44 protein-coding genes are annotated in these 46,411 nt (G+C 35.6%); 3 read left to right on the top strand and 41 right to left on the bottom strand.

All coding sequences use genetic code 11. The annotated features are described in order from the left end of the window. Both BHF68_RS05175 and BHF68_RS05170 read right to left on the bottom strand, forming a co-directional pair. Positions 1-813: flagellar cap protein FliD N-terminal domain-containing protein (locus BHF68_RS05175; RefSeq protein WP_301553601.1), on the bottom strand; the 813-nt coding region annotated here is incomplete at its 3' end. 158 nt (positions 814-971) lie between these two features. Continuing rightward, on the bottom strand, positions 972-3,644 hold the full coding sequence (locus BHF68_RS05170) for a CBS domain-containing protein (protein ID WP_069642605.1): 2,673 nt from the start codon (positions 3,642-3,644) through the stop codon (positions 972-974). Between the two features lie 204 nt (positions 3,645-3,848). Between BHF68_RS05170 and BHF68_RS05165 the strand changes: the two genes are divergently transcribed. Together BHF68_RS05165 and BHF68_RS05160 are read left to right on the top strand one after the other, a co-directional pair. Continuing rightward, positions 3,849-4,796, top strand: a complete 948-nt coding sequence (locus tag BHF68_RS05165) for an AAA family ATPase (protein WP_069642604.1) — start codon at positions 3,849-3,851, stop codon at positions 4,794-4,796. Then, positions 4,797-5,567 (top strand): DUF4276 family protein, encoded by a 771-nt coding sequence (locus BHF68_RS05160; RefSeq protein WP_069642603.1) that lies wholly within the window; start codon positions 4,797-4,799, stop codon positions 5,565-5,567. Here the strand turns inward: BHF68_RS05160 and BHF68_RS05155 are convergent. The 4 genes from BHF68_RS05155 to BHF68_RS05140 form a co-directional block, all read right to left on the bottom strand. Continuing rightward, positions 5,560-7,284 (bottom strand): sensor domain-containing diguanylate cyclase/phosphohydrolase, encoded by a 1,725-nt coding sequence (locus BHF68_RS05155; protein ID WP_084019224.1) that lies wholly within the window; start codon positions 7,282-7,284, stop codon positions 5,560-5,562. The genes BHF68_RS05160 and BHF68_RS05155 overlap by 8 nt on opposite strands. 134 nt (positions 7,285-7,418) lie before the next feature. Further along, positions 7,419-7,721, bottom strand: a complete 303-nt coding sequence (locus BHF68_RS05150; RefSeq protein ID WP_069642602.1) for a hypothetical protein — start codon at positions 7,719-7,721, stop codon at positions 7,419-7,421. Between the two features lie 229 nt (positions 7,722-7,950). Then, positions 7,951-8,169: a YjfB family protein gene (locus BHF68_RS05145; RefSeq protein WP_069642601.1), complete on the bottom strand. Its 219-nt coding sequence runs from the start codon at positions 8,167-8,169 to the stop codon at positions 7,951-7,953. Positions 8,170-8,205: 36 nt separating this feature from the next. After that, on the bottom strand, positions 8,206-8,415 hold the full coding sequence (locus BHF68_RS05140; protein WP_069642600.1) for a hypothetical protein: 210 nt from the start codon (positions 8,413-8,415) through the stop codon (positions 8,206-8,208). Positions 8,416-8,775: 360 nt separating this feature from the next. Here BHF68_RS05140 and BHF68_RS05135 point away from each other — a divergent pair, with 360 nt between their 5' ends. Continuing rightward, the gene (locus BHF68_RS05135) at positions 8,776-9,576 is read left to right on the top strand and encodes a flagellin N-terminal helical domain-containing protein (RefSeq protein ID WP_069642599.1); all 801 of its coding nucleotides are present in this window, start codon (positions 8,776-8,778) and stop codon (positions 9,574-9,576) included. A 72-nt stretch (positions 9,577-9,648) separates the two neighbouring features. Here BHF68_RS05135 and BHF68_RS05130 read toward each other — a convergent pair whose 3' ends face one another. The 35 genes from BHF68_RS05130 to BHF68_RS04960 all read right to left on the bottom strand — a co-directional run bounded on the left by BHF68_RS05130 (position 9,649) and on the right by BHF68_RS04960 (position 45,871). Next, positions 9,649-10,029: a DUF8042 domain-containing protein gene (locus BHF68_RS05130; RefSeq protein WP_069642598.1), complete on the bottom strand. Its 381-nt coding sequence runs from the start codon at positions 10,027-10,029 to the stop codon at positions 9,649-9,651. A 103-nt stretch (positions 10,030-10,132) separates the two neighbouring features. Next, positions 10,133-10,735 carry a flagellar export chaperone FliS gene (gene fliS, locus BHF68_RS15065; RefSeq protein WP_084019223.1) on the bottom strand — a complete coding sequence of 201 codons (603 nt, stop codon included), beginning with the start codon at positions 10,733-10,735 and terminating at the stop codon, positions 10,133-10,135. A gap of 111 nt (positions 10,736-10,846) precedes the next feature. Beyond that, a complete protein-coding gene (locus BHF68_RS05120; protein WP_069642597.1) occupies positions 10,847-11,791 on the bottom strand; it encodes a GNAT family N-acetyltransferase in 945 nt (314 codons plus the stop codon). 29 nt (positions 11,792-11,820) lie between these two features. Further along, complete coding sequence (locus BHF68_RS05115; RefSeq protein WP_069642596.1) at positions 11,821-12,924, bottom strand: phosphonoacetaldehyde reductase; 1,104 nt, start codon at positions 12,922-12,924, stop codon at positions 11,821-11,823. Then, positions 12,921-13,637, bottom strand: a complete 717-nt coding sequence (locus BHF68_RS05110; protein WP_069642595.1) for a phosphocholine cytidylyltransferase family protein — start codon at positions 13,635-13,637, stop codon at positions 12,921-12,923. The genes BHF68_RS05115 and BHF68_RS05110 overlap by 4 nt, the downstream gene beginning before the upstream one ends. Beyond that, the gene (gene aepY, locus BHF68_RS05105; RefSeq protein ID WP_069642594.1) at positions 13,627-14,772 is read right to left on the bottom strand and encodes a phosphonopyruvate decarboxylase; all 1,146 of its coding nucleotides are present in this window, start codon (positions 14,770-14,772) and stop codon (positions 13,627-13,629) included. The genes BHF68_RS05110 and aepY overlap by 11 nt, the downstream gene beginning before the upstream one ends. Before the next feature lies 1 nt (position 14,773). Next, the gene (aepX, locus tag BHF68_RS05100; RefSeq protein WP_069642593.1) at positions 14,774-16,369 is read right to left on the bottom strand and encodes a phosphoenolpyruvate mutase; all 1,596 of its coding nucleotides are present in this window, start codon (positions 16,367-16,369) and stop codon (positions 14,774-14,776) included. A 152-nt stretch (positions 16,370-16,521) separates the two neighbouring features. Next, the gene (cysC, locus tag BHF68_RS05095; RefSeq protein ID WP_176719882.1) at positions 16,522-17,061 is read right to left on the bottom strand and encodes an adenylyl-sulfate kinase; all 540 of its coding nucleotides are present in this window, start codon (positions 17,059-17,061) and stop codon (positions 16,522-16,524) included. 304 nt (positions 17,062-17,365) lie between these two features. Further along, positions 17,366-18,025 carry an NTP transferase domain-containing protein gene (locus BHF68_RS05090; protein ID WP_069642591.1) on the bottom strand — a complete coding sequence of 220 codons (660 nt, stop codon included), beginning with the start codon at positions 18,023-18,025 and terminating at the stop codon, positions 17,366-17,368. After that, on the bottom strand, positions 18,001-18,609 hold the full coding sequence (locus BHF68_RS05085) for an HAD-IB family phosphatase (protein WP_069642590.1): 609 nt from the start codon (positions 18,607-18,609) through the stop codon (positions 18,001-18,003). Before BHF68_RS05085 ends, BHF68_RS05090 begins: the two co-directional genes overlap by 25 nt. A 3-nt stretch (positions 18,610-18,612) precedes the next feature. After that, on the bottom strand, positions 18,613-19,359 hold the full coding sequence (locus BHF68_RS05080; RefSeq protein WP_069642589.1) for a class I SAM-dependent methyltransferase: 747 nt from the start codon (positions 19,357-19,359) through the stop codon (positions 18,613-18,615). A 34-nt stretch (positions 19,360-19,393) separates the two neighbouring features. Further along, positions 19,394-20,296: a LicD family protein gene (locus BHF68_RS05075; protein ID WP_069642588.1), complete on the bottom strand. Its 903-nt coding sequence runs from the start codon at positions 20,294-20,296 to the stop codon at positions 19,394-19,396. Between the two features lie 41 nt (positions 20,297-20,337). Beyond that, positions 20,338-22,218 carry a sulfatase-like hydrolase/transferase gene (locus BHF68_RS05070; RefSeq protein WP_069642587.1) on the bottom strand — a complete coding sequence of 627 codons (1,881 nt, stop codon included), beginning with the start codon at positions 22,216-22,218 and terminating at the stop codon, positions 20,338-20,340. Between the two features lie 117 nt (positions 22,219-22,335). Further along, positions 22,336-23,112 carry a CBS domain-containing protein gene (locus tag BHF68_RS15060; protein WP_218070327.1) on the bottom strand — a complete coding sequence of 259 codons (777 nt, stop codon included), beginning with the start codon at positions 23,110-23,112 and terminating at the stop codon, positions 22,336-22,338. A 10-nt stretch (positions 23,113-23,122) separates the two neighbouring features. Next, complete coding sequence (locus BHF68_RS05060) at positions 23,123-24,337, bottom strand: acylneuraminate cytidylyltransferase (RefSeq protein WP_069642586.1); 1,215 nt, start codon at positions 24,335-24,337, stop codon at positions 23,123-23,125. Between the two features lie 5 nt (positions 24,338-24,342). Then, positions 24,343-25,215: an N-acetylneuraminate synthase family protein gene (locus BHF68_RS05055; RefSeq protein ID WP_069642585.1), complete on the bottom strand. Its 873-nt coding sequence runs from the start codon at positions 25,213-25,215 to the stop codon at positions 24,343-24,345. Positions 25,216-25,228: 13 nt separating this feature from the next. After that, complete coding sequence (locus BHF68_RS05050) at positions 25,229-28,177, bottom strand: motility associated factor glycosyltransferase family protein (protein WP_176719881.1); 2,949 nt, start codon at positions 28,175-28,177, stop codon at positions 25,229-25,231. A 13-nt stretch (positions 28,178-28,190) separates the two neighbouring features. Then, positions 28,191-28,535 carry a DUF8042 domain-containing protein gene (locus BHF68_RS05045; RefSeq protein WP_069642583.1) on the bottom strand — a complete coding sequence of 115 codons (345 nt, stop codon included), beginning with the start codon at positions 28,533-28,535 and terminating at the stop codon, positions 28,191-28,193. Between the two features lies 1 nt (position 28,536). Further along, positions 28,537-30,405: a motility associated factor glycosyltransferase family protein gene (locus BHF68_RS05040; RefSeq protein ID WP_069642582.1), complete on the bottom strand. Its 1,869-nt coding sequence runs from the start codon at positions 30,403-30,405 to the stop codon at positions 28,537-28,539. Positions 30,406-30,482: 77 nt separating this feature from the next. After that, positions 30,483-31,301: a flagellin N-terminal helical domain-containing protein gene (locus tag BHF68_RS05035; RefSeq protein WP_069642581.1), complete on the bottom strand. Its 819-nt coding sequence runs from the start codon at positions 31,299-31,301 to the stop codon at positions 30,483-30,485. A gap of 212 nt (positions 31,302-31,513) precedes the next feature. Next, a complete protein-coding gene (csrA, locus tag BHF68_RS05030; RefSeq protein ID WP_069642580.1) occupies positions 31,514-31,732 on the bottom strand; it encodes a carbon storage regulator CsrA in 219 nt (72 codons plus the stop codon). A 3-nt stretch (positions 31,733-31,735) separates the two neighbouring features. Next, positions 31,736-32,221, bottom strand: a complete 486-nt coding sequence (fliW, locus tag BHF68_RS05025) for a flagellar assembly protein FliW (RefSeq protein ID WP_069642579.1) — start codon at positions 32,219-32,221, stop codon at positions 31,736-31,738. A gap of 40 nt (positions 32,222-32,261) precedes the next feature. Further along, the gene (locus tag BHF68_RS05020) at positions 32,262-32,834 is read right to left on the bottom strand and encodes a DUF6470 family protein (protein ID WP_069642578.1); all 573 of its coding nucleotides are present in this window, start codon (positions 32,832-32,834) and stop codon (positions 32,262-32,264) included. A 55-nt stretch (positions 32,835-32,889) separates the two neighbouring features. Further along, positions 32,890-34,029, bottom strand: coding sequence for a flagellar hook-associated protein FlgL (gene flgL, locus BHF68_RS05015; protein ID WP_069642577.1), 1,140 nt, complete (start codon positions 34,027-34,029; stop codon positions 32,890-32,892). Between the two features lie 18 nt (positions 34,030-34,047). Further along, the gene (gene flgK, locus BHF68_RS05010; RefSeq protein WP_069642576.1) at positions 34,048-35,622 is read right to left on the bottom strand and encodes a flagellar hook-associated protein FlgK; all 1,575 of its coding nucleotides are present in this window, start codon (positions 35,620-35,622) and stop codon (positions 34,048-34,050) included. Positions 35,623-35,645: 23 nt separating this feature from the next. Continuing rightward, on the bottom strand, positions 35,646-36,143 hold the full coding sequence (locus BHF68_RS05005) for a flagellar protein FlgN (protein ID WP_069642575.1): 498 nt from the start codon (positions 36,141-36,143) through the stop codon (positions 35,646-35,648). A gap of 63 nt (positions 36,144-36,206) precedes the next feature. After that, positions 36,207-36,491 carry a flagellar biosynthesis anti-sigma factor FlgM gene (gene flgM, locus BHF68_RS05000; RefSeq protein WP_069642574.1) on the bottom strand — a complete coding sequence of 95 codons (285 nt, stop codon included), beginning with the start codon at positions 36,489-36,491 and terminating at the stop codon, positions 36,207-36,209. A gap of 125 nt (positions 36,492-36,616) precedes the next feature. Continuing rightward, entirely contained in the window at positions 36,617-37,039 is a 423-nt protein-coding gene (locus BHF68_RS04995; protein WP_069642573.1) for a TIGR03826 family flagellar region protein, read from the bottom strand. 76 nt (positions 37,040-37,115) lie between these two features. Then, complete coding sequence (locus tag BHF68_RS04990) at positions 37,116-38,078, bottom strand: ComF family protein (protein WP_069642572.1); 963 nt, start codon at positions 38,076-38,078, stop codon at positions 37,116-37,118. Between the two features lie 4 nt (positions 38,079-38,082). Continuing rightward, positions 38,083-39,936: a DEAD/DEAH box helicase gene (locus BHF68_RS04985; protein WP_084019218.1), complete on the bottom strand. Its 1,854-nt coding sequence runs from the start codon at positions 39,934-39,936 to the stop codon at positions 38,083-38,085. Between the two features lie 5 nt (positions 39,937-39,941). Next, positions 39,942-40,805 (bottom strand): DegV family protein, encoded by an 864-nt coding sequence (locus BHF68_RS04980; protein WP_069642570.1) that lies wholly within the window; start codon positions 40,803-40,805, stop codon positions 39,942-39,944. A 43-nt stretch (positions 40,806-40,848) separates the two neighbouring features. Next, positions 40,849-41,535, bottom strand: coding sequence for a response regulator transcription factor (locus tag BHF68_RS04975; RefSeq protein WP_069642569.1), 687 nt, complete (start codon positions 41,533-41,535; stop codon positions 40,849-40,851). 29 nt (positions 41,536-41,564) lie between these two features. Beyond that, positions 41,565-42,752: a sensor histidine kinase gene (locus BHF68_RS04970; protein WP_069642568.1), complete on the bottom strand. Its 1,188-nt coding sequence runs from the start codon at positions 42,750-42,752 to the stop codon at positions 41,565-41,567. A 172-nt stretch (positions 42,753-42,924) separates the two neighbouring features. Continuing rightward, the gene (locus BHF68_RS04965; protein ID WP_069642567.1) at positions 42,925-44,802 is read right to left on the bottom strand and encodes a hypothetical protein; all 1,878 of its coding nucleotides are present in this window, start codon (positions 44,800-44,802) and stop codon (positions 42,925-42,927) included. 184 nt (positions 44,803-44,986) lie between these two features. Then, positions 44,987-45,871 carry a hypothetical protein gene (locus tag BHF68_RS04960; RefSeq protein WP_069642566.1) on the bottom strand — a complete coding sequence of 295 codons (885 nt, stop codon included), beginning with the start codon at positions 45,869-45,871 and terminating at the stop codon, positions 44,987-44,989. Between the last annotated feature and the right edge of the window lie 540 nt (positions 45,872-46,411).

The following is a 46,411-nucleotide window of genomic DNA, read 5'->3' as shown; positions in this document are numbered from 1 at the left end:
TACAAACCCTTTAATTTTATCGAAGATGGCATCAGTATCTGATACAGAAGAAACGGTTACAGCATTATCTGTAACAGCTTTAATGGTATATTCCACTCCACTAATTGTAAAAACGTTAGCTTTACGTTCAGTCTCTAAGCCATTAAGTACAAATTTAGCATTTTTACCATTGCTATAGTTAACTGGTTCATCTCCATTGTTTACTTCATATAAATTAAGTACTTCATGTAAAAAATCAGAATCATCCACTAAATCTAAACCATCTAAACCTGTTTCTCTAGAAGACATTGAAACCTTATTTGTTTGAGTATCGTAAAACATCGATACTCCTGCTTTACTGTTATTAATTCTACTTATCAGTTGATTTAGTGTTTCATTGTCTCTAACCGTAAATTCAGTGCCATTAATGGTAAACTTCTTCCCTACATGCTCTTGCATGTCTTCCGCACTTGTGTGATTAATCGATACTGCTTCTGCACTATTTATATAAGCCGCTTCTGCTACCTGGTTTACACGAATTTGTGACGTAAAGTTAGCACCTGCTCCGACAGCTCTAGCCGTCACAGCATTAGAATCTGTTGAAGTTACCTTGCGAGCTAGAAATGTCCCTTGTAACCTCATGTCTCCTGCTATGTTACGAAATTCTAGCATTTTTGAATTAACTTCACGAAAAGCGTCACGCTGCCACTCCGTCCATTGTTTACGTTGAAACATGCGGTCCATCGGCATCCGTTCCGCTCGCATTAAATCCTTTATCATTGTTTCTGTATCCATACCACTGGCTAAACCACCAAAGCGAATTGGACCAACCATACTAGCACCTCCAAAATTTCTGCCTAGACGTTTACCTAAACATACTTATTCTTACAGTATATATCGGCGCTAATAAAAAAAAGTTTAGTTATCTGCAACTAAACTTTTCTTTATTACTGTAATTGCTACTAAAGACTCATAATCCATCTACATCGTTTCTATCTATCATCTATACAAGATTGCAGCCAATAATTTATCTGATCTTTGTTACTTATTTCTCCGTTTAAATACGCACATTCATACTCAAACAAAATTTCCGAATATATCGGCCCTGGCTTAATGCCTAGCTCCTTCAGCTTTTTGCCCGTTAGAAGCGCTGGTATTGCTACCCTTTTTTGTAAATACTCAATAATTGTTTTAGCTTGCTGACGATAATCCGAAGTCAAGGTAAGTACAAATATGATTGCCTCAACCCGGAATTGGTATAACTCGCGATGAATAACTCCTAATGAAGTTTGCATAAATATTTTATCTTGCCATATTGCTTCTAGCTTTTGGATGTGATTGAGCACTTCTACATCATCGTTATTTAACGTGAATCTCTGCACTCGCTCTAACCATTGGTCGTTGTCATAGAACAGGGACGCTAGGTAGCATATCCAGAATCGATATTTATCATTATCATAAGGTGATGTAATATGAATGTCCTGATTGTTTACGTTTTTGTTCGTTACTATTTTTATTACACCCTTTAACTCCTTGACACGTTCTAAAACCTCTAAGCTGGCCACACCATCACCAATAATATAATCCCAAACCCCTAATGCAGCTAATCGTTCAATGGCTTCGACTGGATGCTGTTCTTGAAAAAGATTTTTAAGTTCATTGGCAATTCGCACCTCAGATACTGCTGGAATTTTATCTAGGGAGTTTAAGGCAAGTTCTTGGGTATGTCCATCCATTAAAAAACCAAAGCGTTGCTCAAAGCGAACAGCTCTTAATATCCTAGTCGGATCTTCAACAAAACTGAGATTATAGAGTACTCGAATTTTTTTATTATTTATATCTTTAATTCCATGGAAGTAATCAATGAGTTTACCGAATTCACTATCGTTAATTTGAATCGCCATGGCGTTAATTGTGAAATCCCTACGATATAAATCCTCTTTCAAGCTGGAGCGCTCCACCGTTGGCAGAGCCGCTGGATAATCGTAGTACTCCCTGCGCGCTGTTGTGATATCAAATTTAAGCCCTTCACGGCAATATGATTTGTTAGCTACGCAAAACTCGTCAGTCTTCCAGGTGGCTGTCCCAAACTTTTCATGACTTCGAACTGAACCACCGAACTCCTCGGCTAGCATCTGTGCAAATTGAATTCCGTCGCCTTCAACAACAATATCTATATCTTCATTTTTAAAGCCAATAACTAAATCCCGCACAACTCCACCAATAATATATGCTTTAAAACCTAGCTTATCTGCTTTTTCCCCAATATTACGTAGTAATGAATAGATAATATCGTCTATATTCTTATTCATCGCGTCCATTAGATTCATAACAATCGGTTTGTTACCTAAGCCGTCAATTTCTGCATTTGTTTGTACGTCTTTGCCATGGAGAAATTCAACAACATCGGTACGTGAAACTATACCAACTAACTGATTATTATCCATAACTGGCATTCTGCCAACATTGTGCTCAATCATAATATTCTGTATTTCTTCTAAAGTCGTATCAGGTGTAATAGTCACTAGATCCTTACTCATAAATCCCTTCACCGGGGCATGTCCAAGTCCGTGATGAGTTGCTTTATCTAAATCACGTCGAGAGATAATCCCTACTAGTTGTTCACCCTTAACAATTGGAAAACCAGTGTGTCCATACCTAAGCATCATCTTCGCAGCGTCTTCAATCGTTGTCTCTGGAGCAATCGTCTTCACTGCCGATGTCATCATACCTCTAGCTACTACTGCCGCCCTCACTATAGATGGCAAAGCCTCTTTAATCTGCTTAACAATCTCTAAGCAATCCCCATGCTTAACACTAGCTGAAGCTGCTTTACTATGTCCCCCACCATCGTAGCTTGAAATTATCGGCAGTACATCTACGCGTTCAGTGCTAGAACGACCAATTATGAATACCTTTTTTGCCATTTCTACAACTATAAAAGCGGCATGGCTACCAGTAACATCGAGTAATTTTCGTGCTAAAATCGCCAGCCCACCAAGGTAGTCTTTTTGGCGGTGCCAGCTTATTAATATTTCTATACCTTGTACCTGAATTTCCGTGGCATTTAATAATAAGGAATTAAGGATTTGCTGCTGCTCCTGTAATAGCGGTCGATCAGTATAACTAGCTACAATTGCTAGATTAGCCCCCTGCTCCATTAAATAGCTTGCCGCTTTCATATCGCGAGCTGTAGTACCTAGATATGTAAATGAACCTGTGTCAGAATAGAGACCTATAGCCATCACCGTAGCTTCAAATGACGTTATCGGTATTTTATTAGCTTCGATTTGCTCCAATAGCATCGTTACTGTTGCTCCAATAAGCTCAACATTTCCAGAATCAGCTTTTATATCGGTTTCGTGCGGTTGATGGTGGTCATAAACTGTATAGTGGATACCCTCTTTGGGCAACTCTTTCGTAAATGCTCCTAATCTTTCTAGGTTTGCAATATCTACCATGATTACATGGGTAACAAGCTTCCAATCAATCTGCCTAGGCACATAAAACTCGAAAGAGTCACGATAGATTGCAAGAAACTGCTGTACGGGTATGCTGATTTTATCTGGAAGCACCATCTTGGCTTTTGGATACAGCTTCTTAGCAGCCACTATGGATGCTAATCCGTCAAAGTCAATATTAATATGGGATACTATTACTTGCATAAAATTTTTCTCCTAAAGTTCATGTAGAGTATAGAATAAGTGCGACTAATATTAAGGAGTAGTTAAATTCCACCTGAATCAAGTCTTCTTTATTATACTAGGTCTGACAAAAAAATGAAACTAATGCTAACTAATACTGCCAACTGCTCAATTCATGCTATAATGAAACTAATTATAAACTATTAGTAGTTAGGAGGACAATTAATGACTCAGCTTAATAGACTAAAGTTAAATGGTTATAAATCGATTCGCAGCTTAGATATAGAGTTAAATGCACTGAACGTGGTAATCGGAGCTAACGGTGCGGGCAAATCAAATTTAATATCATTTCTTCAGATGCTGCAAAAGGTGGTGCGGGCAAGCTTAAAGGGTACAGAGCTTAAACAGAAGGATGCATCTCATATACTTTATCACGGAAGCCAACAAACAAGTCAGCTAACTGCAGAGCTTTCATTCAGCAACGATAACAACTATGCTTACTCTGTCTTGTTTTCCATTAATGAGCATGACCAATTGTATAAGCAAAGCGACACAACCACAGGCTCCTTAGATGAAGTCTATAGGCAAATTTGTGATTGGCAGTTTTATCGCTTCCATCAAGCCAACGATTTATCCGTCGTGAATACTCTAAAAGATATTTACATAAACCATCCGATGCATTATAAGCGTATAGTATCCACCTTGAAGCAAATCCTTCCGTTTTTTGGTGACTTTATATGGAACGGCGAAAATCAAACAGAGGATGCCCAAGCTTATTTTTATTGGAAGGAAAAAGGTTGTTCAATGACATTTAACACTAGCCATATGTCAGACGGCATGGTGCGTATGATATCCCTAATTACATTGCTACTACAGCCAAATTTACCCGCATTAATCTGCATCGATGAGCCAGAGCTAGGACTCCACCCGTATGCAATCAACGTTATTTCTGGACTCTTACAAAGCGTAGCCTTAGAAACACAAGTGATTGTATCCACGCAGTCTGTCACGCTTTTAGATGAATTTGATATGCAGGATATTATTGTCGTCGATCGTAAGGAAGGGCAATCTACCTTTGAACGCCTAGATATTACTGAATTAGCAAAGTGGATTCAGGATTATTCGCTCGGTGAATTATGGCAGAAGAACATCCTTGGAGGGAGGCCTTCATAAATGAATCAAAGCAATTCAACCAGAAGCAATAACCAAGATAGTTTAATTAGAATAAACATGGTCGTCGAAGGACAGACAGAGGAAACCTTTGTACGCGATGTACTTGCTCCGCATTTACGAACATTCGGATTAAAGGTGCGGGTTCGCATGGTGGAAACAGGTAGGCGTGGACGTAAGATTTTTCGCGGCGGGTTAGTCAGCTACGAAAAGCTTAAGCTTGATTTAGAAAACTGGATGGAACGTGATACTGATGCTTGGTTTACAACAATGATAGATTTGTATGGACTACCAAAAGGGTTTCCAGGACTAAATACATTAACTAATACTCAGACAGAAAATGAGCAATATGTAGATATTCTTAATTCATCCGATAAATCTGACAATAATACAGACCCTTATGAAATTGTACGTTATATTGAGGACGCTGTCGCCAAAGATATGAATCATCCACAGTTTATTCCTTATATTCAGCTACATGAATTTGAAGCTCTTATACTTACAGAACCACTTAAATTTAGTAGCTATTTTTTCAAAAAAGAAACAGCCATAGACAAACTTAATAGAATGGCTAAAACCTTTAAGACCCCAGAACATATAAATAACGGCTTTGAAACTGCTCCATCAAAGCGAATTATTAATCTGATTCCTGAGTACCGCTACAACAAAAAAACAGCTGGACCCATCATCGCTGATGAAATAGGCCTAGCTGCTATTCGTAATGCCTGTATACATTTTAATCAATGGCTAACTCAATTAGAGTCTATCAAATAATCTTTACAAACAATTCTACTAGATTCGGGTCAAATTGCGTCCCCGCGCACCTTTTTAATTCTTCTATAGCCTCATCATTGCTTATCGCCTTTTTATAGGGCTGATCTTCCGTCATTACATCGTAGGCTTCTAAGATTGCAACAATCCTTGACATGAGAGGAATTTCTTCACCCTTAAATTGTCTTGGGTAACCACTACCGTCCCACCATTCATGATGTGCTAGAATCCCATCTGCAATATGGGCATAGTCAGGATAAGTTGAAGCAATACGAAAACCAATTTCACTATGCTTACGAACGATATTTGTTTCCTCTTGCGTCAATGGTCCTGGCTTAGATAATATCTCGTCAGCGATTGAAGCCTTACCGATATCATGTAAAGTTATCAATAATTCTAAAGATTCTATTTCCGTATCATCCATATCTAGTTTTTCAGCTATCTTCCTAGCTAGCGCTATCATCCTATCCGTATTATGCTTATTATGCCTTTGCTTTTTTAATAGAGAGTTCATAATTTTTTTGCGGATTTGCGATCCATTCCTGAGCTTGTTAGAGTACATATTCGCTTCTGCTTTTTTAATAATATCTAATATGTCTTCTCTCATCTCAGTCTTCGTCGCACTGCCAGTAGCTAAACTCATAGTAATAGGCTGCGGATCTGCTTGGTTGCATTGTTCTTGAATTCTTTGACAGACTTCATCAGTAACGCTTGCATCAGTATTGGTTAGAATTATTGCAAATTCGTCTCCACCCCAGCGGGCTATTGTGTCTACTTTGCGACATGCCTGTCTTAGAATCTCTGCAACTTTTTTTAGCAGGTTATCTCCAGCTAAGTGCCCAAAGGCATCGTTAGTTAGCTTAAGCCCATTTACATCCGCAATAATAATACTTAATGGTAAATTATATCTCTTATCTAAGCGCTTTAACTCTTCTTCAAAATAAGCACGGTTATGAAGTCCTGTGAGTTTATCATAATAGCTTAAGTGACGAATCATATTTTCTGTTTGTTTTCGCTCGCTTATGTCGCGAATAGTAGCCATTATTACATCTTTGTTTTTAATCGGAATTTTTTTCAGATATACTTCGACATTGAAAGCGCTCTTATCCCTGGGTCTCCGTGCATTCCATTCAAAAAACTGTGGCTCACCATCAACAACCTTCGACCAGATTGAAGGCAAAAGGTGGAATGGATTATCTTCACTTGAGTAATCATCTACAATCGTGTATCCCTTTAACTCTTCCCTTGTTACCTGATACATATCTAGCATTTTCTCGTTAACGTCTAAAATATTACCTTCAATATCATGAATTATAATTGCATCATAAATACTATCGAATATAACGCGAAGGTTTTGCTCAGATAAAGTGAATAACTGACTTTGAGAGCAATTAGCAACTTTACTGAAAAAAGTTATAATATATTTTTTCTGTCTATCATTGTCAATATAATAATCAAAAGTAGCTTTTTTAATATAATAATCTTGGTCGTTTTTAGCAGTTAGGATTGTACATTCTCCTACCTCTAATGCATTAACAACTTCATTAGTTTTTCTACCTTTTGCTTCGGCATTTGTCCAGCCTGTAATTAACTCGGTCGTTTTATTTAAGTGTAATATATAATTATTTTCGTTAGATACGACAGTGGCTACCTGAAGCGACTCTAATGCTATAGTAAGTTTGGATAGACAATTTGGCTTATTTTTATCAGATGTAAGCATGCCTTTTCCTCCTATCACCGAATTATTGCTGCATATTAGAATAGCTATTTGCTTAGCATATAAACTAGACTTATGAAATAGTCTATTATCATACTATCGATTCGGTTTAGATCCTGCTACTTTAAAGCTGTAAATTAGTCATTTGTCCAACGCCTTTTTCTACTATCTTCAGGAAGTGTATCTCGAAAATAAATTTTACCAGAGTCTTTACCGTCTCCAGCTATATAAATTCGGCGTTCCTTAACATACCGCATTATTGTATTAATTGGGATTCCAGTTTGGTTCGATGCCTCGAATGCTAGGATACCAGGTCGCTGCTTTACAAGCGTACGCAATTTATTGAATTCTTTCTTATCTTTGTCCCTACATTCTCCACAATAAGATTGGCCATCTTTAGCATAAAACCTGCCACATATACTACAAATATCGTAGGACATTTATTTCACCTCTTATCAATTTCAGTAGCTACACTACAACTCATTCCTTGTATGAGTAAAGAAATTATACCATAATATATTAGTTGGCTACCTCCGACATTTTGCCTGTGTATATTTTCGTGTAACAGGTCAATTATTCGCACTTCATTAGTGCAAATAACTCAGTATCGCCTTTATTCAAATAATAGTGAGGCCTCCAGTATATAAGTTCACCGGAGGCCTTATTGGGCTATAAATATAAATCTATATTACCACCTAAATGGGGTTGTACAGATTGTTCCATAGCTTTTACATTTGGGTCAATTGTTTTCATACTTGACTCTAATAAGTCTGTAATATCTGCGGTTTGCGTCATTGCAGTATCCATTGCCATTTTCATAACAGCCATGCTAGCATCCTGCTGTAATTGCATCTGACTGAGTGACATCGACATTTTTGCAACATCCATTTCGCCACATCCTTTCAAGATATATCTAACAACTAATTATTTCTTCTTTTTATTGTTGTTGTCTTTATTATTGTTGTTATTACTATCACTTTCATTGCTGTCATTATTATTTATGTCAGCATTATCAATTTTATTCGCTTTACGTCTTTTCACAACATTTGTTACATGGTTAATAAAAAATACAAATGCAATTATTAGTATAAAGTTAAAGAGTGTTTCTAGCACATTTCTCCAATCAATTTCCAATGATAAATCCCCCAATTTAATTTTTTTACCTTGAGTGTTTTTTATATACTGCAACGTCTGAGATTGTTAAGGATATTTTCAGTGTTGTCAATGATATTATATCATCATTTGTTAGAGTAGCAAACCAACTGATTTGAAACAATACCATACTACTTATTCGACGATATTCCTATAAACCTTTATTCAATTTTTATTTTTTAGTAGTACAAAAGATTTCTATTAAGGATAATAATATGACCTATTATTTGTAAAGCTTAACTCCCTTTATAGCACATTAGACTCTAGAAATAACCGAGGAAATAATGTAAAATGTTAGTAAATAGACTAACATTGCAATACTAGTAGAGTGGAGGTGAGAATATGATTAATGTACAAGGCTTTAGTAATGGATTTGGACTAGAACAACAAAAAGCAATGTTGAGAATGAGCACAGGTACGAAAATAAACCAAGCTGCTGATAATGCTGCTGGTTTAGCTATTTCGGAAAAACTTAGAGGTCAAATTCGCGGCGAGAGTATGGCTACAAGGAACATGGCAGATAGTCAGTCTTTAGTCAGAACAGCTGAAGGGGCACTAAACCAAACTCACTCTGCCTTGCAACGTATGAGAGAGTTATCAGTTCAAGCCAATAATGGCATGCTTACAAACTCTGATCGCCAAGCTTTACAACAAGAATTCTCACAGTTGAGGGACACTGTAGATGCCATTGGAAGAGATACTCAGTTTAATACACAATCTCTGTTAGACGGAAGTGCCGAATTGCTAAATACTACAACCAATGCTAATGGGGAGGGCCTTGAAATCTCAATAGGAAATGCTTTGTCTGAGCAGCTTGGAAACATCACAACTGGGAGCTCACTAGCAGAAGTAGACTTAGTATCAAACCCTAGGGCATCACTTCGCATTATCGATGAAGCAATTTCTCAGATATCAGGTAACCGTGCTAACTTAGGTGCTATTGATAATCGCTTAGATATTAGCATGAATAATAGCCGTGAGGCTGAATTAAACCAAGCTGCCGCGGATTCTAGACTGCGAGACGCTGATATCGCTAAATCTGCAATGGAATTGCAGAAATTTCAAATCATGCAACAAACATATTTTTCTACGCAACGGATGAATATGGGCATAATGGCTTCTAGTATTGACTTGTTAAGGTAGATATATTACAAATCAAAAAACCTGCTGTATTCATAGTGGCATTATGAACAGCAGGTTTTTTTTGATATTTATTTAATTCGTACGCCGTGGTTTAAGATTATTCTTCACCTGTTCTTTCCAATCATTATAACACGGTATAATCTTCGAAGAGATATAATCGGCTATTTCATCTTTCTTATCTTCTTGATACAGACTAACAAAGCCAGCAATACTCTCCATAAGGTTCTTAGTTACAGGTGCAAGTTGGGCTGATTGAAAGCTATCCAGTAAAGGATTAACCGCCTTTTGCATTGTAGAAACAGCGTTAACCACATCTTGTAAAAGTAATATTGCTTCATCAAAACGATGCTGAATTACTAAAACATTAATTTGTTCAAAACCATCTTCTACAATATCTGTTAAATCTATTAACCTATCAGCAACTTCAGTAACATTATTGATTGCTTCAGACATCAAATGCCTCCTAACGATTTCTAATAAATTCATTACTCAATAATATTAGATAGTCATAATGATGTCAAAATTTGAGACTATTATATTTCTATGATTGTTAATATTATTTTTTTGTTCTAACAAGTTTGATTGCTTCTTGCCATGTTGAACGAAGCTCATTCGTAAACTCTATCATTTGCTCAATAATCTGAGGGTCTTTTTTAATATTTGCGTCTACCAAGCTATAATTAATATACTCATACAAATTATAAAGCTGTTGTGACATTTCTGGTTGACCTTCTTGATCTAACGAACACATTAATTCTTCAAAAATTGCTTGTGCTCTTTGATTTGCAGTGTTAGCTTCAGTAATATTGTTAGCTTTCATGCAGGCAATAGTCTGTTTCATAAATTTCACAGCACCACCATATAACAGAAGGGTAAGTTCCTCTGGTGTTGCAGTCATAACAGTATTGAACAAATAAGGGTTTTCTTTCTGAATAGTCTTTATATCTTTACCTGCAGTCACATTATTCTTGTTGCCAACTGGTTTATTCTCTACTTTATTCTCTACACCCTTTGTTTGTTGATTTGCACTTTGGTTTTCTGATTGTTGTAGAGTTGTTACTTCTGCCTCTTTTTTCTCTGCCGATTTCCCCATGTTCTTTTTATTTTCAGATATTCTCACTTGTTGCTTATATACATCATAGGGATTCCTCATTGCCATTATAGTCACCTCTCCATTGATTACGTGTTAACGTATTTTTATAACTATGCTATCTATTTGAACATATTCTATCTGACAATTTTACTTATTTATTTTATCGGCAACGATTGTCTAATTGTTAACAATCATTTTCTCCATAATGATATCTTCATCCACTATTACAAAGCCTAAATTGCTATAAAGTGATAAGGCTTTTTTATTAGTACCTTCAACAATTAATGCTGCCTTATGCATATTCATTTGCTTTAAATTATTTAGTGCTTCGCAAATCATCTGACGACCGTAGCCATTACCTCGGTATGCCTCTTTAATCGCTATGTCAAACAAATAACCAGTAGAAACATTACGCCGTATTTGCATCGCTATCATACCAACAACAATTTTACCTTGAGAATATTGTGGTTCAATCATTTCGTAAAAATAAAGTTTTATACTTAAATCCTTAAATATTTGCTCATATTGGATGTGGGATATTTCATGACTAAAGCAACTATGCATAGTCTCTCTGTATTCAAAAAAGTCCAATTCTGTCGCTGGTCGTAATTGAATTTTTTGATTAATAGGCATAGAACTTTTTATATTTCCAACATTCGTTAACCCTAGTTCCATTTGCCAAGAGTAGATTGCTGGTTTAAATTTTCTATTTTCCATAAAACTAACTGATTGCTTAAGTCTTTTCTTTGCAATTGCTTCTAATCTGACTATGGGATAAGGTTCAATATGCTGTATTATTTTATTGTACAAAGCGGTTCCTGTTCCTCGCTTACGGTAAGCAGGGTGTATAATGATATTAATTTGAGCTGATTGCTTTGATATTGAATCAATCATACATGTAGCTAACCCTACAACTTGATGTTTATCACTATCATGTACAGATAGACAATTCAGTGATGTTGTGTCTAATGCAACAAATATATGCTCTCCAGCTTCTTTAATTACATATTCAAACCATTCGTCAGTTAGCGAATATCCCAGGTTATCTTGTTGATTGATAATCTCGATTAATTCAAGAACCTGCTGTTTATCTTCTTTTTCTATATTACGAATTGTGATCATATGTGACCTGTCCTTTAATTGCATTTTTATTATACGTTAGATTCTAATTTTAGAAATAATCCTTCAACATCAAGAATGCTGTTTTTTGCTCTACTGGTATGCGATAGAGACTCACGTATTGATAGTAAATCGTCCTTTAATATATTATAACTTCTCAAATCGATAGAGACTTGCAACTTAGTGAACAGTTTTCTCATAGGAACACTAGATAGTGCTCCAAACATCTTAAATAACTCTTTATCTAACTCATCATTAACTCCTATAGCTAAATCTATAATATCTGGTAGCGTAATACTACAGGCAATACCGTGTGGGAGACTCTTATGAAGTGTTAAATAATATGATATGGCATGTGCAATAGATGTCTGGGTATTAGAAAACGCTAGCCCTGCTTTCAATGATGCTAACATCATTTGACTTCGAAGCTGAATACTATCTAAATCAGCAACTAATTCAGGCAATATGGTAATAATTTCTTGTGTGGCTTCTATTGCATAGCTATTAGATATAGGATTAGCATTCACATTAATAACAGCCTCAACAGCATGCGATAAAGCATCCAAGCCTGTCTGAATTGTAATGTCTTTAGGTAGTGATTGTGTCAAAATTGGATCACACACACAAGCTTCACACCACAGGTCTTTTAAATGAAGAGAATACTTTTTCATTTCCTTAGTATCCCAGATTGTCGCCCAAGGTGTCACTTCACTCCCTGTTCCTGCAGTAGTAGGTATCGCTATTATAGGTGTTATCTTATAAGGAAGTTTGCAGTCATTGTCTTTTATAATGTTTATTAAGTCATTTACAGACCCACTTTTCGGTCGTACAGAAATAGCTTTAGCAACATCAATAACACTACCTCCACCTAAAGCTATAATTAAATCGAATTGTATTTGATTCGTAGATACATATATTTCTTCTACATCTGCTAAGGTTGGATTGGGCTTTACATTATCTATTATTGCAACAATCCGGTTGCTCAGTGATTGAATATAATCGACTGTACCTCGACGCTTAAAGCCTTTCGAAGTAATAACTAAAGCATTACGTGATTTTATAAAAGCTGGGAGTTTTTGTATTATATCTACTCCAAAATGGATTTTAACTGGATTGTAATATGTGAAGTGCGTCATAGAGTAAACATCCTTTTTGCTTTTTCATAATCGGTTAAAAAATCTACTTCTATCCACTGCAAATGATTAGTGGCTGAACAATATAACTTGTACCCATCTCCAGCCATGTTAGTAAATGCGTATGTATCATATACATTTAAATTCCCAGCTAACAAAGCTTCTTCAATATATGCAAACACAGCTTCAGAGTTATTTATGAATGCTATCCCCGTCCACTCACCTGCACTATCTTGTTTAGATAACTGTTTGTTAGATTCTACGAGAAAATTTTCTGGAGTTATTTTGACTTTCATAGCTTCTTCGTCAGCTTCAGTAAAGTCAGTCACTAAGTGTAAGTCATATGGATTTCTTAGGAACTCGCAATGTGAACTTTGTAAAATTATTTCATCATAAATGATATCGCCGTGCATATATAAAAACGGTTGGTTACTTACAAAGTTTTTAGCAAACCATAAGGAACCCATATTATTGCAATGCTGATAAAATGGATTGACAATAACAATTGCCTCGCCCTCTAATGCCTGTATCATTGTTTCACTTTGATATCCAATAACTACGGCTACCTCAGAGATACCAAGATTTTTAATTAGTCGAATAGATCGTAACAATAAAGTCTCGTCATTAATTTTTAGTAACCCTTTTGGAGTATCTAGTGTTAAAGGATATAGCCTACTTGAAAGACCTGCAGCTACAATTACAGCTTTATTCACCATGTGTCTCTCCCCTTAAAAAATTCACAAAACGTTCTTTCACTTGTGGAGGTGATACTTTAGGTCTTCCTAAGTCCTTTTTTGTCCCAGTAGATATTTTCATATAAGCAAACGTTAGTTTTTGCTTCTCATTCCATTCACTTATAGCTTCAGATAATTCATTTAGATTGTGTATGTAAAGTGCTTTATCATAACCTACTGAAGCAGCTATTGAAACAAAGTCTATATTTTGAGAAACCGTCTGTTGACACCCCGTTGACTCATGGGCATGGTTATCTAATAACAGATGAAATAAATTCGGAGGATTGTAGTATGCGTTCGTAGCTATAGAACCCATTCGCATTAAAAAAGCTGCATCCCCATCAATAGCAATAAATTTTTTATCTTGCTGCACTAATGCTGCTCCAAGTGCTAAAGCACTGACACAACCCATAGACCCTACCATATATAAGTTGTTCGGCGCATCTTCAATTTCAAAAAGTTCCCGACCAGTCATTCCTGTAGTTGTAAATATACCAGTGTTGTTATCTTTTAGGCGATTAATTATATCTAATGCTTCCAGTCGTTTTGGTTGTTGATCATCTGTTTCACGTTTTCTAATCGTCTTATTTCGTGTTATATTAAGTGACTGCTCGTTTAATGGAACGGAATCAAAGGTGCCTTTTTTTACAATAAAGAAGAATGATTTATTTGTTCTAATAAATTCGTTTGCTCTTTTGATTTGCTTTAATGCCTCATCCCAATCATCCGATAAATACTCCCAAGCAATTCTTGCCGTATTAAGCATGTCACCTGTAACTTGTCCCAATAATTCATGCTGTGGTTCATCAGGAATACCCACTTCTCCGCGCAGACTAACAAATCCAAGTACTGGTATCTCAAATGTATGATTTAGAGATGTTAGCGGGGAAAGTGCGTTGGTTAACCCAGAATTTTGACATAAAAAAACAGACTTGCGCCCACCCAAATAAGCACCAGCACAAGTCGCAACTGCATCTCCTTCATTTGCAGCCATAATATATTCACATTCATTTATAGCGTAATTAATAAAATCCTTAAAAAAAGAACAGGGAACTCCACTAAAAAATGTAAAACCAATGCATTTTAATTGTTGAACAAAATTCTTAGTAGATAACATTCTATAGCTCACCAGCCTTTTGTAAGTCAATAATATCATCAATATCTAACCAAGATCCTCTAATGTATTTTATAGCGACTGTATGTTCTTTTGCTATCTCATTAAATAAATCTTGTAGGCGAAGTGTTTTAATATCATATTCTTTAGAAAGCTTAGTAAATGCATCCTGCACATGTTTAGCACCTTCTTTAGATACTTTCCAAAGTCCAATGAATTCACCGCATATTTTTTCTTTAGGTATATCTGTGGACATTTGCTGAAACTTTACAGCCTGATTAAATTGTTTCCTGCAATATGGTTGATCAGCCGTTACGTAATCATGGAAACTCCCCGATTGTTCGTAGTCTGAGTCTACAATAATCGTAATATCGTTCGGATCATTAAGTAGTTCATTCAAAATATAACTCTTATAAATAATATCGCCATAGGTAATCAATGTATCGCCGTTTACACGATTCAATGCTAAATACAATGAATATAATTCCTTAGATTCATCATATTGTTCATTGTCTATCATATTAACATTTGCAAAAGAAATTTTCTCTTTAGCAAATCCTCTCACTACAGAAATCCGCTTAATCCCAACTTGGTTTAATTGTTCTATCTGTGTTGCTAAAATTGGTTTGCCGTTTACTAATAGCATTGATTTAGGTTTATCTTTTGTCAGTTCACCAAATTGCTCACCTTGTGAAGCCGCTAAAATAACTGCACTAATATCCTTGTTATTAGTTGGAAGGTATTTTTTCTCTGCTTCTTTAAGCTCGTCTGCCCCTTGAATTCTAAACACTTCACTAACTGATGCAATATTGCCTTCAACGTTTATTAGACTTTCATCATTAAATACTTGCTTGGTTGTATTTTGCATTGCTGTTATTGAAGAGCGAATATTGTGATTTGCCCAAATAACTAAGTTGATTCCAAGTTCTTTAAAATACTCTGTTGGAGTCGAATAATATTTAGTCGGAACAATCACAACTGGGTGTCTATTTCCCCATTCTTTCATAAAAGCCTCAATGTCAGACGGATCAGACTTCTTGCTATGCATTAAAATTGCATCAGCGCCCGCTAATCTATAGGCTTCAGCACGTCTCAATGCCTCATCTAAACCCCAACCTGCAATGAATGCCTCTACACGAGCTACAACCATGAAATCGTCGTCTGTTTGTGACTCTTTAGCAGCTTGTATTTTACCACAGAACTCCTCAATATCCGCTAGTGGTTGTGCTTCACCACCAATAAACGAGTTCGTTTTTGGAAACAGCTTGTCCTCAATACACACTCCAGCAATATTACGTTGTTCTAACTTTTTTACTAGTCTTCGCATATTATTAAAATTCCCGTATCCTGTATCTCCGTCTAACAAAATAGGAATCGATGTCGCATCACTCATAAATTCCAGTACATCTAAAACCTGTGTCCACGAAGCTTCGTTATTGTCTCGAACCCCTAAGGAAGCAGAAATAGACAGGCCACTACCCCAAATCCCTTTGAATCCAGCTTCTTCAACAATTTTTGCTGAAAGACCATTATGGGCTTCCATGATAAATTGTAAATCCCTTGATTGAATTAAGTTCTTTAATTGTGTTGTCTTTTTCAATCAAAACACTTCCTCATATAATATATGTCATGTGCAGAAATTAAATTATATACGCATTAATTGTTTCTCTTGTTTCTCAATCAACATATCCCTCTGTTATTCTCCCCCGTATCTACTCCTCCAAAGATACATGTTTAGCTTAATTTAATTTACTAAGTAGTTATTTCATTTCTGATATAATGTTTCAATATAAAGTCCTTTATTCTTTTTCCGCTTTCTTCTACGGTCTCGATGTCAGTTTTAACTTCAATATCGAAATGTTCTGGTACTTCATAGACATCATCAATACCAACAACATGCTTAGCTTCACCTCTAAGAGCTTTTTTGTATAACCCCTTTACATCGCGCTCTATGCAAGTATCAATTGAACAGTTGACGTATACTTCAATATAATTATCAATTTTATCTCGATTTGCTACTCTCATCTCTTCATATGCTGCGATAGCAGCAACTATAACATTTATGCCATTATCATTTAGCAGTTTAGCTATGGTTCGAACCACCCGACCCATTTTCTGTCGATCTTCCCTTGTGTACCCAAACAAATTTCCTACTTCATTTCTTATGATATCACCATCAAGAACCTGTACAGGTTTTCCTTGCTCTTTGATAAATTTTTCGATTTCTATAGCAAGAGTGCTTTTTCCTGCACCACTTAGACCAGTAAGCCATATTGTAAAACCCTTGTTCATAGTCATTTACCTCACTTACAAATTTTCACTTAGCCATTACTATAGGTTTTGAAATAAGAATATTTTACTCATTAATTCATTCCCATTTTTAGTGTAATTACTTAGTACTTTACTCGTTATTAACGACATCCCAATATTTTCAAACATTTAGCTGTCTCTATTAGACCTTGAGAAATGTCAAATGCATCAATCGATTTGCAATATTCCGATATTATAAACGAAAATCTCCCATCACTACATCCTATATCTAATATTTTGTCGTGCTTTGAAACCAAAAGTACAAACATCTCATATTAAAAGAAAACTATACATAGTTAGGGTGTTCATTTAATGTTTTTATAGCAACTTGCAAATCATGTTCTGTATCTATTTCTAATCGCTTAACATGAATAGCCCTCATTGGAAGATATTTACTTAGCTGCTGATAGACATGTGTGTTGTTGTTTGCTAACATACTCGGTTGGATTAAAGCTAAATTAGCCCATTCAAAACCTGATTCAATATCTCTGCTAAACCCAACAACATACTGACTATCATTGCAAACTTGTGCATAGACTGGTTCATCGGAAATGTATGATGTTACTCCAATTGTAGGAACATTATCTTCACAAGCTTTCATGAATTGATTAAAGCTTTCCCTTTCATAAATGGTATCTCCATCCATGATAATACAAGAATCTTCCAGGCCTTTTGTAGCAAGGTAAAGACTCTGTAATGTTGTTGTATCTTTAAAGGAAGGGTTCCTAACAAAAATTATATCTTTTCTAATTTTCTTAATATCCTCTAGCACTTGTTTTTCCCTATATCCCACAACTATTCTAACATTTGGTACATCTTTCAAAAGATCTAATTGATATTCTATGATTTTTTTACCAAGTACTTCTACTAAACATTTAGGGATACCATATCCGAGCCGGTTACCCATACCTGCAGCAGCTATTATAACGTTTCTAATAGATTGCATAGAGCACCTCCATCATACACTACATAGTTTGATACTTGTATTAATTCATCAACGGGATCATGTATCCCACCAAATGCTACTCCTAAATCTGCTTCTGTAAACATAGATATATCATTATAACTTTCACCAATTGCAACTACTTTTTTAGCTTGATTTCTCGTTTCAAAGATAGCTTTATTCTTAAGAAGTATTTCTTGAATACTTAACAAGCGGTCTCCATCAACATTAGCTATCGATGAAAAACTTACACATTCTAACCGTTTAATGATAGGCGCTATCCATACATCTAGGTTACCTGTTACTATTACACACCTTTGACGATTTTGTTTAATAAATGCTTCAATATTAGAATCTAGCTGGATATCAGCTACAATTTCTTGAATTCTAGATATAGGAATACTTTTTAATATTTCGACTCTCAATCGAAAAGATTGTTTGAAATCTATCGAACCATCTAAAGTTAACTTTGTTAGTAGGCTCATTTCATCATACAAATTCAGCTCTTTCGCAAGAACAGGGAGAATTTCCTGTTTCGTTACGGTACCATCTAAATCAAATGCAAATATTGTATCGTGTATTTTCATGGATTACTTCCTTTCTAAAATATAAAAATATTGCATAGTTTCATTCCGATTGTTTAATACTTTATCTTCGTATAAATAACCTCTTTTTATAGTTCGAAAGCCATTTGCTATAAGTGTTTTTTCAAAAATTGTTTCATATTGTTCTTTATTTCGATAAATTGCACTATATTCAACATCTAATTCTTCAGAATAAAATTGATTTAAAGTTAAACGACTTTCAATAGACACCGTTTCTTTGATATAAACAATGCTATTCGTATCAGCTAAAGAAACAATTCCTTGTAAACATTTTTCTATATCGGCATCATTTAGATATTGAAGCACTCCGGTAATGATAAATCTGTTAAAATTACCACTAATCACAAGGTTATTGTTTTTTATATCTTGTGCTGCTAGATGCTGAAATTCTACTTTACCTGGGATTGTTGTAATTCTTTTTCGAGCTAGTTCTAGTAAATCATTACTAAAATCAACTCCTAAATAAATTGAACCATTTTTGTAAAGTAGATCAGCCCACCTTCCAACACCACAACCAACATCCAGGATTTTACTTTCGAAGTCAATTTCTAGCATAGGAAAGATTTTGTTTTTTTCGTATTCATCTCTAAGTTTTGTAAGTTCTGGGTTAGAATCTTGATACATAGTAGAAACATACGGATACTTTTCGTTATATTTATTTGCTCTATTCTCAAAAAATTGATTTGCCTTTTCATAATCTATACTAATAACTTTATTTTTAATTCTTGTCATAATCCACACCTCTTTCGGAAGTATTTACAATTGTCTAATAAACAAATTCTAGTGGTACTGTGTATGTGCTAACTGGTTCTCTAAAGGTTCTAGTATTATCAGCAAATGAAGTATCTTTTTTCGGTTGTCTCCAATTTCCATAAGTGAATTCTAAATATGACTCATATTCATACGGAACACGTATTTGCTTTCCAAAATAATTAATTTTTTCATATTGTGTAAAATGGTGTTTTGGAGCATGATTTACACCTGTAATTGCGTGCTCCTCATCAAAATAAATAGCGCTTATATTTATTGAGAATTTTTTTATAGGTTGGTTATCTTTTATTGTAAGATCAATACTTATTGCACTATCATCTGATTTATTATAAGCTAAGAAGCCTTCCCATTGAACGCTGGAATCTATACTGTTTTTATATATGTTATTTTTAAGTATTTCAGCTACTTTATCAAAATCACTAGCATAAATAGCTATATCTATATCGTCGTCCCATGATATAAAGTCTCCTTCTCTAACAATCCCTAGAAGTGCGCCAAAATCAATAAAATGCTTTATATTATTTTTCTCAAACTGGTCTAATATGAAAAACAAACTTTCCCTTGCAAATCTAAGAGTATAATCATCCATAAATGGAAGTAAAGATGGTTTAAGTAGATTCTTTGGGGGAATTATGATTTTATTTTCATCGACTTGCAAATCTTTAACTAGTTGATCCTGAATCTGATAGATATAAATGCTCGTAATAACAATATAATCATACTGATACTCATTTATCTGATTTGGACTAATAACTTTCAAACCATTTATAGAAGAACCGTGCTTTTTAATATCATTATCAATAATGGCTAATAGATTATACTGAGTATTATTCTTTACAAAATATCGTCCAGCTTTGCTAGCTCCAAATACTATCGCTTTCGGCTTTTGGTTATTCATTCCTCTTTACCTCCCAGTCTGTGTAATAAGATAAAGAATTCTTAGTTGAATCTAGGGAATTCTTTACTCAATAATAAATTCTTAGTTTTTTTTATTAATGCATTTAGCATATAGTCTTTACTAATGTTTGTTACTTCATCTGGTAATATATAAAATTCTTCTTCCCCATTAGCATAAAGTACGTACTTTTCATTTTCCGTTCTGACTGCTTTTGTACCGCAAACAAATTTTTCCCCACCAGCTTTAAGATAATTTTTCATAGCGTCTTTGTTATATATGGGTTCAAATTGTATAGGTACGAATTCTACTTCCGGTATTGAAACCTCTAATTTTTCAGTATTTTTGTCAACATTTAAATAGTTTTCGTATTTATTTAATAAGTCAATAAGGACTTGTCCTAAATCTTTCAATGAAAATAATTGATTAACTTCTTTAGATTTAATAGTTCGTCCATTTAAAATTAACGGCACATGTATTCGGTCATCATGGCATGAAAGTAATGGGAACATATTATCTGATTTTTGAAACACCGTCTCTATTGCCTGGCCATGATCCCCAAAGAATACATTTAACGATTCACCTGGGAAGAACTGACTGTAATAACTAAGCTGAGTATCTACGTATTCAACACATTCCCTGTATTGCTCTATAAATTCCTCAGGCGTTTGTTGTAGATTTTCTTCAACGTATACATCAAGATATTCTATTACTTCCCTGACTTCTTGATGGATTAGAGGTTGACGCTTATGAAAACCACAGAGATGTGGTCTATGAGTTTCAGCAATCAAATGTAATAAAGTAAATATAGGCGAATCTATATTTTCAGCTAAACAACATATATGATCCCATAGTACACTAGGAGTTGACTTACGTATTACTCGATTGGAGTCAGTAGCTGTTTCGTTTGGATTTGTCCGCAGACGAATCAGCTCCATATCTGGTCCATCTGCAATAAAGTTTTTATCTAATGTATAGTTACGCAAACGATATCCACTATTCTTTAGTTTTGACAATAACGGACTTTCTTCTAATATTATGATATGTTGTTTATATAGTTCATCATCAATTGGAAGTTTACCAGTTAATATTGAAAGTAAACTCATTCGAGTATGAAGGTTAGTAGCAAAAGCTTTTGTGAAATGTGCTGAATTTTCTGCTAAACTATTTAAGTAAGGCATAGCTGTAATGTCCTTATAGCGCAAAGCATCAATCACAAACATGCTAATATCTAATGTATTTCTTTTGCTTATTGCTGCATGTATTTTTTTTGTTAATATAGCAAATTCATCCCAGAACTCTTTAATACTAGTGCTATTTTTATAATTATTTTCTATGTATATAGTACTAAATTGTTTTGCGTAGACGAAATCTTTAATACTTAAGTATCTACATATTAATTGAAATAAGTAATGTTCTCTTTCTTCATCAACTTTGGCACTCTCGTAAAAACTCTTGATACGATAAAGTTCTTGATAGTCCCCAAAAGAAGCAAAGAAAGCACATTGAAGCTCTATCCCACGAGCCGCTAGCTCATCGTAGAAATCAATATGCTTACACTTAGGATTTAATGTTCCTATTGTGTCCTTCATTTCTTGTCTATGCACAAATGAAGAAATAACCACCATTTCTATGTTTCCATCCTTAATATACGATGGATCGTAAACAGGGTAACCATGTAGTGTTTGATTTTGAGATGTTGAATCAATATCTAGAATTCCTACAATGTTTTTTTCGTTAATAGGCAGTAGATTAACTAACTCATTTGTATGCGCGCCAGCACCCCAAATAACTGTGCGGATGCTTGTAGGGATTTCCGCCCATATTTCCTTCATTATCTTTTCTACCATTGTTTCGTCAGAATCTATTGGTATTAAATCATATTTAATTAACAAATCATCAAGTTTACTTTGAAATTTGCTCATTTTATAGTTTCCTTTTCATTAAACATTCTGTTATATAAAAATCATGTCCATTTAGCATTAATAGCTGCTTCAACCACGTGCAGGTATGACACAAAACACATTCATACTCAATTCCCCTTATACCGTTACTGAATTATTAGAAACACGACCATACTTATCGTCGTATCGAATAATGTCATCTTCACCAAAATATTCGCCTAATTGTATTTCTGAAATCATTAACGGCTCTGTACTTGAAATGTTAGTTATTTTATGTTTGCACTGCTTAGGAATAAAAATGTAGTCTCCAGCTTGCATGACTTTTTTTGAATCCCCTATAATTAACTCACCTGTTCCTTTAATAATAACCCAGTGTTCCTCTCTCCTTGAATGCTCTTGCAAGCTGAGCTCTCCTAGAGGATTAATTTTTATGATTTTTGCCCTTGAATATGGGTTTAAAAATGTTGTTTTAAAAAATCCCCAGGGCTTATCGTAAATTTCATGTTCAATCATCTCTTCATCTAGTGACATAAAATCGTATTGCAAGTCAAACGAAATATCTTCCATCAATAATATATGAAACTGTTTTTTTGTTATAATATTAACAAGACTCTTATCGCTATTTACTATTGGTAAAAAATTGACTCTTGATGATTTAAATTTCTTTATTATTTCATCAAATTCAGAGTCTTCCCTAACATACTCATATTCCGAATTATATATAAATTTTACTGGATCATGCACTTGTTTACCTTCTAAAAAACTACGTCGAAGATCTCCATCTGTCAATATCCCCAACACAGTAAAATCAACATCAATTACAATAACAAACCCTTTTCTGTTGTCGTCAATTGTCCTTAACGCATCATATATAGTTTCATGTGGAAAAATCGTGTACAAATGCATATTCATCATATAGATACCTCTAATCAATTTTTGTTGACAGTCTATGTTCTAAAATAAAATCAATAGCCTCTCTAACAGCTCCTTGACCACCTTTGTTTTGTGTTTGATAACCTACGATTTCTTTTAGAGAATTATGTCCATCAGCTACAGTAAAAGATATTCCTACTTTTTCTAACAGTTGTAAATCATTTATATCATCACCTATATAGGCAATCTCTTCAAAACTATATCCGTATTTATTGCATATGGATTCCATAACTGCTACTTTATCCTTAATTCCTAAGTGTAATTCGTTAATTTTTAATTTTTCTGCTCTTCTTTTTACAATAGAAGTATCTTCTCCTGTAATAATTGCAGTTTTAATCCCTGCATCATGAAGCCGAGCAATTCCCATTCCGTCTTTTGTATTAAATTTTTTCAATAAATCTCCTTCTGGACTATAATACATACCTGCGTCCGTTAATACGCCGTCACAATCCATTGCAAATAATTTTATCTTCTTCGCATTAACTGCAATATCTGTATTATCTTGTTGCTGTCTTTGTTTTAATAATTCTTCAACTATTATCCAGTCTGCTGGTTCATCCAATTCAAAATAACTTTCTTCTGGCATCTCTATAAAACCGATCTTACCCGAGATTCTCTGACCCGTGTTTATTAATAGATTTCTCGAAGTAATATATAATGCGCCATTTTCCACCAAATAACCAGAAAACTCCTGTCGTCTTGGTCGTTTTTCTATTTTGTAGTTAGCTGGTGCAGCCTGTTCTGTCTCTTCGTCAAAATTCCATATAAAGCGCTTCTGACGTACTAATGATAAAATACTATCGAATTGGTTAGTGTTATATTTTTCAATGCCTCGATTAATATCAGCAGTAGTGATTAATGGACTAGTTGCCTGAATCAGAACAATTTTCTTGAATTGACTGATTATTGCATATTCAAGCATAGCAGACTCTGTAGTCGCTTCGTCTGTTGCGTTAGCTTCTGATCTTCTGAATATCTTGATTTTATCAATACTTTTTATTTTAATTGTTTTAAAGTAATATAAAATAGTTTCTTCAATCAGATTACTGTCTGTGCTAATGATAACTTCATCTATTTTTTCAGAATTAACGGCTGCCTCTATACTCCATATAACAAGTGGCTTTCCGCATATATTTTTTATGTTCTTATATGGAATTGATTTACTTCCACCTCTAACAGGAATGAAAGCTACCGTTTTGTCAGTCATTTATTTCATCCTTTATACTTCAATTTGTTTCGTTGTATTTTTTCTATATCTAGAATGTCTTCCTTTTTAAAGTTCAAGGCTTTATGTGTCTCTTTTAAATTTTTAATCAATAGCTTCAAGTCTTCAGGCTCTAAAGACGCTGAATGGTCTGTCCCTTTCCAAGTGCGGTCAAGGGTAAAATGACGCTCTATCCACGTAGCCCCCAAGGTATATGCTGCTACATCTAATGCAATTCCTAAGTGATGGCCTGAAAAACCTATATACTTAACCTTTTCACTATATTTTTCTCGAAGATATGCGATTTCCAATAAACTTACATCTTCTGGTGGCACTGGATAACCTGATGTGCAATTATATAATACAACATCATGATTTCGGTCCCGTTCTACAAAAAATTCAATTAACTCATCCAATTCTGCTTTTGTAGTCATGCCAGTAGATATATGAATTTCCCCTTGATAATTTTCGCATAACCAAGATAACATCTGATAGTGGTTATTAATTGCCGATGGGATTTTTATCATTTTAGGTTCAATTGACGAGATTTCCTTTGCAGACGTCAAGTCCCAGACTGATGTACTATATATAACTCCTAAATCATCACAAAACTTCTTAATCTCCAGATTCTGTTCTATCGTAAACTCCAAAAATTCCCGATGTTCTCCATATGTCTTACCATACGAATTAATAGGGTTAGGATGTGGAGCGTTGTATTGTGCTTCGCTTAACAGTTCTCGATTATTCCGTTTTTGAAACTTTACAACGTCAGCTTTACAGTACACACTTGCTATCATTATCATTTCTTTAGCAAGTTCAATATCACCTTTATGATTACATCCAATCTCAGCAATAATTTTAGGCTCTTCGTATCTAATCATTTTATGCAGCTCCTTATTTAAGTTGTTGCAAAGCACTTTCTACATACTCAATTGCTTTAAGTTTTGCTTTATATATTGCTATATTTTTTCTCGCTATACGTATTTGTTCTTGTTCAGGTGTTTCTTGACTTTTCGCAGAATAGCTCAATGTTATATGCATGTAATCAAGCTGTATAGGATAATGGATGAGTGCGTTAACAACTGGCTCATTCTCTATATGCTTGTCGTTATTATCCATCTTCTTTAATACTTTATCTATATTTAGACATTTAGTATGTTTAATATACTTATATATATCTTCGGCTAAATCATGGTTTTCTTTAATGTGTTTTTTAACCTTTTGTACTTTAATAAGGATTTGCTTGATTTGTATTTGTTTATCGTCTTTAATGTTCTCATCTATAAATATGTTCTTTAGTATGATTTCTGGGTAAAATTCTACTTTACAGTAATTTTGAATTGTATCTTTTAAACTTAAATGATCTGCCCCTTCTATATAGAGACCAGCTTCTGTGGCATTGATAAATTTAATGTTTGAAGCTTTGGATATATGACCTTCAATATTTTTTTTGAAATACAGCCAATCTTCCCTAGTCAAGACATCTTCGCCATTAATATCTTTAGCTAATATTGCATCCTTTGGTGTTTCAATGTTTGAGTTTCCAAAGGCGTGCTTTTTGTCACTAATATACGCAAGGTCTTGTCCAATAAATATGATTGGATTGCACTCCATTATTGCAGCGACAGATAACGAAAATGTCGCAACTGATCCACCAAAATTAATACTAATTGGCTTGTCACCATTAATTAACTCTTTTATAGGCTCCAAGTATTCATCGAATACAAAGACTTTTTGACCCTGGTGAGCTGCTACTAGCTTGTGATTACCTTGCATTAGTGTAACTAATGGAATATCAGATATACTATAATCCTTCACCAGTTCATACATGCTATCTTTAGGATCCATATTACACAGTATATGTGGTGTGATTCCGTTTTCTATTAAAGGTTTGACAGTTCTTGGTCCTGCTATTATAACTGCGTTATCTCGATAATTTTTAAGTTCTTGAATATTCTTTTCAAGAGACGGGCCTGCTGACACTATAATTGCTGGCTTATCCTTATATGCCCCAAGCAAGATATTAAGATCGTGTTTACTCGCTTTAAATTCAGGTAAATTTTGCATTATATTATTAGATATAAGCTCAGATAAAGTTTCTGTAGTGTTAAGATGCATATCTATTTCTTTTATATTTTTATTAATTGTTTTTTCTATTTCATTTAATGTATTATTATAATTTTCATCTATAGAAATTGATCTAATAAGATGAATATTATTTTTATTCTTGATATCTATAAATTCTTTGATTTTCTTTTCTATTTCTCTAATGTCTTTGTTTGCTAAAAACGTTATATTTTTATTGCTTATCAGCTTCTCTATCTGTTGATTAAATTCAATGGCTATTTTTATGTTATCCTTTACTGGCTCTATTATTATGATATTACTATTAGGTGAGTGTTGCAAAATGTGTGTTAATTCAAAACCTAAGCCAATACCAAGCAAAATAATCACAGAGTCAGCCCTTTGAATTTTTTGCATGCATTGTTCTATATTATTTATATAGATTTGCTCAATCGTTTGCAAAAGGGTGCTATGTTTTGCACCTTCAATAATTGCCCCACCTTCTGTCGCATTATAAAAAGAAATACTTGGGTTAGCTTTTATTTTGTTTTCAATCCAATATTTAAAACTTAGTAATCCAAGCGTAGTATTTAAAACTTCTCCATTTTGACCTTCAATTCTCCTCATATTTGGCAGCTCTTTTATCTTTTCATTGGCATTTGGATTATACATTTTGCCATCCGCATGATGTTCATTGTTTGTGTAAGCAAGATCTTGTCCAGTAAAAATAATAGGATTACATCCAAACTTAATACCTAAATCTAATACTGCAGTAGCCACCGAGCCGCCCGTGTGTATAATATATTGTTCTTCTACATGATTTTTTGCTTTGTTATATACTTTATATTTTGGCCCTTGGTACTTTAATACAGTACTCGAACTTGCTGTATCTAAAAAGATTAACGGAATATCTAAGCTCTCATACCCTTCAATTTGCTTATATATCGATGGTTTTGGGTCGATTATGCAAAAATAATCTGGTTTTACCCCAGATTTCAATAAAGGTTTTAAAGCGCTCCCTACTGCAAAAATTAAAAATTTACCCTTTAAAAATTTCAAAAGATGCTTATTTTTATTTAATGAAGGACCTGCTGAGACTAAAACCATCGGGACATCCTGATAAGAGCCAAATAACACTCCTGCATTAGGACAGTCCACTTCTTTATTTAATAAACTGTTTTCATGTAGCATCCCAGTCCATTTATCGGTAACAGTCTGCTGCATCTTCCAATCTTCAAGAATAAATTTAAAATATGAAAATTTTGAAGGAATTGTATTTACTGAAGGTGTGTAAGTAATGAACTCAGCATCCTCATCTAATATGCGCTTAATATCGTTGGCAACCTTCTTCTCATTAGAAGAAACAAGTAAATTAAGTCTGTCATCTGAGAGTATTTTTGTAAAATCTCGTGCTAATAACGCAATTTTAAATAATTGTATATCTAGATCAATTACGTATAATATGCTATTTACATCAATAGCATTTAACAAAGCTTCCACATGATACCCTAAGCCAAATCCGTATAATATATAGCTTTTTTTATTAGATACATAAGCATTAGCAAACTTTTCAGCTTCTTGTATAGGGTTGTATTTACTATGAATCAGCTGTTCTTTTTCAGTAAGTCCATCATTATATATCAGTTTTACAGTAAGCTGTTTGTTTTTTGTTTCTATTAGTTGGTAACTACTATTATGATTAGCTACTCCTATCAATTCATTATGCAATTGCTCATTTTTACTTTTTAGAACTGAAAGATTATTATCTAAGTTCATCATTATACTCACCATTTTACACAGCTAATTTTTCATTCCATTTTTCTAGAATTGGAAGAATCTCATACTCTAAGATATCTCCTAACAATACATAGTCTGTGTTTTCATACGCTGATATCATTTCGTTAAAATGTTCATGCAACTCGGATAAATCTATAGGGTCCTTTTGAATACTGATAGTTAAGGTGAGTGCTTCCGATAACCACTTTAAACCATCAACGATGTCTATCATCAGTTCGTTAGCTTTTCCCTCTTGTCCACTTTGATAATTTGAAACTGCATCTGAAACTCCTACAATTAATTTAGGTAAATAGTCTATTATAGAATCCATTAACTCATTTTGTTGTTGACGAATATCCATTTTACTTCTCCTTTGCTTTTTGTTTTATAATAGTTAGATTATCATTAATGAATTGTTCCATTTCATCAATTGCTTTTATGATACCTTTGTATAGTTCAATTGAAAACTTAGATAACCTCACCATTTTTTGGGCGTCCGTCTCATTTGGTTTCTCTTTATAATCTTTACTTATTTCTAGTTTAATTAATACAGGGTGTATAATTTTATTTATAACCAAGTTGTTTTCTCTTGTTTTAAGCATTTCTTTTTCAAGCTTTGATAGTCTTTTAATAGATTTGTTAATGCTTGCTTTGCTTTGCTTATTATAATGGTTCAATAGTTCTTGGTTAATCTTTAATGCCTCTTTTGCGTTGTCTCTAAATTTCAAACTATCTTTACTCATCTTAGAAAATTTATCATATACTTCACTTATATTCATATCTATTTTTCTTGAAAAAACCTCATTAAACTTCTCAGTAACATCATGTGTATTTCGGCAATAATATCCAACCACTTCTTCTAGATCCCTGACATCAGATCCAACAATTTTAGCCCCTCCTTGAGTTGCATTTATATATTTTCTTTCTGAATGAGCTTGAATAAAATCTTCGAACCATTTTAAAAATGTATACAACTGCCAGCTGGTATCTACTTCTCCGCCATATATTCCAGGAACCTTCAAATCCACTTGCTTGACCTCATTATCTTTGTGAGTGTTCTTGGAACTATTCGCATGTATCAATCCATCTGTAAAAGACAAATCTTGTCCCACAAAAATAATAGGATCACAACCCATATAGTGAGATACACTTAAACACATATTAGCGACAGAGCCACCCTGTGGCAATCGCTCAATTACTTGGCCAGTTAAATGTTCAATAAGCTCTATATATTCAATTGTGTTAATAAATATTTTTTTTCCTTTATGTTCTTTAATAACTCGATCATTAGATATAACTGTTGTTATAAGAGGGATATCATGTTCGGCCCTGTCCTTAACAATCCACCAAGCACCTTTTCCTGGATCTATTGATACAACTAAATCTGGCACTATCCCTTTACTCATAAGGACATTAAGAGTTCTGCCCCCAGTAATAATCAATGCTTTATCTTTTAAACCTTTTAAATATTCAATGTTTTTATCTAACGAAGGTCCAGCGGATACAATAATAGCGGGAATCTTATTAAATTTATCTTTTAAAGCTTGAATTTTATAATTATTAATTAGGTATGGGAAATTATTCAAAAAGTTTCTATTAAAATCAAATGCAAAATGTTTAATAGTGCTTACTTGAACCCTTAGCTCAGCAATAGCTTTTTTTATTTCTTCAGTAATTTCCAGGTAGTATTCACGAAAAATCCTATCGTACTGAGAGTAACAATGAAATTGAAAATTATTTAACGTACTAACATTTATACATACTGATAATATTTTGCGAAATTCCCTAATATCGTCACCGACACTTAAAATAACATGTTTATCATTAATAATATTTCTCATATCGATAGATTCAAGTGCTACTCTAAAAACACTAATACTAGGTTCAATAATAATAATTACATTATTTTTGTTTTTTAATGCTTTTTGTAAACAAGCGATATGATATCCAAGAGATAATCCATAAATTATAAATAGAGTTTTATTATCATAATCCTTCAACTGTTCAACAAATCTTTGCGCTTCATTAATCGGTCCATATTTACTATTAGTGTACAAAGTTTTGTTGTCATCAATTATTTTTATTGTAAAATTACCATCTTTCGTGGTCACCGCAGTAACCTCTTGGAAACCATTTTTATTATTCTCTGCCAAAGAAGAAAAAGCACCATATTTTTTTTCATACTCAATAATATTACTTTCAAACACAACATTATTAACTTTAGTTTCCATATTAAATACTCCTATTTAGTAAAATAAAAGCAGTAAGCTTAGTAGCTACTGCTTTTATTCTACATTAAAATGATTAATTATCCTAGTAGTTGTAATACAGATTGTGGTGCCTGATTTGCTTGAGCTAACATTGCAGTAGCCGCTTGAGAAAGAATATTCTGTCTCGTAAATGTCATCATTTCTGCAGCCATATCTACATCACGGATACGAGATTCTGCAGCTGATAAGTTTTCAGATGCATTTTCTAAGTTCTTAATTGTATGCTCTAAACGATTTTGCATAGCTCCAAGTTTAGATCTCTCAGCAGATACAGTTTCAATTGCAGCATTAATTGTTGAAATTGCTGCTGTAGCTCCTGCTGCAGACATAACTTTAGTATCGATACCAGAAACACCTAAAGCATTTGCAGTCATTGTAGCAATAGTCAAACTTACCTGTTGACCATTATTAGCACCAATTTGGAATTGTTTCCCTGCAAAGCTACCGTTTAATAGCTTCTGCGTATTGAACTCAGTTTGGCTGGCAATCCGATCAATTTCTGCCGCTAATTGCTTTAATTCAGATGCAATCGCACTACGGTCTTTTGTTACGTTAGTGTCGTTAGCAGCTTGAACTGCTAACTCTCTCATACGTTGAAGTATTGCGTGAGTTTCCTGCAATGCACCTTCAGCTGTTTGAATTAAAGAGATACCATCTTGGGCATTTCTGCTTGCCTGGTTCAAACCACGAATCTGTCCTCTCATCTTCTCAGATATTGAAAGTCCAGCAGCGTCGTCACCAGCACGGTTGATACGGAAACCAGAAGATAATTTCTCCATAGATTTCTGACCAGTAACATTGTTCAAGCTTAAGTTACGGTGTGAGTTTAAAGCCATTACGTTTGTATTAATTCTCATTACAAATCTCCTCCTTGAATTTACCTACCACGTCCATGTGGTTTTTTTGTTTTTGTAGCTATGCTACAATTTATATAGTAAGCAGTTCATGAGTCGGCCGCCCCACTTCCTGCTTTACTAACTTAGTTATATTATCGGCAATGAATGCTAAGAGTTTAGCAGTTTTAAAATATTTACGATAAATTTCTGAAACAAAATTGCAAATACGCTTTTTACTTCTTCAATTTAAAATCCTTCAAATCTATCTTAATCTGAACAGATTCAAGGTTTGCTTCTGTTACTTCCTCAATAAGTTCTTTTCTAAGAATCGATATTTTTTTTGGGGCTTTGATTCCTATTTTAACAGTGTCACCTTCAACGCTAAGGATGCTTATTTCAATGTCGTCCCCGATAACAATAGCTTCATTCTTCTTGCGGGATAATACAAGCATAGCTTAATCCTCCTTAGCCGGTGCAGCCTCCGTTGCAACAGCTACTTCCTTTGAGGCCATTGCTTCTTGAGGGAACAAAGGTTGTCTAGTAAGGTAATTCCCATCGCTAATTATATATTGCTTGGCTAAGAATTTCCCTGCATTTACTACTAAGGGAGCATGAAGATTTGTAGTAGCTTTTTTTAGATCATCTTTTATAGTAACAATTGTGTAAATCGCAACGTCTTCTGATTTCTCTATAGACAATGACTCCACTAGCTCTTCAGAAAGCATAATATCATAGTCATTAAAAAATACGTGCGGCTCAACCAAAATAAAGCAAAGATTCTTGTCTGTAACTGACTGCAAGAATAAGAATGGGTTATCTTCTCCCATTGGAACTAGGACAAACTGCTTATCATCCTGAAATCCAGGGATACCGCTTGGGAAGTTGATAATTTTATCTTTGTCAATTTCTATAGTTCCTAGCCTAGTCGATTCTATTTGCATGTTTTGAATCTCCTTTTAGTTTAATTTTTAAAAATTTTATTCATAACCCCTGAGAAAACATTTCACCTATAACATTAAAATGTATCTGATTCTTCTGTGCGAGATACGCCCTTGACTGTCCTGGATTAAACTGAATTTGCGGCTTGTTGATGTTAACATCTACTTGAACATCTCGCGCTTGAGCTTGGATGTCAGTTTCCATAGGCTGATAGGAAATTTTTACAGATCCATAACTAGGTATGAACTTGATGCCCGTATTAGGAATTTGCCCTTGATCGCGCTTTGCAAATTCTACAAATGGATTACTAGATATATGAATTTCTCGCATACGATCACCTTCTTGAGCAGCTCTAGATGCCGCTTGCAGTGCAGCCTGTCTACCTTTCTGAGCATACTCGGTAATCTTGGTGAATATATGCTTAAGTTCAACCTCATCCCACGCCTGGCGCTGATCAATGTATATCTGAGCATGCCTTGTACTCATGCTCAAATCAGCGTGGGGCTGAGATATCCGCATATCGGCATGGGATTGACGGATTGATATTTGAGCAAAATTGTTTTCTAGTCCTATGCGGGCATTCTGATGATTAATTTGTATTTGTGGTAGCTGCATGATGAATCACCTCGTATCAACCTAACCAACTATCCAAACTTCCCGATTGTCTAGCTTATCTCAGAAAGTCCATTAACGACGGTTGAATAATTCTTGCACCTGTAGATAGTGCTGCACGATGGACATTTTCTTGGTTTTTAAGGTTTGTTATAACCTTCGGTATATCAGCGTCCTCTGCATCAGACAGAAGACTTGTAGCGCTAAAATTGTTGTCAGCTAGTCGCGCTTGTATTAATTCAATCCTATTCATCTTGGCTCCTAAGGAAGCTCTACTAGATATTATATAATCCATATTACTATCTAAATCATCTAATAACCCAGTCAATTCATTAGTATCCCCTCGTTCAAGGGTAAGAATAATATCATCTAACACACGGAATACGCTTTTGCGGTCGTCATCGGGATCTTTAGAGTCAAGGAATATGTCCGAGCCAAGAATATTAATTGGTATAAAGATATTCTTGCCCATTTCCACTTTAATTTCTTGGCTGTTATCACTAATAAATGCACCTGTTGTTACACTGTACTTCCCATACATTTCCTTAAGTGCAGCTATAGCATGATCAATAGGTTCATAGTCTTCAATATCTGGTGGAAGTTCGTAAGCTAGAAGTTCCTCTAATGCGTCGTCCACACTAGAATCAGCGTCTATCCCAGCTGCTGTTAAGAAATCTGCTAAAGGATCTTCATTTTCATCTACACCAGCTATTTCAAAAATTGACCTCAAATCTTTTTCTGTAATAACTATTGCTTCGCCGTCGTAAGGTGCTGTCTTTGTATCAGTACCAGAAAAAATATAGCGTCCACCTATGCTAGCATTAGCGAGATTGCCTATCTGGTCTTTTAGTTCTCGGATTTCTTGCGCCGTAGCATATCGAGATGCTTCTGCCATCGTATCAGATGATGCACGGACTATAAGCTCGCGCACCCGATGAAGTACATTAACAACTGAATCCATTGTCTGGTCAGTGGTCTCCATCCAATTTAAACCTTCGCTAGTATTACGCTGAAATTGCTCAATTTCTACAAGTGTTGTTCTATAGAACATTGAACGCACTGCACCAACTGGGTCGTCAGATGGTTTATTAACCCTTTTCCCAGATGCTAGCATCTCTTGGTATCGTTCCATACCACGCATACTGTTGTTAAGATTACGTAGCATATTGTTATTAAGCATTGTTTGTGTTACTCGCACTAGCCTCACCTACCTTTACTATCTACCTACTAAGCCCATACGGTTTATAATTGTGTCTAGTAAACCATCAACAGTGGTAATTGCCCTTGCTGATGCATTATATGCATGCTGAAATTTAATCATATTTGCCATTTCCTCATCAAGAGAAACACCAGATATAGATAGTCTGCGATTGTCTACCTGATCTGCTAGTACCTGTGAATTATACTCCAGTCGCTCAGCTTCTGTTACTTGTACGCCAACTTTAGCTATTAAATTGCGATAAAAATCATCAAAAGTTACCTTCTCTGGTAAATCAAGCTTTTCAATTTCGAACTTCAAGGATGCAATAGCGCTAGCATTGCTACCATCACCCACTGAAGATGTACCGTTTTCATTAGTAGGCTGCCCAGCTGCTATTTTATCTAAGCTATTTCCAATTGCTGGGTGAATCATAAAGTTACTAGCATTTGTAGGGTTAATAAATTCCCCTGTAGCAATGTAATGGTCTTTATCTATAAAAAACAGCAACCTATCTGCATTTTCATCTTCTAGTGTTCGTCCGTTCTTTATATCATCAATAGTTAACCCAGTACTATGAATTTCATTTATATGCTTTGCCATTTCTGTAGCTAGTCTATCTATATGTTCTATAACCCCTGGAATGATGCCATGGATTTCGATTGTTGGGTCTTCACCTTCAACCTCGCTTTCGATAGAAACTGGATATCCCCTAGATTCTATTAATCCCATAAGCTCGCCGCGAGTGAAGTTCACTAGTTCCCCAGCAAGTGATACATCATATAGCCCTGTATCTTCACTGACCTCTATTTCTAGGGGTAAGCGTTCACGGCCATCTATAATTGCGACATCTCCAGTCATTATACGCACCATCCCAGTTGGGCGTCCGTCAGCAAAAAACACAGGCTGCACTGAGTCTACATTAATAAGTTTGGATAACTCATCTATTAGATTATCTCGCTGATCCTTTAAGTCATTAGCTTGATAACCATGGGGTTCCACCCTTGCAATCTGGTCGTTAATATCTCTTATTTGAGTTGTTATAGAATTGACCTCGTTGGTTTTGATATTTATTACGGTATTTAAGTCTTGTTGATGTTGTAGAAATCCAGTCCTCATTGCGTCAAGTGTCTCAATTACAGCTTGAGCGCGTTCAACAACAACAGCACGGGCTGAAGAAGCTTCTGACTCTTTAGCAAGATCTTGCCATGATGTCCAAAAACGATCCATTGTCATTTGTAGTCCCGTATCGGAAGGTTCATTCAGTATCATTTCTATTTTAGATAGTGTGTCTTTCTTTGCTTCCCAATAACCTATGTGTTTTGCCTCGTTCCTATATTGCTTATCAAGATATTCTTCACGAATACGTTGAATGTGCGTTACATCCACTCCAGTACCTAACAAACCAGGGTTTTTGCTCATTTGCATCCCTGGATTGGGTATAGCCAGCGACGCCTGCATATTTACAACTTGGCGAGAGTAGCCTATAGTATTGGCATTTGATATATTGTGTCCAGTTGTATGAAGGGCTGACTGTTGAGCAAAGATTCCTCGTTTACTCACTTCGAGCCCATGAAATGTTGATTTAAACAATCTCTAGCACCTCTCTTAAAAAGCTATGTTCTTGTATCAAAGACGCTACGTCCTTTTTTTGCATTTGATTTGCTTGGATTACCATAAACCATTTCTTGCTCTGGGTCGTCGGTAATAGACTCCATTGTTGTCTGGATGTATTCTAATGATTGTTTAAGAAGTTTAGCGTTTAGTTGATTTACTTGTGATAATTCCTTTAGCACTTCTTCAAGCTTTTCCTTCAAGCTTGAGAGTCTCTGTTTGGCAATATCCTCTTGCACCACTTCAATTAGAAAGGAAATAGTTACATTGTCAGGAGCGATTTTTAACGATTCTGCAAGCTGTTGAATCATGGCGTTACGGTCTTTCTCTAAATGTCTCGACTCCTGGATAAGATTATGCTCTTCTTTAATAATCTTTTCTAGCTTTGGCAATGAACCTTCGATAAGGATTGTTTTTTTATCCTGACTAAGTGTTAATAGTTTCTCATGAAGCGTTAATTGTTCACTCAAAATCTCACAAAATTTCTCAATAAACTTCACGTCTAAACCCCTCTCCATCCATGTATGAGGAAAACTATCTGTATTATATTTTATATAATCTGATTACTCGTAGAAAATACCTGTCTTAGGCTTTAGCATTTTCTCGGCAATGGCTTTCGACTCTACGTTGTAAGTGCCATTGTCTACCTGCTCTTTAAGTCGTTCGACTTTTTCACTGCGCGCTGCAGGGTTTAATATGTCATTCTTCTGAACCTTAAGAAGCTCTTGCGCTGTCTTAGAGATTTGTAGCTCATCACGCTTAGCCTCTGCCTTGTTACTAGCTTTTGTTTTATTTGTTTTTTGGTATGCTTGGATTGCACCAATACGACCAACGTCATTAATTTTCATAAATAATCCACTCCTTTTAAAACATACGGTTTTTTTGTAATTGAAAACAAAAAACCGACATACAATCTGTTACTTGTAATATCGGCTTTATTAATAAAAAGTTTACATATATATTTAATTTTTGACTATTTATCTCTATTTTTAAAGTCTACAAAGTTATAACTTACCCTTTTCTTCTCACCTTTAGGGGGCTGTTGTATCTCTTCACGCACTGGTTTAACTTCCTCTTTAAACCCTTGCTTCAAATTGTTTGTGCAAGTGTTACAAAAGCGGCCAGCCGCTATTGGTGCACCACAGGCTTCACACGGATACATCATATTTGGATTGTTCTTAAGATTAATCCGTCCTTGCTTAATAAAGCGGGCAATTGTCTTAACTGGAACCTCCGTAGCATCACTACATTCGTAAATCGTACAGTCCCTATTCTCCTTAATATATTGTCTAACCTTCTGATATAACTTCTCCTCTTCAGAAGTACATTGCTGACAGATATCTTTAAATGTGTTATCAAAAAGTTTCCCGCAACGCGGACAGTTGGAAAGCGCCATTCAATCAGCTCCTCTTCGCATTTTCATAATGTGCCTTTATATAGATTATATCTTAGCAGAACATAAATTGTAAACATTATCTCGCCAAAGTCAGAACATAGACTTCTTTAGCGCCGGCCTCTTTTAGCACGCCAGCACAGGCATCGACGGTTGTGCCCGTAGTATATATATCGTCGATGAGAAGTACACTTTTAGCTTTAACCATTCCTGCATGCCGTTGTTCTGCTGAGTTATGATTCTTCACTTTAAATGCGTGTTCTAGAGATGCTGTCCGCTCTACCTTGCTTTTCTTGCTTTGTTTCTCTGTGTATTCTGTTCGCTCAAGTATGTCTGCTATCGGAATTTTATGTTTATTAGAAATATGTTTGCTAATTTGTAGAGCTTGGTTGAATCCTCTCTCAGCTAGGCGATTTTCATGGAGCGGAACAGGAATCAATGTTTCTATTCTAAAGGGCTGCTTTTTAAAATGTAGTTCAAATACATTACACATGATAATCTGCAGTGGCTCTACTAGATTTCTTTGTCCTCGATATTTATATTGGTGAATTAACTCTTGTATAGCATCGTTATATTCAGCTGCTGCCCTAGCATACTTAAAAGCACGATGCTGTACGCTGGGTTGTATACAATCCTGACACACTTGTGGGTCGTCTGTACCTTTACTTCGTCCGTCAAGCTTTATATTAGTCATCGTTCTACCACATTTGTGGCAGAATGGTGCTGTAATTAGCTTCAAGCCTTGGTAGCACAGTGAACAGAGATGGTCTGCTAGTTCGATTCTAGTTTTTCCCAGGTATCGCTTTTCTTTACTAGTCAGGCGTTGATGTCTCCTATGAGAGTACGCTCTAGCACTAGCATTATCTTCTGTTCTTGCATTAGCATCATCTTGTGTTTTAGGATTTGCACTATTTTCTACAGAGTATTCTAAGAAGTATGCTTGGTAGATGCTTTTATTGCAAAGAGTACAAACAGGCGGCTTAGGATATACTAAGTCGCCTAGTGCTTGCAGCCAGCTTGTGAGTTCTGTTTTTATACTCATATAATCACCTAACAGCGCGGTTAATTTTTTTAATCTCTTTAATTGCGGACAGGATATTGTCATTTACATGCTCGGTGAGAAAATACACTTTGCCTTCTGGGTGCTTTTCAGTACGTCCGACACGGCCGGCTATTTGGATTAAGGTCGATTTTGTATAAACTTGGTGGTGGGCATCTATGACAACTACGTGGGAATCTGGTATTGTTACTCCTCGTTCTAGGATTGTAGTTGTTATAATCCATTGATATTTGCCAGCGCGCAAGTCTTTTATCTTCTGCTCCCGCTCAGGGTCCTTCGCATGTACAAAAGTGATGTTAGTCTGTCTATCTACACCTACACTTGAAGATTGTGTACCCCTAGATATATAAGTTTGTAAAGTCTCTAATAGCTCCCTACCTTGAAAAATCGAAGGTACGAAAAACATCGTAACTCCAGTAGTAGGTAGCTGTTTAAGCACCCATTCAAAGGGAAAAGAAAGTGTTGTTGTATTATTGAAAAGCTTCTTGATGGTAAGCTCTAACCCCTGTGCGAATAATCCATTACACCTATATAAAGCTGGTTCAGGCAACGGCTTTCCATGATAACGCTGGAACAAAGTTACGACACTTACCTCTTTTTGCTTAACACGTTTAAGCATCTGTCGATCAGGGGTAGCTGTCATGTATATAAACTGGCTTCCTAAACGATGAGCATGCTGGTATAGCATCGCATCTCCTGCATAAGGAAAGGCATCAATTTCATCAATAATCACTACATCAAAAGCATTGTCACAATAACGTAGTAGCTGGTGAGTAGTGGCAATCGTAATGCCCGCAATAATATGTTTATCGACGCTACCACCGTAGACTGCGTGAACGATGTCTTGAGGAAATGCCTTTTGTAATCGTGGTACTAGCTCTAAAACAACATCTTTGCGGGGCGTTGCGATTAGCACTCTTTTCTCCGAATTTCTCGTCATTGCAATGGCTTCAAACACCATCTCTGTCTTGCCAGCTCCACATACCGCCCAAACCAGTGTATCCTGCCCTGCTTCAACAAGCTGCGCTAGTTCTCTGCTTACCGCAAGCTGCTCTTCGGATAGTGGATGTGGATATATCGCCTTGTGCAGCTGCTGTTGCTCATTTAATTGGTGCTCTTCATTGAAATGGTATTGTTCACTGATTTGGTGTTGTTTGTTGACTTGGTGTTGGAGGTATGTATTAAGCTTTTCTAGCCCCAGGGTCGTTAGCTTTATTATCGGTATACAACTGCGGACTTCGCCATAGCTTGTACAACCTAGACAGACATAGCAGTCGTCAGATTGGCAGGCTCCACACTCGTGCTTACTAATTTTCTCAGTTTGAAGGCAGCGTAGACAAAAAAGCCTACCTTGATCGTCTTGTTGAATGGCAGGCTGAATCGTTATTAATTTTTTTAAATATAATTCCTGGATTAATTCATTAATAATTTGCGTAGCTACTTCTTTGTACTCGATTAAGCTATATTTGATAAGCGCATGGATTTCAGGCATTGTTAGCCTACGAATGCCAATAAGTTCAATTGTTTTATTTACGGTTTCTTTATCTATTATACTTTCTAAATCTTTATCTATAATAATATCTAATTCTTGATCTATAGCAATTACAGAGTCTTGTGCTACAGATTGTAATAATTCTGGATACAGCTTATAGGCCTCGTGGATAGCGAGGCCTTCTGTTAGTTTTTCAATTCGCTTTGTCATATCTGTGTTGCTAAGCAGTTGCTCATATTTCTCATCAAAATTAATAACTGGCGAGCAACGCACATCCGTTGCACTCCTGGGATTTATCTTTGATGGATGAGTACGATACACTGTATAACGCAGCTTGTATGGGCTCATAGGCTTTACACGTCTTTTTGCGGATAAAACATGATGCCTAAACCGATGCTTCCACGTCCAGTGTGGGAACCTATTACAGGTGTTAAGCTCTTTAACTGCACTTCTATGCCTGGTTGCGCACTAAGAATTTGAGCTTTTAAAGAGTTTGCATCTTCTAAGCTGGTAGAATACATTACATCAACCACTACGCGATCGTCAATATCTTGTATATCCTTTTGTGCGTATTCCGCTAATCGTGCTAAGGCTTTCTTAAATGAGCGCACCTTCTCATGGGCTGTAATAACACCTTCTTCATTTACCTTAACGATTGGATTGATGTTAAGTAACGAACCCAGGAAGTAAGACACACCACTAACACGGCCACCCTTATGCAAAAACTGCAAGTCACCAACCAAGCAATAAACTTTTATCTTCTCTATCATTGCTTCTATATATGATTTAACCTGTTCTATACTAAGACCTTCACCACGAAGCTTTGCAGCCTCTAAAACTAAATCACCCACAGGTCGCGATAAGCTTTTAGAGTCTATTATATGTATATTCATATCCTTTATTTGTTCTGCGGCAGCTTTTGCCGAGTTAATTGTGCCACTTATACCTGTTGAAATATGAATAGATAATACCTCGGTAATACCTTGCTCCTTCAAACGCTGATATGCCTCTACAAAACTACCAACGGCAGGCTGAGACGTTTTTGGAATGTCTTTAATGTCCTTTATTTTCTCATAGAACTCATCGTTGGATATTTCTGTTCCTTCTTTATAGGCCTTACCATTTAAAAGAATTGATAATGGAACAACAGCTATGTTGTTTGCACTAATTTCTTCTGGTGATAAAGTAGCTGTGCTATCAGTAACTAATCCGAACACGTTATAACAACTCCTTTATTTTTATTTTATAAGTTAGACAGGTTTACAGCTTCACCCAGCCGTTTTTTATTGCTTCAATTACAGCCTGTGTACGGTCGCGAACCTGCATTTTTTGGAATATATTGCTGACATGGTTTTTAACTGTCTTTTCACTTATAAATAACTCTTCACTTACATCTCTATTTGACATACCTCGAGCCATAAGGGTTAATATTTCCTGTTCTCTGCTTGTTAACATCTCGTCCCAAACCTGTTGATTCGCGCCTTCATCAGACTGAGAATGGACCTGCATATGCTCAGCTTCTTCACTAAGACGGGTGAATTCCTTAAGCACCTTAGATGTCACACGTGGATGAATGAAAGAACCCCCATTAGCAACATGGTTTATCGCATCTACAAGCACTCTACCTTCAACATCTTTTAGTAAGTAGCCTGAAGCCCCTGCCCGAATCGTTTCGAATATATATGATTCGTCATCATGAATCGAAAGGATTATGATTTTCACATCAGGTAAAAGCTTCTTTATTTTTTTCGTAGCCTCAACACCTGTTACCTTCGGCATATTAATGTCCATGAGAACGACGTCTGGCTGAATCTCTATAACGTGCTGAATAGCCTGCTCCCCATCTGTAGCCTGGCCTACTACTTCTATATCATCCTCTAAATCAAAAATCCTTACTAATCCCTCACGGAATAACGCGTGATCATCCGCTATGTACAATCGAACCATATAAGTTAACCTCCTGTTTTTTTATGAGCTTATACCATTTCTTCATCTATTGGGTGTATAGGAATATTGAAGAATACCTTGGTTCCTTTCCCAATTGCAGTGTCAAACTCAATTGAGCCCTGTAAAAGCTCTATACGTTCCTTGATGCCAATAATACCAAAGCTTTCAGTAGATGGTTTTAAGGCTTCCTGTAAATCAAAACCCATTCCATCGTCAGCGACAATGCCACTAAGTTTGTCCTTACGGAACTCTACTTTTAATGACGCATTTTTAGCCATTGAGTGTTTAGCGACGTTATTAAGGCATTCCTGGATAATACGAAACGCAGCTATAACGACGGCTGGCTCGAGCTTTTCTTCCTTACCGTATATTTTAATATCAGTAGCTATCTGATTCCGCTCTTCAAATTGTGTTAAGTATTTTCGCAGAGTCGGCACAAGTCCTAAATCGTCTAAGGCCATTGGTCGTAGATCAAATATTATCTTACGCACCTCAGTCAGACTGTTACGAACAGCATCTTTTAAATCCTTTAGCTCTTGCCTTGCTTTCTCTAAATCTCGGTCTAATAACCGTTCACATATTTCTGTTCGTAGTACAACGTTTGCTAGAAGTTGGGCTGGTCCATCGTGAATCTCTCGCGCTACACGCTTGCGCTCTTCCTCTTGTGATTGAATGACGCGAATACCCATAAGCTGCTTTTGCTGAGCTGTCTCAAGAAAGTCACTTATATTGGATAAATCGCCTGATAGATACCCTAATACAGCACCTACCTGTGTCACGAATTGTTCTGCCTTTGCTACTGTATCACCTAGATTCTTTAATCTTATTTGCAGCTCGTCACGACGTTGTCTTAAACGCTGTTCCCGTTCCCTGGCAAGCATCAGCTCAATTTGAAAATGATTTGCATCTTCATAAGCTTTCTTAATATCCTGCTCAGAAAAATTGCGAAAATTCTTACTTACATGGGCTAAGTGATTTCGCGATCGTCTATAGTCCTTTTCTAAATTATCTACTTTATCAACAATTTCACAAGCCTCTTGATGAACCTTAATAAGCTCCTGCTTTAGCTTTAGCATTTCCTTTTGTGCGCCTTCAGCAATATCGTAAATCTGCTGCTTACTTTGTTCTATAGCCCCAAGTGTTTTCTTAATCACCTTATCTATTACTTTTAAATTAACATCACCAGTTTGAAGCTCTTTCGTATTAGAATCTGCCACAAGTCCACAAACCTTTCTATAGGAATACTATACTACACATACATGCTTAATTCCTTCTTGGCATAATTAATTCTTTGTTATAATCCATAGTCTGTGAAATAAAATAAATACCATTATATTTTCCACTATCATCACTATGTATCTCCAACTACTTATTTCTTACTATATATGTCTACCACAAAGGAATGCCATTTTCCTGCAGGTATTTTTCCTTATAATAAATTAATTTTCTAAAGACATTATCGTCCTCATTTAGTACCTTATTCACCAGTTCAACACCAACACGTAGGTCATTTCGGGTAAGTCTAGGGTAGTCCTGTAGTCCATATGACCCATCAGGCATATATGCATACCAAAGGTCATAATTATCCTTAACCCAATCCATCTCTGTATCATGAATAGCTAGTCTAATTCTCATTGCAGTATCTACATAAATATTTCCCCTATCTGTATAGAGGCTATCAAAGCTCTGGTTATGCTCAAGTTCAAAAAGAGCCATATAGTATTGTAGTAGAAAATTCATCTCAGTAACTAAATGATTCAAGGATACATGTGTTGGCTCATGTGTTGCCGTTGGGTGAAAATAATCCTGAACTAATAGCCCGCCATTTTCTGTAGTAAAGCTATATTCTTCAGCGAACCATAACATAAAGTCAGCATACTCTGTCACAGCATCAAAAACTTCCATCAGCTCAACTAATTCAATAGAGCTCGAACGCTCAGGCCGATCAATGCGATAATAGTTGAATATATCCAATAAGAACATCGCCGCATCCGTAGAAAAACGCGTATCATAAAATCCAGCTTCAATCCCATAGTCGCCATGTAGCCAATTTGATTGAGGCTCTGTCAACCAATAGCCACCCTCTGTCTGTTGCTTAAGGCTATGATTCATACTAACAATAGCTAATGTTTCCAAATATGAGCCTACAACATGGTCGCCAGCATTCTCTTGTTCACGAATTGAGCGAATAAACCGTTGTCCTATATGCTCTGCTGGAACAAGCCAAAACGACCTAGGTTCGTATGGTGTGTATGAATTCGGCACTTCATAGTAAATACCATCGTGGCGTTTTTTTCGAAAGCGATCTAAATCTGCAATTCTAACATCTTGGGCAGCCACCTGCAATTGCTCATCAATTACAGGTGCACTCTCCTGAACAGCTTCAAAAGAAGCTAAATTCTCTGACAGTACCCCCCAATGTTCGGTTAGCATCGGCTTACCTTCCATACTATAAAGTGGCAACTCAGCCTTCCACAATCTGTAATCACCTAGCACCTCTAGCATTGTAGCTGGTGTTAAATCAATATGCTCCACAAATACATTATGCTCTAAACTCGAAAACACATCTACCATTCCAAAGCGAAGTCGATCTGTAAAACTAGCTGCCTGTGGTAATGTCAATGTTGCAGGATAATTCTCTTCAGATATATATAGGTCTGAAATATTAACTTTGGACCACTGACTAATAGCATTATTTATCACTTCACCGTAGACAATATAAAATAATTCATCCGATAGCTTAGTGTTGTCTATATGCTCCTGATACCTCTCTTCTATCTCCCAATGCAGTCTATAATCTGCTACTTCCTCTTTATTAGTCCCCTCAAGGTAAGACGCAGTTACGTAGTATACTACATCTCCGTTATCTACATGTCGGAAATATACTTCTGCTTTAGCAAAGGGCTGTTGCTTATCCTGTTGATTATCAATAGACGAGATTAAAATCGGAAACATGTATGCAGTTTGTAAATTCTCCTCAGAAAATACTACGTTGTCAATATCAACTGAAAATGAAACATCTGCTGCTTCTGAATATAATCTTATGTTGAAATGCTCACTTAACGCTGACGGCAATTCCCATACTATGCCTTCTTGTGCATCATCATATATCGTGACTGTTATTTCTCGTCCAGATTGATCAATTGCACGTGCAGTGTCACTTTCATAACTATTAAACGTATAGCCCACTGCAAGTATTATTATCGTAACTAAAAATATTGATATTATTAGACTTAGGGCTATTCCATCTATTTTTAATTGTCTCACATTCATTCTCCTTGTTTAATCTTGTTGTACGTATTCTTCCCTTTACTATTTTCTCATATTTCAGCTAAAAAATAAAGAATATATGAAAACGCCCACATCCATAATATCCCTATATAGAGATTATGAACACAGGCGTTTTGTTAGTTAATTAACATTTATAAGCTTTAACAGCTTTAACGAACTATTAGTTGTAGTTAATTTGATGACATGATGCACAGTCAGCATAAGCTCCATCTAGTGCGTGTGGTATAGATGCTCCAACCGCATCGTTAGCGTGACACATCGCACAGTTTGCAAACGCTGGGCTATTGTGACCTGCTGGCAATGTAATTGCTCCTAAACCACCAGAAGCTGGCTGTTCTTGTGCAGGTTGTTCCTGTGCTGGCTGCTCTTGAGCTGGCTCAGACGGTGCTGGTGCTGGCTCTACTGGCGCAGCTGCTTGAAAATTAATATCATGACAAGATGCGCAATCAGCATATACTCCATCTAACGCATGTGGTATAGATGCCCCAACCGCATCGTTAGCGTGACACATCGCACAGTTTGCAAATGCTGGACTATCATGGTTTGCTGGCAAAGTGACTGCTGCTAGTCCTCCAGCTGAATCACCATTTTCTCCTTCGGCTGCTTCTTCATAGTTAATTTCGTGACAAGATGCACAGTCAGCATAGTCTCCATCTAACGCATGTGGTATAGATGCCCCAACCGCATCGTTAGCGTGACACATTGCACAGTTTGCAAATGCTGGACTATCATGATTTGTTGGAAGTGTAATAGCTCCAAAGCCTACTCCTGCTCCTGCATCATCTGCAGGCGGGTGACAGCTTAAGCAATATTCATCATCCCACATAGTATGTCTTGCCTCAGCAGCAGCGTGACAAGTAATACAGTTTGCAAATGGACCATCTACAGCATGAGGTGTTTTAGGTACTACATTTTCCTCTGTTATTGGAGGTACATCTCCAACTGTTGGTTCAGATACTTTAGGTGGAAATAAAGAACAAGCTACCATAATAATTGCTGTAAGAGTTAAAATAAATACTAAATAAATCTTTTTTTCTAATTTCAATTCGCGCACTCCCTTTCTTTATATTGCGTGCTAATTTTTCCCCGACAAAATTTTGTTGCAGCATAACTTTGACAACTTTGTGACAAGTCATAGTTAGATTTTAACACTAACTAAATCTTCGTTCAACTACTTTTTTTCACATTTTCTACTTAATCCATAGTAAACTGCTAATCCATATAAACAATTATAATACTACGTATGTATATGACAGCGTTTATCATAGATATAAATTTATCATGAATTCACTTTTTTTTCAATAGATTGTTACGAAATTGTGACAGGAAAAATACACCCGGGTCTTTGACACTTTAATAAAGAAAAAATCCCAACAAGCCTTGATGTAGGCTTATTTTTTTGTCAATTTTTCTATTTATATAGTGCACAATGTTTCACAATGTGTTATAATATAAGCAATCGACAAGGGGACGGTGTATAAATGAGGCTACAAATTGTTAATTCAAAAAATGCTGCATCTTTATATGTGGTTAAATCAATTTACGAAAATGGAAAGCGTTCTTCCAAAGTTGTTGAAAAGCTCGG

The sequence above is a fragment of the Desulfuribacillus alkaliarsenatis genome (assembly GCF_001730225.1).
GTDB lineage: Bacteria > Bacillota > Bacilli > Desulfuribacillales > Desulfuribacillaceae > Desulfuribacillus > Desulfuribacillus alkaliarsenatis.
Note: the sequence above shows the minus strand (reverse complement) of the source record. Positions and strands in the feature narration are given on the sequence as shown.

What these genes read in the sequence shown, in the direction of transcription:
- BHF68_RS05170 (WP_069642605.1), bottom strand. Translation starts at nt 3,644, where the DNA reads ATGCAAGTAATAGTATCCCATATTAATATTGACTTTGACGGATTAGCA.
- BHF68_RS05165 (WP_069642604.1), top strand. Translation starts at nt 3,849, where the DNA reads ATGACTCAGCTTAATAGACTAAAGTTAAATGGTTATAAATCGATTCGC.
- BHF68_RS05160 (WP_069642603.1), top strand. Translation starts at nt 4,797, where the DNA reads ATGAATCAAAGCAATTCAACCAGAAGCAATAACCAAGATAGTTTAATT.
- BHF68_RS05155 (WP_084019224.1), bottom strand. Translation starts at nt 7,284, where the DNA reads ATGCTTACATCTGATAAAAATAAGCCAAATTGTCTATCCAAACTTACT.
- BHF68_RS05150 (WP_069642602.1), bottom strand. Translation starts at nt 7,721, where the DNA reads ATGTCCTACGATATTTGTAGTATATGTGGCAGGTTTTATGCTAAAGAT.
- BHF68_RS05145 (WP_069642601.1), bottom strand. Translation starts at nt 8,169, where the DNA reads ATGGATGTTGCAAAAATGTCGATGTCACTCAGTCAGATGCAATTACAG.
- BHF68_RS05135 (WP_069642599.1), top strand. Translation starts at nt 8,776, where the DNA reads ATGATTAATGTACAAGGCTTTAGTAATGGATTTGGACTAGAACAACAA.
- BHF68_RS05130 (WP_069642598.1), bottom strand. Translation starts at nt 10,029, where the DNA reads ATGTCTGAAGCAATCAATAATGTTACTGAAGTTGCTGATAGGTTAATA.
- fliS (WP_084019223.1), bottom strand. Translation starts at nt 10,735, where the DNA reads ATGGCAATGAGGAATCCCTATGATGTATATAAGCAACAAGTGAGAATA.
- BHF68_RS05120 (WP_069642597.1), bottom strand. Translation starts at nt 11,791, where the DNA reads ATGATCACAATTCGTAATATAGAAAAAGAAGATAAACAGCAGGTTCTT.
- BHF68_RS05115 (WP_069642596.1), bottom strand. Translation starts at nt 12,924, where the DNA reads ATGACGCACTTCACATATTACAATCCAGTTAAAATCCATTTTGGAGTA.
- BHF68_RS05110 (WP_069642595.1), bottom strand. Translation starts at nt 13,637, where the DNA reads ATGGTGAATAAAGCTGTAATTGTAGCTGCAGGTCTTTCAAGTAGGCTA.
- aepY (WP_069642594.1), bottom strand. Translation starts at nt 14,772, where the DNA reads ATGTTATCTACTAAGAATTTTGTTCAACAATTAAAATGCATTGGTTTT.
- cysC (WP_176719882.1), bottom strand. Translation starts at nt 17,061, where the DNA reads ATGAACAAGGGTTTTACAATATGGCTTACTGGTCTAAGTGGTGCAGGA.
- BHF68_RS05090 (WP_069642591.1), bottom strand. Translation starts at nt 18,025, where the DNA reads ATGCAATCTATTAGAAACGTTATAATAGCTGCTGCAGGTATGGGTAAC.
- BHF68_RS05085 (WP_069642590.1), bottom strand. Translation starts at nt 18,609, where the DNA reads ATGAAAATACACGATACAATATTTGCATTTGATTTAGATGGTACCGTA.
- BHF68_RS05080 (WP_069642589.1), bottom strand. Translation starts at nt 19,359, where the DNA reads ATGACAAGAATTAAAAATAAAGTTATTAGTATAGATTATGAAAAGGCA.
- BHF68_RS05075 (WP_069642588.1), bottom strand. Translation starts at nt 20,296, where the DNA reads ATGAATAACCAAAAGCCGAAAGCGATAGTATTTGGAGCTAGCAAAGCT.
- BHF68_RS05070 (WP_069642587.1), bottom strand. Translation starts at nt 22,218, where the DNA reads ATGAGCAAATTTCAAAGTAAACTTGATGATTTGTTAATTAAATATGAT.
- BHF68_RS15060 (WP_218070327.1), bottom strand. Translation starts at nt 23,112, where the DNA reads ATGATGAATATGCATTTGTACACGATTTTTCCACATGAAACTATATAT.
- BHF68_RS05060 (WP_069642586.1), bottom strand. Translation starts at nt 24,337, where the DNA reads ATGACTGACAAAACGGTAGCTTTCATTCCTGTTAGAGGTGGAAGTAAA.
- BHF68_RS05055 (WP_069642585.1), bottom strand. Translation starts at nt 25,215, where the DNA reads ATGATTAGATACGAAGAGCCTAAAATTATTGCTGAGATTGGATGTAAT.
- BHF68_RS05050 (WP_176719881.1), bottom strand. Translation starts at nt 28,177, where the DNA reads ATGATGAACTTAGATAATAATCTTTCAGTTCTAAAAAGTAAAAATGAG.
- BHF68_RS05045 (WP_069642583.1), bottom strand. Translation starts at nt 28,535, where the DNA reads ATGGATATTCGTCAACAACAAAATGAGTTAATGGATTCTATAATAGAC.
- BHF68_RS05040 (WP_069642582.1), bottom strand. Translation starts at nt 30,405, where the DNA reads ATGGAAACTAAAGTTAATAATGTTGTGTTTGAAAGTAATATTATTGAG.
- BHF68_RS05035 (WP_069642581.1), bottom strand. Translation starts at nt 31,301, where the DNA reads ATGAGAATTAATACAAACGTAATGGCTTTAAACTCACACCGTAACTTA.
- csrA (WP_069642580.1), bottom strand. Translation starts at nt 31,732, where the DNA reads ATGCTTGTATTATCCCGCAAGAAGAATGAAGCTATTGTTATCGGGGAC.
- fliW (WP_069642579.1), bottom strand. Translation starts at nt 32,221, where the DNA reads ATGCAAATAGAATCGACTAGGCTAGGAACTATAGAAATTGACAAAGAT.
- BHF68_RS05020 (WP_069642578.1), bottom strand. Translation starts at nt 32,834, where the DNA reads ATGCAGCTACCACAAATACAAATTAATCATCAGAATGCCCGCATAGGA.
- flgM (WP_069642574.1), bottom strand. Translation starts at nt 36,491, where the DNA reads ATGAAAATTAATGACGTTGGTCGTATTGGTGCAATCCAAGCATACCAA.
- BHF68_RS04995 (WP_069642573.1), bottom strand. Translation starts at nt 37,039, where the DNA reads ATGGCGCTTTCCAACTGTCCGCGTTGCGGGAAACTTTTTGATAACACA.
- BHF68_RS04990 (WP_069642572.1), bottom strand. Translation starts at nt 38,078, where the DNA reads ATGAGTATAAAAACAGAACTCACAAGCTGGCTGCAAGCACTAGGCGAC.
- BHF68_RS04985 (WP_084019218.1), bottom strand. Translation starts at nt 39,936, where the DNA reads ATGAGCCCATACAAGCTGCGTTATACAGTGTATCGTACTCATCCATCA.
- BHF68_RS04975 (WP_069642569.1), bottom strand. Translation starts at nt 41,535, where the DNA reads ATGGTTCGATTGTACATAGCGGATGATCACGCGTTATTCCGTGAGGGA.